Source organism: Aureimonas psammosilenae, from assembly GCF_009176975.1.
Classification (GTDB): Bacteria; Pseudomonadota; Alphaproteobacteria; order Rhizobiales; family Rhizobiaceae; genus Plantimonas; species Plantimonas psammosilenae.
In genome coordinates, this window is record NZ_WEZG01000013.1 from 1 (window position 1) to 53,612 (window position 53,612).

Annotated in this window: 68 protein-coding genes and 1 tRNA gene (1 of these 69 running past the window's edge); 56 read left to right on the forward strand and 13 right to left on the reverse strand. The window is 63.1% G+C overall.

Translation table 11 applies throughout. From position 1 onward, the window contains the following. The 33 genes from F9929_RS18930 to F9929_RS19090 form a co-directional block, all read left to right on the forward strand. Nucleotides 1–312, forward strand: a 312-nt coding sequence (locus tag F9929_RS18930) for an EF-Tu C-terminal domain-related protein (RefSeq protein WP_456236797.1), incomplete at its 5' end; no start/stop codon positions are given. 170 nt (nt 313–482) lie between these two features. Further along, nucleotides 483–791 (forward strand): 30S ribosomal protein S10, encoded by a 309-nt coding sequence (gene rpsJ, locus F9929_RS18935; RefSeq protein ID WP_007066362.1) that lies wholly within the window; start codon nt 483–485, stop codon nt 789–791. A gap of 61 nt (nt 792–852) precedes the next feature. Then, on the forward strand, nt 853–1,575 hold the full coding sequence (rplC, locus tag F9929_RS18940; protein ID WP_152048124.1) for a 50S ribosomal protein L3: 723 nt from the start codon (nt 853–855) through the stop codon (nt 1,573–1,575). Then, nucleotides 1,575–2,195, forward strand: a complete 621-nt coding sequence (rplD, locus tag F9929_RS18945) for a 50S ribosomal protein L4 (protein WP_152048125.1) — start codon at nt 1,575–1,577, stop codon at nt 2,193–2,195. Before rplC ends, rplD begins: the two co-directional genes overlap by 1 nt. Beyond that, nucleotides 2,192–2,485 carry a 50S ribosomal protein L23 gene (locus F9929_RS18950; protein WP_152048126.1) on the forward strand — a complete coding sequence of 98 codons (294 nt, stop codon included), beginning with the start codon at nt 2,192–2,194 and terminating at the stop codon, nt 2,483–2,485. The genes rplD and F9929_RS18950 overlap by 4 nt, the downstream gene beginning before the upstream one ends. 24 nt (nt 2,486–2,509) lie before the next feature. Next, the gene (gene rplB / locus F9929_RS18955; protein WP_152048127.1) at nt 2,510–3,346 is read left to right on the forward strand and encodes a 50S ribosomal protein L2; all 837 of its coding nucleotides are present in this window, start codon (nt 2,510–2,512) and stop codon (nt 3,344–3,346) included. Nucleotides 3,347–3,361: 15 nt separating this feature from the next. Continuing rightward, nucleotides 3,362–3,640, forward strand: a complete 279-nt coding sequence (gene rpsS, locus F9929_RS18960; protein ID WP_152048128.1) for a 30S ribosomal protein S19 — start codon at nt 3,362–3,364, stop codon at nt 3,638–3,640. 2 nt (nt 3,641–3,642) lie between these two features. Next, a complete protein-coding gene (rplV, locus tag F9929_RS18965) occupies nt 3,643–4,032 on the forward strand; it encodes a 50S ribosomal protein L22 (protein ID WP_152048129.1) in 390 nt (129 codons plus the stop codon). Then, complete coding sequence (gene rpsC / locus F9929_RS18970; RefSeq protein WP_152048130.1) at nt 4,032–4,742, forward strand: 30S ribosomal protein S3; 711 nt, start codon at nt 4,032–4,034, stop codon at nt 4,740–4,742. The genes rplV and rpsC overlap by 1 nt, the downstream gene beginning before the upstream one ends. Before the next feature lie 19 nt (nt 4,743–4,761). Beyond that, nucleotides 4,762–5,175, forward strand: coding sequence for a 50S ribosomal protein L16 (gene rplP, locus F9929_RS18975; RefSeq protein WP_152048131.1), 414 nt, complete (start codon nt 4,762–4,764; stop codon nt 5,173–5,175). 10 nt (nt 5,176–5,185) lie between these two features. Then, nucleotides 5,186–5,380, forward strand: a complete 195-nt coding sequence (rpmC, locus tag F9929_RS18980; RefSeq protein ID WP_152048132.1) for a 50S ribosomal protein L29 — start codon at nt 5,186–5,188, stop codon at nt 5,378–5,380. An 11-nt stretch (nt 5,381–5,391) separates the two neighbouring features. Next, a complete protein-coding gene (gene rpsQ, locus F9929_RS18985; RefSeq protein ID WP_152048133.1) occupies nt 5,392–5,637 on the forward strand; it encodes a 30S ribosomal protein S17 in 246 nt (81 codons plus the stop codon). Nucleotides 5,638–5,773: 136 nt separating this feature from the next. Beyond that, on the forward strand, nt 5,774–6,142 hold the full coding sequence (gene rplN, locus F9929_RS18990; protein WP_150972966.1) for a 50S ribosomal protein L14: 369 nt from the start codon (nt 5,774–5,776) through the stop codon (nt 6,140–6,142). Between the two features lie 12 nt (nt 6,143–6,154). Next, a complete protein-coding gene (gene rplX / locus F9929_RS18995; protein WP_152048134.1) occupies nt 6,155–6,478 on the forward strand; it encodes a 50S ribosomal protein L24 in 324 nt (107 codons plus the stop codon). Beyond that, entirely contained in the window at nt 6,471–7,028 is a 558-nt protein-coding gene (gene rplE / locus F9929_RS19000; RefSeq protein ID WP_152048135.1) for a 50S ribosomal protein L5, read from the forward strand. The genes rplX and rplE overlap by 8 nt, the downstream gene beginning before the upstream one ends. Nucleotides 7,029–7,052: 24 nt before the next feature. After that, nucleotides 7,053–7,358 carry a 30S ribosomal protein S14 gene (gene rpsN, locus F9929_RS19005; RefSeq protein ID WP_152048136.1) on the forward strand — a complete coding sequence of 102 codons (306 nt, stop codon included), beginning with the start codon at nt 7,053–7,055 and terminating at the stop codon, nt 7,356–7,358. Nucleotides 7,359–7,370: 12 nt separating this feature from the next. Next, nucleotides 7,371–7,769, forward strand: a complete 399-nt coding sequence (gene rpsH, locus F9929_RS19010) for a 30S ribosomal protein S8 (protein WP_152048137.1) — start codon at nt 7,371–7,373, stop codon at nt 7,767–7,769. 40 nt (nt 7,770–7,809) lie between these two features. Continuing rightward, nucleotides 7,810–8,343 carry a 50S ribosomal protein L6 gene (gene rplF, locus F9929_RS19015; protein WP_152048138.1) on the forward strand — a complete coding sequence of 178 codons (534 nt, stop codon included), beginning with the start codon at nt 7,810–7,812 and terminating at the stop codon, nt 8,341–8,343. Nucleotides 8,344–8,352: 9 nt separating this feature from the next. Continuing rightward, nucleotides 8,353–8,715, forward strand: coding sequence for a 50S ribosomal protein L18 (gene rplR, locus F9929_RS19020; protein ID WP_152048139.1), 363 nt, complete (start codon nt 8,353–8,355; stop codon nt 8,713–8,715). Between the two features lie 161 nt (nt 8,716–8,876). Then, entirely contained in the window at nt 8,877–9,434 is a 558-nt protein-coding gene (gene rpsE, locus F9929_RS19025; protein ID WP_152048140.1) for a 30S ribosomal protein S5, read from the forward strand. 26 nt (nt 9,435–9,460) lie between these two features. Next, complete coding sequence (rpmD, locus tag F9929_RS19030) at nt 9,461–9,664, forward strand: 50S ribosomal protein L30 (RefSeq protein ID WP_152048141.1); 204 nt, start codon at nt 9,461–9,463, stop codon at nt 9,662–9,664. A gap of 16 nt (nt 9,665–9,680) precedes the next feature. Continuing rightward, nucleotides 9,681–10,160 carry a 50S ribosomal protein L15 gene (gene rplO / locus F9929_RS19035; protein WP_152048142.1) on the forward strand — a complete coding sequence of 160 codons (480 nt, stop codon included), beginning with the start codon at nt 9,681–9,683 and terminating at the stop codon, nt 10,158–10,160. 131 nt (nt 10,161–10,291) lie between these two features. Next, nucleotides 10,292–11,635: a preprotein translocase subunit SecY gene (gene secY, locus F9929_RS19040; RefSeq protein WP_152048143.1), complete on the forward strand. Its 1,344-nt coding sequence runs from the start codon at nt 10,292–10,294 to the stop codon at nt 11,633–11,635. Next, nucleotides 11,632–12,300 (forward strand): adenylate kinase, encoded by a 669-nt coding sequence (locus tag F9929_RS19045; RefSeq protein WP_152048144.1) that lies wholly within the window; start codon nt 11,632–11,634, stop codon nt 12,298–12,300. The genes secY and F9929_RS19045 overlap by 4 nt, the downstream gene beginning before the upstream one ends. A 184-nt stretch (nt 12,301–12,484) precedes the next feature. Further along, nucleotides 12,485–12,853: a 30S ribosomal protein S13 gene (rpsM, locus tag F9929_RS19050; protein WP_152048145.1), complete on the forward strand. Its 369-nt coding sequence runs from the start codon at nt 12,485–12,487 to the stop codon at nt 12,851–12,853. A gap of 81 nt (nt 12,854–12,934) precedes the next feature. Continuing rightward, complete coding sequence (gene rpsK / locus F9929_RS19055) at nt 12,935–13,321, forward strand: 30S ribosomal protein S11 (RefSeq protein WP_152048146.1); 387 nt, start codon at nt 12,935–12,937, stop codon at nt 13,319–13,321. A gap of 141 nt (nt 13,322–13,462) precedes the next feature. Further along, on the forward strand, nt 13,463–14,491 hold the full coding sequence (locus F9929_RS19060) for a DNA-directed RNA polymerase subunit alpha (protein ID WP_152048147.1): 1,029 nt from the start codon (nt 13,463–13,465) through the stop codon (nt 14,489–14,491). Between the two features lie 141 nt (nt 14,492–14,632). Continuing rightward, nucleotides 14,633–15,058 carry a 50S ribosomal protein L17 gene (gene rplQ, locus F9929_RS19065; protein ID WP_152048148.1) on the forward strand — a complete coding sequence of 142 codons (426 nt, stop codon included), beginning with the start codon at nt 14,633–14,635 and terminating at the stop codon, nt 15,056–15,058. A gap of 106 nt (nt 15,059–15,164) precedes the next feature. Further along, nucleotides 15,165–16,187 (forward strand): NAD-dependent epimerase/dehydratase family protein, encoded by a 1,023-nt coding sequence (locus F9929_RS19070; protein WP_235919435.1) that lies wholly within the window; start codon nt 15,165–15,167, stop codon nt 16,185–16,187. Between the two features lie 656 nt (nt 16,188–16,843). Next, the gene (locus F9929_RS19075; protein WP_235919447.1) at nt 16,844–18,139 is read left to right on the forward strand and encodes a DegQ family serine endoprotease; all 1,296 of its coding nucleotides are present in this window, start codon (nt 16,844–16,846) and stop codon (nt 18,137–18,139) included. Between the two features lie 10 nt (nt 18,140–18,149). Next, a complete protein-coding gene (locus F9929_RS19080) occupies nt 18,150–19,481 on the forward strand; it encodes a replication-associated recombination protein A (RefSeq protein ID WP_152048150.1) in 1,332 nt (443 codons plus the stop codon). A gap of 164 nt (nt 19,482–19,645) precedes the next feature. Then, nucleotides 19,646–20,635: an RluA family pseudouridine synthase gene (locus tag F9929_RS19085; protein ID WP_152048151.1), complete on the forward strand. Its 990-nt coding sequence runs from the start codon at nt 19,646–19,648 to the stop codon at nt 20,633–20,635. Nucleotides 20,636–20,640: 5 nt separating this feature from the next. Continuing rightward, nucleotides 20,641–21,375, forward strand: coding sequence for an ATP12 family chaperone protein (locus tag F9929_RS19090; protein WP_152048152.1), 735 nt, complete (start codon nt 20,641–20,643; stop codon nt 21,373–21,375). 15 nt (nt 21,376–21,390) lie between these two features. Here F9929_RS19090 and F9929_RS19095 read toward each other — a convergent pair whose 3' ends face one another. The 3 genes from F9929_RS19095 to F9929_RS19105 form a co-directional block, all read right to left on the reverse strand. Continuing rightward, entirely contained in the window at nt 21,391–22,176 is a 786-nt protein-coding gene (locus F9929_RS19095) for a molybdopterin-dependent oxidoreductase (protein ID WP_152048153.1), read from the reverse strand. Continuing rightward, entirely contained in the window at nt 22,163–22,987 is an 825-nt protein-coding gene (locus tag F9929_RS19100; RefSeq protein WP_152048154.1) for a cytochrome b/b6 domain-containing protein, read from the reverse strand. The genes F9929_RS19095 and F9929_RS19100 overlap by 14 nt, the downstream gene beginning before the upstream one ends. A gap of 138 nt (nt 22,988–23,125) precedes the next feature. Next, nucleotides 23,126–23,563, reverse strand: coding sequence for a YaiI/YqxD family protein (locus F9929_RS19105; protein ID WP_152048155.1), 438 nt, complete (start codon nt 23,561–23,563; stop codon nt 23,126–23,128). Between the two features lie 60 nt (nt 23,564–23,623). Between F9929_RS19105 and F9929_RS19110 the strand changes: the two genes are divergently transcribed. Continuing rightward, on the forward strand, nt 23,624–24,568 hold the full coding sequence (locus F9929_RS19110) for a DMT family transporter (protein ID WP_193227828.1): 945 nt from the start codon (nt 23,624–23,626) through the stop codon (nt 24,566–24,568). A 3-nt stretch (nt 24,569–24,571) separates the two neighbouring features. On the opposite strand, the gene lipB is transcribed toward F9929_RS19110, so the two are convergent. Next, nucleotides 24,572–25,321 carry a lipoyl(octanoyl) transferase LipB gene (gene lipB, locus F9929_RS19115; protein ID WP_152048157.1) on the reverse strand — a complete coding sequence of 250 codons (750 nt, stop codon included), beginning with the start codon at nt 25,319–25,321 and terminating at the stop codon, nt 24,572–24,574. Between the two features lie 146 nt (nt 25,322–25,467). Here lipB and F9929_RS19120 point away from each other — a divergent pair. The 3 genes from F9929_RS19120 to F9929_RS19130 all read left to right on the forward strand — a co-directional run bounded on the left by F9929_RS19120 (nt 25,468) and on the right by F9929_RS19130 (nt 27,707). Beyond that, nucleotides 25,468–25,552 (forward strand) — tRNA-Leu (locus F9929_RS19120). A gap of 262 nt (nt 25,553–25,814) precedes the next feature. After that, nucleotides 25,815–27,251, forward strand: a complete 1,437-nt coding sequence (gene mgtE / locus F9929_RS19125) for a magnesium transporter (RefSeq protein ID WP_152048158.1) — start codon at nt 25,815–25,817, stop codon at nt 27,249–27,251. A 63-nt stretch (nt 27,252–27,314) separates the two neighbouring features. Continuing rightward, nucleotides 27,315–27,707 carry a MerR family transcriptional regulator gene (locus tag F9929_RS19130; RefSeq protein WP_152048159.1) on the forward strand — a complete coding sequence of 131 codons (393 nt, stop codon included), beginning with the start codon at nt 27,315–27,317 and terminating at the stop codon, nt 27,705–27,707. An 8-nt stretch (nt 27,708–27,715) separates the two neighbouring features. On the opposite strand, the gene F9929_RS19135 is transcribed toward F9929_RS19130, so the two are convergent. Then, nucleotides 27,716–28,687, reverse strand: coding sequence for a DUF1624 domain-containing protein (locus F9929_RS19135; protein ID WP_268915674.1), 972 nt, complete (start codon nt 28,685–28,687; stop codon nt 27,716–27,718). Nucleotides 28,688–28,792: 105 nt separating this feature from the next. On the opposite strand from F9929_RS19135, the gene F9929_RS19140 reads away from it, so the two are divergent. Next, complete coding sequence (locus F9929_RS19140) at nt 28,793–29,623, forward strand: aldo/keto reductase (RefSeq protein WP_152048160.1); 831 nt, start codon at nt 28,793–28,795, stop codon at nt 29,621–29,623. 7 nt (nt 29,624–29,630) lie between these two features. After that, a complete protein-coding gene (locus tag F9929_RS19145; protein WP_152048161.1) occupies nt 29,631–30,446 on the forward strand; it encodes a YdcF family protein in 816 nt (271 codons plus the stop codon). On the opposite strand, the gene F9929_RS19150 is transcribed toward F9929_RS19145, so the two are convergent. Then, on the reverse strand, nt 30,383–30,691 hold the full coding sequence (locus F9929_RS19150) for a DUF3253 domain-containing protein (RefSeq protein ID WP_152048162.1): 309 nt from the start codon (nt 30,689–30,691) through the stop codon (nt 30,383–30,385). The genes F9929_RS19145 and F9929_RS19150 overlap by 64 nt on opposite strands. Then, nucleotides 30,688–31,386 carry a DUF599 domain-containing protein gene (locus F9929_RS19155; protein ID WP_152048163.1) on the reverse strand — a complete coding sequence of 233 codons (699 nt, stop codon included), beginning with the start codon at nt 31,384–31,386 and terminating at the stop codon, nt 30,688–30,690. Before F9929_RS19155 ends, F9929_RS19150 begins: the two co-directional genes overlap by 4 nt. A 74-nt stretch (nt 31,387–31,460) precedes the next feature. Between F9929_RS19155 and F9929_RS19160 the strand changes: the two genes are divergently transcribed. Then, complete coding sequence (locus tag F9929_RS19160; protein ID WP_152048164.1) at nt 31,461–31,895, forward strand: DUF1489 family protein; 435 nt, start codon at nt 31,461–31,463, stop codon at nt 31,893–31,895. Here F9929_RS19160 and F9929_RS19165 read toward each other — a convergent pair. Together F9929_RS19165 and F9929_RS19170 are read right to left on the reverse strand one after the other, a co-directional pair. After that, nucleotides 31,892–32,161 (reverse strand): hypothetical protein, encoded by a 270-nt coding sequence (locus F9929_RS19165; protein ID WP_152048165.1) that lies wholly within the window; start codon nt 32,159–32,161, stop codon nt 31,892–31,894. The two genes, F9929_RS19160 and F9929_RS19165, sit on opposite strands and share 4 nt — an antisense overlap. Nucleotides 32,162–32,210: 49 nt before the next feature. Further along, a complete protein-coding gene (locus F9929_RS19170) occupies nt 32,211–33,683 on the reverse strand; it encodes a D-alanyl-D-alanine carboxypeptidase (RefSeq protein ID WP_235919436.1) in 1,473 nt (490 codons plus the stop codon). Nucleotides 33,684–34,035: 352 nt separating this feature from the next. Here F9929_RS19170 and F9929_RS24120 point away from each other — a divergent pair, with 352 nt between their 5' ends. From F9929_RS24120 to clpA, 3 genes are all read left to right on the forward strand, one after another. Further along, on the forward strand, nt 34,036–34,395 hold the full coding sequence (locus tag F9929_RS24120; RefSeq protein ID WP_193227829.1) for a phasin family protein: 360 nt from the start codon (nt 34,036–34,038) through the stop codon (nt 34,393–34,395). A 277-nt stretch (nt 34,396–34,672) separates the two neighbouring features. Beyond that, nucleotides 34,673–35,026 carry an ATP-dependent Clp protease adapter ClpS gene (gene clpS, locus F9929_RS19180; protein WP_152048280.1) on the forward strand — a complete coding sequence of 118 codons (354 nt, stop codon included), beginning with the start codon at nt 34,673–34,675 and terminating at the stop codon, nt 35,024–35,026. 8 nt (nt 35,027–35,034) lie between these two features. Then, the gene (gene clpA, locus F9929_RS19185) at nt 35,035–37,479 is read left to right on the forward strand and encodes an ATP-dependent Clp protease ATP-binding subunit ClpA (protein WP_152048167.1); all 2,445 of its coding nucleotides are present in this window, start codon (nt 35,035–35,037) and stop codon (nt 37,477–37,479) included. Between the two features lie 160 nt (nt 37,480–37,639). Here clpA and F9929_RS19190 read toward each other — a convergent pair whose 3' ends face one another. From F9929_RS19190 to F9929_RS19205, 4 genes are all read right to left on the reverse strand, one after another. Beyond that, nucleotides 37,640–38,062 (reverse strand): HIT family protein, encoded by a 423-nt coding sequence (locus F9929_RS19190; protein WP_152048168.1) that lies wholly within the window; start codon nt 38,060–38,062, stop codon nt 37,640–37,642. A 30-nt stretch (nt 38,063–38,092) separates the two neighbouring features. Then, on the reverse strand, nt 38,093–39,283 hold the full coding sequence (locus F9929_RS19195) for a GNAT family N-acetyltransferase (protein WP_193227837.1): 1,191 nt from the start codon (nt 39,281–39,283) through the stop codon (nt 38,093–38,095). An 82-nt stretch (nt 39,284–39,365) separates the two neighbouring features. Then, the gene (locus tag F9929_RS19200; RefSeq protein WP_152048170.1) at nt 39,366–40,076 is read right to left on the reverse strand and encodes a glycerophosphodiester phosphodiesterase family protein; all 711 of its coding nucleotides are present in this window, start codon (nt 40,074–40,076) and stop codon (nt 39,366–39,368) included. Nucleotides 40,077–40,080: 4 nt separating this feature from the next. Continuing rightward, the gene (locus F9929_RS19205; RefSeq protein WP_152048171.1) at nt 40,081–40,548 is read right to left on the reverse strand and encodes a RidA family protein; all 468 of its coding nucleotides are present in this window, start codon (nt 40,546–40,548) and stop codon (nt 40,081–40,083) included. 95 nt (nt 40,549–40,643) lie between these two features. Between F9929_RS19205 and F9929_RS19210 the strand changes: the two genes are divergently transcribed. The 13 genes from F9929_RS19210 to F9929_RS19270 all read left to right on the forward strand — a co-directional run. Further along, on the forward strand, nt 40,644–41,441 hold the full coding sequence (locus tag F9929_RS19210; protein WP_152048172.1) for an EipB family protein: 798 nt from the start codon (nt 40,644–40,646) through the stop codon (nt 41,439–41,441). A gap of 185 nt (nt 41,442–41,626) precedes the next feature. Beyond that, complete coding sequence (gene rpsB / locus F9929_RS19215; RefSeq protein WP_152048173.1) at nt 41,627–42,445, forward strand: 30S ribosomal protein S2; 819 nt, start codon at nt 41,627–41,629, stop codon at nt 42,443–42,445. Between the two features lie 134 nt (nt 42,446–42,579). Beyond that, complete coding sequence (gene tsf / locus F9929_RS19220) at nt 42,580–43,506, forward strand: translation elongation factor Ts (protein WP_152048174.1); 927 nt, start codon at nt 42,580–42,582, stop codon at nt 43,504–43,506. A gap of 87 nt (nt 43,507–43,593) precedes the next feature. Then, nucleotides 43,594–44,313 carry a UMP kinase gene (gene pyrH, locus F9929_RS19225; RefSeq protein ID WP_152048175.1) on the forward strand — a complete coding sequence of 240 codons (720 nt, stop codon included), beginning with the start codon at nt 43,594–43,596 and terminating at the stop codon, nt 44,311–44,313. Between the two features lie 62 nt (nt 44,314–44,375). After that, a complete protein-coding gene (gene frr / locus F9929_RS19230; protein ID WP_152048176.1) occupies nt 44,376–44,933 on the forward strand; it encodes a ribosome recycling factor in 558 nt (185 codons plus the stop codon). 125 nt (nt 44,934–45,058) lie between these two features. After that, nucleotides 45,059–45,745, forward strand: a complete 687-nt coding sequence (locus tag F9929_RS19235; RefSeq protein WP_235919448.1) for an isoprenyl transferase — start codon at nt 45,059–45,061, stop codon at nt 45,743–45,745. 4 nt (nt 45,746–45,749) lie between these two features. Then, nucleotides 45,750–46,601 (forward strand): phosphatidate cytidylyltransferase, encoded by an 852-nt coding sequence (locus tag F9929_RS19240; protein WP_152048178.1) that lies wholly within the window; start codon nt 45,750–45,752, stop codon nt 46,599–46,601. Nucleotides 46,602–46,712: 111 nt separating this feature from the next. Beyond that, nucleotides 46,713–47,843: an RIP metalloprotease RseP gene (gene rseP / locus F9929_RS19245; protein ID WP_152048179.1), complete on the forward strand. Its 1,131-nt coding sequence runs from the start codon at nt 46,713–46,715 to the stop codon at nt 47,841–47,843. Between the two features lie 199 nt (nt 47,844–48,042). Beyond that, nucleotides 48,043–50,583: an outer membrane protein assembly factor BamA gene (bamA, locus tag F9929_RS19250; RefSeq protein WP_152048180.1), complete on the forward strand. Its 2,541-nt coding sequence runs from the start codon at nt 48,043–48,045 to the stop codon at nt 50,581–50,583. Nucleotides 50,584–50,625: 42 nt separating this feature from the next. Continuing rightward, nucleotides 50,626–51,699, forward strand: coding sequence for a UDP-3-O-(3-hydroxymyristoyl)glucosamine N-acyltransferase (gene lpxD / locus F9929_RS19255; protein ID WP_152048181.1), 1,074 nt, complete (start codon nt 50,626–50,628; stop codon nt 51,697–51,699). Beyond that, the gene (gene fabZ / locus F9929_RS19260; RefSeq protein WP_152048182.1) at nt 51,674–52,141 is read left to right on the forward strand and encodes a 3-hydroxyacyl-ACP dehydratase FabZ; all 468 of its coding nucleotides are present in this window, start codon (nt 51,674–51,676) and stop codon (nt 52,139–52,141) included. The genes lpxD and fabZ overlap by 26 nt, the downstream gene beginning before the upstream one ends. 13 nt (nt 52,142–52,154) lie before the next feature. Continuing rightward, nucleotides 52,155–52,958, forward strand: a complete 804-nt coding sequence (gene lpxA / locus F9929_RS19265; protein ID WP_152048183.1) for an acyl-ACP--UDP-N-acetylglucosamine O-acyltransferase — start codon at nt 52,155–52,157, stop codon at nt 52,956–52,958. A gap of 1 nt (nt 52,959) precedes the next feature. Then, nucleotides 52,960–53,612, forward strand: partial view of an LpxI family protein gene (locus F9929_RS19270; protein WP_152048184.1) — the 5' portion only. 235 nt of this gene lie beyond the right edge of the window; the window shows 653 of its 888 coding nt (coding positions 1–653); it begins with the start codon at nt 52,960–52,962; the stop codon falls past the right edge of the window.

Sequence of the window (53,612 nt, forward strand, 5' to 3'; positions counted from 1 at the left end):
GTTCTGTGCAAGCCGGGTTCGGTGAAGCCGCACACGCGCTTCATGGCCGAGGCCTACATCCTGACCAAGGAAGAAGGCGGCCGCCACACGCCGTTCTTCACCAACTACCGTCCGCAGTTCTACTTCCGCACGACCGACGTGACGGGCGTCGTCACGCTGCCCGAGGGCACCGAGATGGTGATGCCGGGCGACAACGTGACGATGGACGTCAAGCTGATCGTGCCGATCGCCATGGAAGAAAAGCTGCGCTTCGCCATCCGCGAAGGCGGCCGCACCGTCGGCGCCGGCATCGTCTCCTCCATCGTCGAGTAAGACTGCATTCCAATGCCACGGCCGCGCGGGGTTCTTCGCGCGGCTTCGCCTTCGCCGGTGGCGTAGGCAGAGGGTGCGCCTTCGGGCGCGCTTGTTGAAAAGACGGAAGAATGCCGAAGCGCTCGGGACCACGCCGCCAAGCTGGCGACCCCGACGAGAGGACGAAACTGATGAACGGCCAAAATATCCGAATTCGCCTCAAGGCGTTTGATCACCGCGTCCTCGACGCTTCGACGCGCGAGATCGTGTCCACGGCAAAGCGCACTGGCGCGAATGTTCGCGGCCCGATCCCGCTGCCGACGCGCATCGAGAAATTCACGGTGAACCGTTCGCCCCACATCGACAAGAAGTCGCGCGAACAGTTCGAGATGCGCACGCACAAGCGCCTTCTCGACATCGTCGACCCGACCCCGCAGACCGTGGACGCGCTGATGAAGCTCGACCTCGCAGCCGGCGTCGACGTCGAAATCAAGCTCTAAGGAGCGTCATGAACCGATGGGGTTTCATCGCCCCGGAGGTTCCTCTGGAGAAAGTATGAAAATGCGGTCAGGTGTCATCGCACAAAAGGTCGGCATGACCCGCGTCTACAACGACGCTGGGGAGCATGTTCCGGTCACCGTCCTGAAGATCGAAAATCTGCAGGTCGTCGCACAGCGTACGGACGACAAGCACGGCTACACTGCCGTCCAGCTCGGCGCCGGTTTCGCCAAGGTCAAGAACGTCACGAAGCCGATGCGCGGCGTGTTCGCTCAGGCTTCCGTCGAGCCGAAGTCGAAGCTCGTCGAGTTTCGTGTGTCCAACGAGAACATGATCGACGTCGGTGCCGAGATCACCGCCGAGCACTTCGTCCCCGGCCAGAAGGTCGACGTGACGGGTACATCGGTCGGTAAAGGCTTCCAGGGCGTCATGAAGCGCCACAACTTCGGTGGTGGCCGCGCGACGCACGGTAACTCGGTGTCGCACCGCTCGCACGGTTCGACCGGTCAGCGCCAGGACCCCGGCAAGGTGTTCAAGGGCAAGAAGATGGCCGGCCACATGGGCCAGGTTCGCGTCACGACGCAGAACCTCGAGGTCGTGCGCACGGACGCCGACAAGGGGCTTATCCTGATCCGCGGCGCCATTCCGGGCTCCAAAGGCGGCTGGATCGAGATCCGCGATGCAGTGAAGAGCAAGCTGCCGGACGCCGCGCCCAAGCCGGCCGCGCTCCGCGCCGCTGCGCAAACCGGTGGCGCTGCCGCCGAGGCTTCGGAGGGAGCAGAATAATGGACGTTACCGTCAAGACCCTCGAAGGCAAGGATGCCGGCACGCTGACGCTGGCCGACGAGATCTTCGGCCTCGAGCCCCGCGAAGACATTCTGCAGCGCATGGTCCGTTGGCAGCTCGCGAAGCGCCAGCAGGGGACGCACCAGTCGCTCGGCCGCGCGGAGATCGCGCGCACCGGTGCCAAGCTCTACAAGCAGAAGGGGACCGGTCGTGCTCGTCACGGTTCGGCCCGCGCTCCGCAGTTCCGCGGTGGTGGTAAGGCGCATGGCCCGCAGTCCCGCAGCCATGCTCACGATCTGCCGAAGAAGGTTCGGGCCCTTGCCCTTCGTCACGCGCTCTCGGCCAAGGCGAAGGCCGGCGGTCTGATCGTGATCGACGATCTCGTGGCGGCTGAAGCCAAGACGAAGGCGGTCGCCAAGACCTTCGCCGATCTCGGCCTGTCCAACGCGCTGCTGATCGGCGGCGCCCAGGTCGACGCGGGCTTCTCCCGCTCGGCTCGCAATCTCGCTAATATCGACGTTCTGCCGGTTCAGGGCATCAACGTCTACGACATCCTGCGCCGCCAGACCCTGGTTCTCTCGAAGGCTGCGGTTGAAGCCCTTGAGGAGCGGTTCAAATGAGCGACCTCCGCCATTACGACGTGATCACCTCGCCGGTGATCACGGAAAAGTCGACCATGGTGTCCGAGTATAACCAAGTCGTCTTCAACGTCGCTCTCAAGGCGACCAAGCCTCAGATCAAGGCGGCCATCGAGTCCTTGTTCGGCGTCAAGGTGACCGCCGTCAACACGCTCATCCGCAAGGGCAAGGTCAAGCGCTTCCGCGGCCGCGTCGGTCGGCAGAGCGATCAGAAGAGGGCCATTGTCACGCTCGCCGACGGCGACTCGATCGACGTGTCGACGGGTCTGTAAGGGCAGGGCGCGAGGAAACAAGTCATGGCACTGAAGAACTTCAACCCCACGACGCCCGGCCAACGCCAGTTGGTCATCGTCGATCGTTCCGGTCTTTGGAAGGGCAAGCCGGTCAAGCAGTTGACCGAAGGGCTCACCTCCAAGGGCGGACGCAACAACCTCGGCCGCATCACCGTTCGCTTCCAGGGCGGTGGTCACAAGCGGTCCTACCGGATCATCGACTTCAAGCGTCGCAAGTTCGATATCGCCGGCACCGTCGAGCGTCTCGAATACGATCCGAACCGTACGGCGTTCATCGCCCTCATCAAATATGAGGACGGCGAACTGGCCTACATTCTGGCGCCGCAGCGCCTCGCGGCTGGCGACAAGGTCATCGCCGGCACCTCGGGCGTCGACGTGAAGCCCGGCAACGCGATGCCGCTTTCGGCGATGCCGGTTGGCACCATCATCCACAATGTTGAGATGAAGCCGGGCAAAGGCGGGCAGATCGCTCGTTCCGCCGGCACCTACGCCCAGTTGGTCGGCCGCGACGCGGGCATGGCGATCCTTCGCCTGAACTCGGGCGAGCAGCGTCTCGTGTCCGGTTCGTGCTTTGCGACTGTCGGTGCGGTGTCGAACGCCGATCACGGCAACATCAATCTCGGCAAGGCCGGTCGCGCCCGTTGGCTCGGCAAGCGTCCGCACGTTCGCGGCGTCGCGATGAACCCGGTCGACCACCCGCACGGTGGTGGTGAAGGTCGTACATCGGGTGGTCGTCACCCGGTTTCGCCGTGGGGTCAGCCGACCAAGGGCAAGCGGACGCGCTCGAACAAGTCCACGGACAAGTTCATCGCCCGCTCGCGCCATCAGCGTAAGTCGTAAGGAAGGGATCTTTTCATGACCCGTTCAGTCTGGAAGGGCCCGTTCGTCGATGGCTACCTTCTCAAGAAGACCGAGAAGGTTCGCGAAGGCGGCCGCAACGAGGTGATCAAGATCTGGAGCCGCCGCTCCACGATCCTGCCGCAGTTCGTCGGTTTGACCTTCGGCGTTTATAACGGCAACAAGCACGTTCCCGTCTCCGTCAACGAGGAGATGATCGGCCACAAGTTCGGCGAGTTCGCCCCGACCCGTACCTACTACGGTCACGGCGCCGACAAGAAGGCGAAGAGGAAGTAACGATGGGCAAGCCGAAGCTGGAGCGCCAGCTCAAGGACAACGAGGCACGCGCGGTCGCTCGCACGATCCGCGTCAGCCCGCAGAAGCTGAACCTCGTCGCGGCGTTGATCCGTGGCAAGAAGGTCGAAACGGCGATCGCCGATCTGACCTTCTCCCGTAAGCGTATCTCGGAAACGGTCTTGAAGACGCTTCAGAGCGCCGTCGCCAATGCCGAGAACAATCATGACCTCGATGTCGACTCTCTCGTCGTCGCGGAGGCCTTCGTCGGCAAGTCGATCGTGATGAAGCGTTTCCACGCTCGCGGTCGTGGCCGGGCCAGCCGCATTGAGAAGCCGTTCTCGCACCTGACGATCGTCGTGCGCGAGGTCCAGGCCCAAGAGGAGGCCGCCTGATGGGTCAGAAAATCAATCCGACCGGTTTCCGGCTCGGCATTAATCGCACCTGGGACTCCCGCTGGTTTGCCAGCACGGGTGAATACGGCCAGTTGCTCCACGAGGATCTGGCGATCCGCAAGTTCCTCCTCGAGGAACTCAAGCAGGCAGCCGTATCCAAGATCGTCATCGAGCGTCCGCACAAGAAGTGCCGCATCACGATCCACTCGGCGCGTCCGGGCATCGTGATCGGCAAGAAAGGCGCCGACATCGAGAAGCTGCGCAAGCGCCTCGGGTCGATGACCAAGGCGGAAACGCACATCAACATCGTCGAGGTCCGCAAGCCGGAAACCGACTCGACGTTGGTGGCGCAGTCGATCGCGCAGCAGCTTGAGCGTCGTATCGCCTTCCGTCGCGCCATGAAGCGTGCGGTGCAGTCCGCGATGCGTCTTGGAGCCGAAGGCATCCGCATCAATTGTGCGGGTCGTCTCGGCGGCGCTGAAATCGCCCGCATGGAATGGTACCGCGAAGGTCGCGTTCCGCTTCATACGCTTCGCGCGGACATTGACTACGGCACGGCCGAAGCCCACACCGCCTACGGCGTTTGTGGCGTCAAGGTCTGGATCTTCAAGGGCGAGATCCTCGAGCATGACCCGATGGCGTCCGAGCGCCGCGCGGTCGAGGGCGAAGCGCCGGCAGCCGGCCGCCGCCGCGAGCGCGAGCACGCCTGAGCGGTTGGAGTGATTTGAAATGTTGCAGCCAAAACGCACCAAGTTCCGTAAGGCGTTCAAGGGACGCATTCACGGCGCAGCGAAGGGTGGGACGAACCTCGACTACGGTTCGTTCGGCCTGAAGGCGATGGAGCCGGAGCGGGTCACCGCACGGCAGATCGAGGCGGCCCGCCGCGCGATCACCCGCCAGATGAAGCGCCAGGGCCGGGTCTGGATTCGGATTTTCCCGGATCTGCCGGTGACCGCGAAGCCGACCGAAGTCCGCATGGGCAAGGGTAAGGGCGCGATCGAATATTGGGCGGCCCGCGTTCATCCGGGTCGTATCATGTTCGAGCTCGACGGCGTGCCGGAAGATGTCGCCCGCGAGGCGCTTCGTCTCGGCGCCGCCAAGCTTCCGATCAAGACGCGCTTCATCGCGCGTATCCCTGAGTAAGGAGGCCGACGTGAACGCCGCCGACCTGAAGAACCTGACCGAAGATCAGCTCAACGACGAGCTGTCGAAGCTCAAGAAGGAGCAGTTCAACCTGCGCTTTCAGGGCGCGACCGGTCAGATCGAGAACACCGCTCGCGTCCGGCAGGTTCGCCGCCACATCGCGCGCATCAAGACGATCGCCGGCCAGAAGTCGGCTGCGAAGTAAGGATAGGCGAGATGCCCAAGCGCATTCTGCAGGGGACCGTCGTTTCCGATAAGAACGACAAGACCATCGTGGTTCTGGTCGAGCGTCGCTTCACCCACCCGCTCTTCAAGAAGACGGTTCGGCGTTCGAAGAAGTACAAGGCGCACGACGAGACCAACTCGAAGAAGGTCGGCGATCAGGTCTTCATCCAGGAATCGAAGCCGATTTCGAAGGACAAGACCTGGATCGTCGTCGAAAGCGAGACGGCAACGGCCTAAACACGTTCGGCGGGGTGGATAACCCGCCGGAATCGATATATAGGCGTGGCGCATCGGGCGCCGGCCAACAAAGTTTGGAACGGCAGGGCGTCCGCATATCGCGGGGTCCTGCCTCGCAGTTCGAAGGCGGCCTGACATGATTCAGATGCAAACAAACCTCGACGTGGCGGATAATTCCGGCGCACGTCGGGTCATGTGCATTAAAGTGCTTGGCGGCTCGAAGCGGAAATATGCCTCCGTCGGCGACGTGATCGTCGTGTCGATCAAGGAAGCGATTCCGCGCGGCCGTGTCAAGAAGGGCGATGTGATGAAGGCGGTCGTCGTACGCACCGCCAAGGATATCCGGCGGCCAGACGGCTCCGTGATCCGCTTCGATACGAATGCGGCCGTCCTTATCGATAACAAGAAAGAGCCGATCGGCACGCGTATCTTCGGACCGGTTCCGCGCGAACTCCGCGCCCGGAACCACATGAAGATCATCTCGCTGGCGCCGGAAGTGCTCTGAGGAACCGCGACCATGCAGAAGATCAAGAAGGGCGACAAAGTCGTCGTCACCACCGGTAAGGACAAAGGCCAGACCGGTGAAGTGTTGCAGGTGATGCCGAAGGAGGACCGTGCGGTCGTCCGCGGCGTGAACTTGGTGAAGCGCCATCAGCGCCAGACCGCGAACCAGGAAGCCGGAATCGTGACGAAGGAAGCTTCGATTCACCTTTCCAACCTGTCGGTTGCCGATCCGAAGGACGGCAAGCCGACTCGCGTAGGCTTCAAGGTGGTGGGTGAGGGCGATAAGGCGCGCAAGGTGCGCTTCGCGAAGCGTTCCGGAGAGCAGATCGATGCCTGAGGTTCAATACACCCCGCGTTTGAAGCAGGTCTACAAGGACAGCATCCGCGCCGATCTTCTGCAGCAGTTCAGCTACGCCAATGAGATGATGGTGCCCAAGCTGGACAAGATCGTCATCAACATGGGCGTTGGTGAAGCGACGGGCGACTCCAAGAAGCCTTCCGTCGCCGCCGAGGATCTCGCGCGCATCGCCGGTCAGAAGCCGGTCATCACGCGGGCTCGCACCTCGATCGCGGGCTTCAAGGTCCGCGAAGGAATGCCGATCGGCACGAAGGTCACCCTTCGCAAGGATCGGATGTATGAGTTCCTGGACCGGTTGATCCAGGTCGCGCTGCCGCGCGTCCGGGACTTCCGCGGCCTGAACCCGAAGAGCTTCGATGGTCGTGGCAACTACGCCATGGGCTTGAAGGAGCATATCGTGTTCCCGGAGATCAACTACGACAAGGTCGATCAGATCTGGGGCATGGACATCATCGTGTGTACGACGGCGAAGACCGATGAGGAAGCCCGCGCCCTGCTCAAGGCGCTGAACTTCCCTTTCCGCCAGTAACGGCCGCGAGAAGAGGAGCCTGAGATGGCGAAGAAGAGCTCGATCGAAAAGAACAAGCGCCGCGAAAAGCTGGCGAAGCAATACGACGCCAAGCGCACGGCGCTGAAGGCGACGATCATGAACCAGGAGGCACCCATCGAGGAGCGCTTCCGCGCGCAGTTGCAGCTTTCCGGGCTGCCGCGCAATTCGGCCAAGACCCGCATCCGCAACCGTTGCGAAGTCACGGGACGTCCGCGTGCCTATTACCGCAAGCTGAAGATGTCGCGTATCGCGCTCCGGGAACTGGGCAACAGTGGCCAGATCCCCGGCGTCGTGAAGTCGAGCTGGTAAGAGGTAGGTCCCATGTCCCTTTCTGATCCTCTGGGCGATATGCTGACGCGCATCCGCAATGCGGTCGAGCGTAAGAAGTCGTCGGTTCTGACCCCCGCCTCCAAGCTGCGTGGCCGCGTGCTCGACGTGCTGAAGGACGAAGGCTACATCCGTGGCTACACGGAAACGGCTTTCGAGAACGGCAAGTCCGAGTTCGAGATCGAGCTCAAATACTACGAGGGCTCCTCGGTGATCCGCGAAATCGCTCGCGTTTCCAAGCCTGGTCGCCGCGTCTACGTTTCTGCGAAGACGATCCCGCACGTCGCCAATGGCCTCGGCATCTCTGTTCTTTCGACACCGAAGGGCGTGATGGCCGACCACAGCGCGCGTGAGCAGAATGTCGGGGGCGAGGTCCTCTGCCGCGTCGTTTGACGCTGGCGGACCCGTTCACGACGAAGGATAGGTTGTTTCAATGTCCCGTATCGGCAAGAAACCCGTAGCGATCCCGGACGGCGTCACCGTATCTCTGGATGGCCAGACGGTGAGGGCGAAGGGCGCCAAGGGCGAATTGAGCTTCGTCGTCAACGACGAGGTTCTGGTCAAGATGGAAGACGGCTCCGTGGCCGTTTCCCCGCGCGACGAATCCAAGGGCTCCCGGGCCAAGTGGGGCATGTCCCGCACCATGATCTCGAACATCTTCACCGGCGTGAAGACGGGTTTCGAGCGGCGTCTCGAGATTTCGGGCGTTGGTTATCGTGCGGCGATGCAGGGCAAGAACCTGCAGCTTTCGCTCGGCTATAGCCATGAAGTCGTCTACCAGGTGCCGGAAGGCATCACGGTGGCCGTTCCGCGTCCCGTCGAGATCGTCGTGACCGGCATCGATAAGCAGAAGGTCGGTCAGGTCGCTGCGGAAATTCGCGAGTATCGCGGTCCCGAGCCCTATAAGGGCAAGGGCGTGAAGTACGCGGGTGAGCGCATCGTCCGCAAGGAAGGCAAGAAGAAGTAAGGTCCCACGATGGCTACGCAAAAGGAAAATATCCGCCGGCGCGCCGCTCGTGTGCGCCGCTCCCTGAAGGCGGTGGCGAACGGTCGCCCCCGTCTTTCGGTTCACCGTTCTTCCAAGAACATCTATGCCCAGATCATCGATGATGTGCAGGGCGTGACGCTCGCGGCGGCCTCGACGCTCGACGCAGGGTTGAAGGCGGGTCTCAAGACCGGCGCCGACACCGAGGCTGCATCTGCCGTCGGTAAGCTCGTCGCCGAACGCGCCAAGCAGGCTGGCGTGACCGATGTGGTGTTCGACCGCGGCTCTTTCATCTACCATGGCCGCGTCAAGGCCGTGGCCGAGGGCGCTCGCGAAGGCGGTTTGAACTTCTGATCCGCTGACGAAGTCGAGAAGGCTTCTTCTCTTTCAACGTCACCTGAGATATGGCCGAAGCCGGAGATCGAACAGATCTTCGGCTTCGGCCTTGAGCCGGACCGCGAAATCCAAAGCGGTCCATCCCGTAGCGCCTTCCGGAAAAGAATAAGGATAGGATCATGGCGCCTAGAAACGATCGTCAGGATCGTAACGATCGCGAGCGCGACGACGGCTTCGTCGATAAGCTCGTTCACATCAATCGCGTCGCCAAGGTGGTGAAGGGCGGCCGTCGCTTCGGTTTCGCCGCTCTCGTCGTCGTCGGCGATCTTAAGGGTCGCGTCGGTTTCGGCCATGGCAAGGCGCGCGAAGTGCCGGAAGCCATCCGCAAGGCGACGGAAGCCGCCAAGCGCGACTTGATCTTCGTGCCGCTGCGCGAAGCTCGGACGCTTCATCACGACGTTGCCGGCCGTCACGGCGCGGGCAAGGTGTTTCTGCGCTCGGCCGAAGCGGGTACGGGCATCATCGCCGGTGGTCCGATGCGCGCCGTTTTCGAGGCGGTCGGAATGCACGATGTCGTCGCCAAGTCGATGGGTTCCTCGAACCCGTACAACATGGTTCGCGCGACTTTCGACGCTTTGAAGAACTCGATGCATCCCAAGGATGTCGCTGCCCGCCGCGGCGTGAAGTATTCGACGCTCCAGGCCCGCCGTAGCGGCCTTGGCGGCGTTGAAGAATAATTCGGTTCGCGAAAGGAGTCGAAGCGATGGCAGACACCAATGCCGCGGGCAAGACGATCGTCGTTGAACAGATCGGCAGCCCCATCCGCCGTCCGGGCACCCAGCGCGCAACGCTGATCGGTCTCGGGCTGAACAAGCTGCATCGCCGCCGCGAACTGGAAGACACGCCTTCCATTCGTGGTGCGATCGCCAAGGTCAGCCACCTCGTCCGTATCGTGGACGAGGCTTGAGGCTGGAGGAATTTCGATGAAACTGAACGAGATCTCCGATCTTCCGGGCGCCACGCAGAAGCGTAAGCGTCTGGGTCGCGGTATCGGGTCGGGCTCCGGCAAGACCGCCGGTCGCGGCGTGAAGGGCCAGAAGTCGCGCTCCGGCGTGGCGATCAACGGCTTCGAGGGCGGTCAGATGCCGCTTTACCGCCGTTTGCCCAAGCGCGGCTTCGTGAACATCTTCGCGAAGGACTTCAACATCGTTTCCGTCGGCCGCCTTCAGCAGGCGATCGATGCCGGCAAGCTCGACGCCTCGGCGACGATCGACGTCGCTGCCCTGAAGGCTGCCGGCGTTCTTCGTCGCGCCAAGGATGGCGTGCGCCTTTTGGGCGACGGCGAGCTGACGTCGAAGGTGACGATCGTTGCCGACGGCGCGTCCAAGTCGGCGGTGGAAAAGGTCGAGAAGGTTGGCGGTTCGCTGACGCTTCCGGCTGCGCCTGCGCCGGCCGAGGCCTAACAAGAACATTCGCGGAGGCCGTTCAGGCCTCCGCTTGCCCGGGTTCCCCGGACCGCATATCTCTCGGGCTTCGCCGAGCGGGTAATGGCGCGGAACGCGAACCCCTTGGTGGCTACCCGGAGAATCGCGAGATGGCATCGGCCGCGGAACAACTCGCCGCAAATCTGAATTTCGGCGCCTTCTCGAAGGCGACCGACCTCAAGAAGCGCATCTGGTTTACCCTGGGTGCGCTCTTGGTTTATCGGCTCGGCACTTACATCCCGATGCCCGGTATCAACCCCGAAGCCCTGGCGCGCGCTTTCCAGCAGCAGTCGACCGGCATTCTCGGGCTTTTCAATATGTTTGCCGGTGGTGCCGTCGGTCGCATGGCGATCTTCGCGCTCGGCATCATGCCGTACATCTCGGCCTCCATCATCATCCAGTTGATGACGTCGGTGCTGCCTTCGCTCGAGTCCTTGAAGAAGGAGGGCGAGCAGGGCCGGAAGGTCATCAACCAGTACACTCGTTACGGTACGGTTCTCCTGGCGATCGTCCAGGCGTACTTCATCGCGGTCGGGCTCGAGACTTCGCAGAATATCGTCACCGATCCGGGCCTCTTCTTTCGTTTGTCGACGGTCGTGACGTTGACCGGCGGGACCATGTTCCTGATGTGGCTCGGCGAGCAGATCACGGCGCGCGGCATCGGTAACGGTATCTCGCTGATCATTTTCGCTGGCATTGTCGCGAACTTGCCGACGGCAGTGGCGCATCTTCTCGATCTCGGCCGCACTGGGGCCCTTTCGACGGCCGTCATTCTGGTCGTGATCGTGACGGCGATCGCCTGCATCGCGTTCATCGTGTTCTTCGAGCGCGCGCAGCGCCGTCTTCTGATCCAGTATCCGAAGCGGCAGGTCGGCAATCGCATGTTCCAGGGGGACACGTCGCACTTGCCGTTGAAGCTGAACACGGCAGGTGTCATCCCGCCGATCTTCGCCTCGTCGCTGCTTCTCCTCCCGGTAACGATCGCCAACTTCGGGAACACCGCGAATCTGCCGGGCTGGGCGACGGGCATCATCGCCTCGCTCGGGCATGGTCAGCCGCTCTACATGATCCTCTACGCGGCGATGATCGGCTTCTTCGCGTTCTTCTACACGGCGGTCGTCTTCAATCCGAAAGACACGGCCGATAACCTCAAGAAGCACGGCGGCTTCATTCCGGGCATTCGTCCGGGCGAGCGCACCGCCGAGCATATCGACTACGTGCTGACGCGCATCACCGTGATCGGTGCGATCTATCTGATCATTATCTGTCTCTTGCCTGAATTCCTCATTTCGGCGCTGGGTGTTCCGTTCTATCTTGGCGGAACGTCGCTGCTGATCGTCGTGAGCGTGACCATGGACACGGTCGCCCAGGTGCAGGGGCATCTGCTCGCGCATCAGTATGAAGGGCTTGTCCGCAAGGCCAAGCTCAGAGGGGGAAGACGGGGAGCGAAATGAGACTCATTCTGCTGGGCCCTCCGGGCGCGGGTAAGGGGACCCAAGCCAAGAAGCTGATCGAATGCTTCGGAATACCGCAGCTTTCTACAGGTGACATGCTTCGCGCCGCCGTCGCTGCTCAGTCTGAGATCGGACTGCGCGCCAAGGAGATCATGTCATCCGGCAAGCTCGTTTCCGACGATGTGGTCATCCAGATCGTCGCGGAGCGGATCGAACAGCCGGACTGCGCCGAAGGGTTTATTCTCGACGGTTTTCCTCGGACGCTGGCGCAGGCCGATGCGACGGAGACGATGCTGAAGGGTAAGGGTCTCGAACTCGATCATGTGATCGAGATGCGGGTCGAGGACGACGAACTCGTCCGCCGCGTCGCGGGCCGCTTCAGTTGTGCCCATTGCGGGGCGAGCTACAACGATCAGGACCACCGCCCGAAGGTCGAAGGGGTATGTGACAAGTGCGGGCATTCCGACTTTACCCGCCGTCCGGACGACAACGCCGAAACCATGCGGACGCGGTTGAAGGCCTATTACAAGGAAACTGCGCCGCTTGTCGGTTACTACTACTGCAAAGGCATCCTCCAGTTCGTGGATGGAATGAAACCCATCGACGAGGTCTTCGCGGACATCAGTTCCGTAGTTGCGCCTCGGTCTTCATCCGGGAACCCTTGACAATGGCCGGTCGCGGCTACTTCGGTTGACTTTCCGGGCCTAGCCGAACTATATCGCGATCCATAAGCGAATCCGTCACGATCGGATCTGGCTGATAGAACGCGCCTCTGCCGTTCCGTGCTGGTTCAGCGTAGACATTCATCAACATCCGGGCGTATCGCCCAGCTCTCAAGGAGTACGGTCTTTGGCCCGTATCGCAGGCGTCAATATTCCGAGCAACAAGCGCGTCGTCATCGCGCTTCAGTACATTCACGGCATCGGCAAGTACTACGCGCAGGACATCTGCGAGAAGGTCAAGCTGGCGCCGGAACGTCGCGTCAACGATCTGACGGACGCCGAAGTTCTGCAGATCCGTGAGATCATCGACCGCGACTATCAGGTCGAGGGCGATCTTCGCCGCGAGACGTCGATGAACATCAAGCGTCTGATGGATCTCGGCTGCTATCGCGGGCTTCGTCACCGTCGTGGCTTGCCGGTTCGCGGTCAGCGTACGCACACCAACGCTCGCACCCGCAAGGGTCCGGCGAAGGCGATCGCGGGCAAGAAGAAGTAATATCGGACGGCATCCGATCGGATGCCTCCGGGTGGAGCCGCTGGGATTACGGCGGTGTCGATATCGAAAAGGAAATAGGGAATGGCCAAGGAGCAGCGCGTTCGCCGCCGCGAGCGCAAGAACATCTCGACCGGCGTGGCTCACGTGCAGTCGACCTTCAACAACACGCTGATCACGATCACCGATGCCCAGGGCAACGCGATCTCGTGGTCGTCGGCTGGCCAGCAGGGCTTCAAGGGCTCGCGCAAGTCGACACCGTTCGCCGCGCAGATCGCGGCCGAGGATTGCGCCCGCAAGGCGCAGGAACACGGTATGCGGACGTTGGAAGTCGAAGTGTCGGGCCCCGGTTCGGGTCGCGAATCCGCGCTTCGCGCGCTTCAGGCGGCGGGCTTCACGATCACCTCGATCCGTGACGTGACCCCGATCCCGCATAACGGCGTGCGTCCGCGCAAGCGTCGCCGCGTTTAAGCACGACAGACATTCTACACCCGTCTGGGGACTTCCGTCCCCGGGCGGGTTAGTGCGTTGGTACCGGAGGCCTTCCATGCCTTCCGTCTCAGACCTATCGCCACGATTGGATGGTGGCGAGGAACTGAAAGGCAGATCGTGATGATCTCAAGCAATTGGCAGAACCTGACCAAGCCGGATCAGGTCGTTTTCAAGACCGGCAGCAATCGCACCAAGGCGTCGCTTGTCGCGGAGCCTTTGGAGCGCGGCTTCGGCCTGACGCTCGGCAACGCGCTTCGCCGTGTTCTTCTTTCGTCGCTGCAGGGGGCGGCCGTGACAGCGATCCAGATCGACGGCGTTCTGCACGAATTCTCGTCTATCCCTGGCGTGCGCGAGGACGTGACGGACATCGTCCTGAACGTCAAGGAAATCGCCATCAAGATGCAGTCCGAGGGACCGAAGCGCATGGTCGTGCGCAAGTCGGGACCGGGCGTCGTGACGGCGGGTGACATTCAGACGGTCGGCGATATCGAGATCCTGAACCCGGATCATGAGATCTGCACCCTCGACGAGGGCGCGGAAATCCGCATGGAACTGACGGTCAACACGGGCAAGGGTTACCGCCCGGCGGACCAGAACCGCGCCGAAGACGCGCCGATCGGGCTCATTCCCGTCGACTCACTGTTTTCGCCGGTGAAGAAGGTTTCGTATCGCGTCGAGAATACGCGCGAGGGTCAGGACCTCAACAAAGACAAGCTGACCATGGAGATCGTCACCGACGGCTCCATCAGTGGTGAGGACGCGGTGGCTTACGCGGCCCGCATCCTGCAGGATCAGCTTTCCGTGTTCGTCAACTTCGAGGAGCCGCAGCGCGAAAGCCGTGGCGTCGGGGCGGCGGATGAGCAGATCGCCGAACTGGCGTTCAACCCGGCTCTTCTGAAGAAGGTGGACGAACTGGAGCTTTCGGTTCGCTCGGCCAACTGCCTGAAGAACGACAACATCGTTTATATCGGCGACCTGATCCAGAAGACGGAGGCGGAAATGCTGCGCACTCCGAACTTCGGACGCAAGTCTCTCAATGAGATCAAGGAAGTGCTCGCCTCGATGGGCCTTCACCTTGGCATGGAAGTGCCGTCCTGGCCGCCGGAGAATATCGACGACCTGGCCAAGCGCTTCGAGGATCAGTACTGATCCAATACCACGACCGCCCATCGCCGATCATCGGCGGCGGGCCTTTTCTCCGTCAATCATCCAAAGGCACATGCACCCGTCCCAGACGGGTTAGCGAGGATGCCGACCGCCGGAAAACCGGCTCGCTTTGAGGAAATCATCATGCGTCACGCCAATCGCGGCCGGAAGCTGAACCGTACCGCCAGCCACCGCAAGGCCATGTTCGCCAACATGGTTGCTTCGCTCATCGAGCACGAGCAGATCGTCACCACGCTCCCGAAGGCGAAGGACCTTCGCCCGATCATCGAAAAGATGATCACGCTCGGCAAGCGCGGTGACCTGCATGCCCGCCGTCAGGCCATCAGCCAGGTTCGCGACCCGAGCGTCGTCACCAAGCTCTTCGATGTGCTTGGTCCGCGCTATGCGGAGCGCAACGGCGGTTATACGCGCGTGCTTAAGGCCGGTTTCCGTCGCGGCGACAACGCCCCGATGGCGGTCATCGAGTTCGTCGAGCGTGACGTCGACGCGCGGGGCAAGGGTGATCGCGAGCGCTTCGAAGCCGAAGGCGCCGAGAACGCCGAAGCCTGAAACGGCTAAGATCGATAGTTGGGAGAGGGGCCATTCGGCCCCTTTTTCTTTTGTATGACCTCGCGAGCCCACGGCTCGAACCGCGTATGAGTTTGGAGTGAACGGCTTGGCGAACGGTGATCTCGTTCTCGTCACGGGAATGTCCGGCTTTATCGCGAAGCATATCGTCATGGCGCTTCTCGATGCCGGTTTCCGGGTTCGCGGAACGGTTCGGTTCGCCAGCAAGCGCGAACACATGCTGAAGGCCTTCCGGCAGGCGGGAGCCGATGTCAGCCGGATCGATACGGTGAAGGCCGATCTTCTTCAGGATGAAGGTTGGGAACAGGCGGCGGCGGGCTGCCGCTATGTTCTGCACGTGGCGTCCCCGTTTCCTCGGCGGGCCCCGGTCGATAAGTTCGGCCTCGTCGACGTTGCTCGAAGCGGGACCCTGAGGGTGCTTTTCGCTGCCGCGCGAACCGGAGCGGAGCGCGTGGTCGTCACCTCGTCCGTCGCCGCCGTTTACTACGGCCACGAAGCGCGGCGGGATACGCTTTTCGGCGAAGCGGACTTTTCGGATGTCGGTAGCGCTTCGATCGGGTCCTATGCCGTGTCGAAGACACTTGCGGAGCGTGCGGCGTGGGAGTTTGCCGCCTCGAACGGGCTGCAACTGGCGACGGTCAACCCATCCGTCGTTCTCGGGCCGCTTCTCGACAACGAACATGGGACATCGGTCGATATCCTTCGAATGATGATGCGGGGCCACCTGCCTTTCGTACCGCGGATCGGCATCGGCGTTGTGGACGTTCGCGATGTCGCCGAGGCGCATATTCGTGCGATGACGCATCCGGAAGCTGCCGGCCGCCGCTTCATCGTTGACGGAGGGAACGTCACGCTTGTCGAAGCCGCGCGCGTGGCCGGTGAAGCTGTTCCGACCGTCCGAGGCAAGTTGCCGAAAGGGTGCCTGCCGGACTTTGCGGTTCGCGTCGCCGGGCGTTTTTCGACCCGCGCCCGGCAGATCGTTCCTGAACTTGGACGAATTAAACACCTGGACGTGGAACCCGCCCGCTCGCTTCTCGGCCTTTCGTTTCGGTGTTCTAAAGAGGCTATCCGCGCCACCGCGGAAAGCTTGTTTCAGCGCGGTCTCGTTTAACGATCGGCAGATGCCGAAGCATAAATCCGATGCTCGGAAGGGTGTTGCCCTGCTGCGATAGGCGGCAAGGTTCACGCATGGCATAGGGGCTTGGCTGAACGGGCCAACGGCTTTTTTTGCGCTGCGAAGAAACCGAAGTTCGTTCAGGGCATTATGATGGCGAATGCGAGACGCCGTCGCGTCGAAGGATCGCAGTTTACGCGGATTAAATGACTTCCATGCACGATATGGAAACCCAACTCCAGCCGAGTGCTCCTACGATGCGTCGTACCCTCTTGACTCTTCTTGCAGCCGTCTGCGCTTTCGGCGTGTTGACGGCCAGCTACGCGACGGCCGAGCTGCCGCGCGATCAGATCGAGGCGAGCACGACCGTCAACTAAGACGGTCGATTTCCATATCGTTGATGCAAGGGGCTGCTTCGCGGCCCCTTTTTCGTTGCAAATGGATGGCTTGACGGTTCATGAGCCGAACCGGTCTTCGGATCGTCGGCCATGCGAAAGGATCGTCGCTTGAGGAAGCATTCTCGTCTCGCCGCAACCGTCTGTGCCATCGTTCTGCAAGCTTCGCAGAGTGCTTTGGCGCAAGCACCCGTGCCCGTCGTCCCAGGAACCGCCGAAGCGCAGGGCGGGGCTCAGGTGCCAGTCAGCGCCACGCAGATGAAGATGTCCTTCGCGCCGCTGGTGAAGACGAGCGCGCCGGCGGTGGTAAATGTCTATGCGGCTAAGACGCTACCGCAGCAGCGATCCCCGTTCATGGGCGACCCGTTCTTCGAACAGTTTTTCGGCCGCCAGATGCAACGCCAGTCGCCGCGGGTCCAGTCCTCTCTCGGTTCCGGTGTGATCGTGGACCCCAGCGGATTGATCGTCACCAACAACCACGTTGTCGCCGATGCCGACGAGGTTCGGGTGGCTCTTGCCGATGGGCGTGAGTTCGACGCAAAAATCCTTTCCAAGGACGAGCGTATCGATCTGGCTGTGCTCAAGATCGAGGACGAGAAGGCGTTTCCCGTTCTCGGCATCGCGGACTCCGATCGGCTCGAGATCGGCGATCTGGTTCTGGCTATCGGCAATCCGTTCGGCATCGGCCAGACGGTGACGAACGGCATCGTCTCGGCACTGGCGCGAACCCATATCGGGACCAACGATTTCGGCTTCTTTATCCAGACGGACGCGGCGATCAATCCCGGCAATTCCGGCGGCGCCTTGATCGATACCCATGGGCAACTCATCGGCGTGAACACGGCGATCTTTTCGCGCTCCGGCGGTTCGAACGGCATCGGCTTCGCCATTCCCTCCAACATGGTTCGGGCGTTCGTGGACTCTGCCCGAAAGGGCGGACGGTTCGAGCGGCCTTTCATCGGGGCGACCTTCGTGCCGGTGACGCGCGATGTCGCCGAAGCGCTCGGGCTCGACCGGCCGCGCGGCGCGCTGGTCCAGGATGTGCGGGAAGGTGCGCCGGCTGCTTCGGCGGGGTTGAAACCCGGCGACGTCGTTCTCGCCATGGACAATTTCGAGATCGGCGATCCCGACACATTGGGCTACCGCCTCGCGACCGCCGGGATCGGCAAGGACGCGACCCTTTCCGTTCTGTCGGGAAACAAGCGCGAAACGCTGCGGATGTCGCTGGCCGGCGCGCCGGAAATGCCGGCGGCTGATCGCCGGACCCTGAAGGGCGAGACGCCCTTTGCCGGTGCCAGCATCGCCAACCTGTCGCCGAAACTCGCCGATGAACTGGACATCCCCGAGGAAATGTCCGGCGTCGTGGTGACGGACGTTCGTCCCGGCTCCTTCGCGGCCCGTTTCGGTCTTCAGCCGAAGGACATCGTCCTCACCCTCAACGGCGACGACGTGGAATCCTCTGCCGCGTTGGAGAAGATGGCGGCAAACGCGAAACGCGGCTGGCGGTTCGAGATCGAACGCGACGGGCGGCGTTTGTCGCAGGTCGTTCGCTGATCGAACCCCGATGTCCGACCTTTTCGGCCCCGCTCCCGAACCGCCCGCCTCCGAAGGCAAGAAGCTTTCGGCGACCCGTCCCCTGGCCGACCGGCTCCGGCCGACGGGTCTGCCGGACGTGGTCGGGCAGGAGCATCTGACCGGACCTTCGGGCGCGCTAACGCGGATGCTCGAATCGCGCTCGCTCGGCTCGATGATCTTCTGGGGGCCGCCCGGCACGGGCAAGACCACGGTCGCGCGCCTTCTCGCGAGCCAAGTCGATCTCGCCTTCGAACAGATTTCCGCGATTTTTTCCGGCGTGGCGGACTTGAAGAAGGTCTTCGAGACGGCGCGTCTGCGAATGCAGAAGGGGCGACAGACGCTTCTGTTCGTGGACGAGATCCATCGCTTCAATCGCGCGCAGCAGGACTCGTTTCTGCCTGTCATGGAAGACGGCACGGTGGTTCTCGTCGGCGCCACGACCGAAAACCCGTCCTTCGAACTGAATGCCGCGCTCCTGTCCCGCGCACGCGTGCTGACTTTTCATGCGCATGGCGAGGCGAGCCTCGGTCGCCTGTTGGAGCGGGCGGAGGCCGCCGAAAACCGTGCTCTGCCGCTCGACGGCGAAGCGCGCGATCTTCTGATCCGAATGGCGGATGGCGACGGCCGCGCGATCCTGACGCTCGCCGAAGAAGTCTGGCGCGCCGCCCGGCCTGGGGAAACCTTCGATGCGGAAGGGCTGCGGAGCGTCGTGCAGAGGCGGGCGCCGGTCTACGACAAGTCGCAGGACGGGCACTACAACTTGATCTCGGCGCTGCACAAATCCGTGCGCGGCTCCGATCCGGACGCAGCGCTCTACTACCTCTGCCGCATGTTGGATGCCGGCGAGGACCCGCTTTATCTCGGCCGCCGGCTCGTTCGAATGGCATCGGAGGATATCGGGCTCGCTGATCCGCAGGCTCTGGTGATCGCCAGCGCCGCCAAGGACGCCTTTGATTACCTCGGCTCGCCGGAAGGCGAACTGGCCCTGGCGCAGGCCACCGTTTATCTGGCGACCGCGCCGAAATCGAACGCCCTCTACACCGCCTACAAGGCTGCCATGCGGGCCGCGAAGGAAAACGGCTCTCTGCTGCCGCCCAAGCACATCCTCAACGCGCCGACGAAGCTGATGAAGGGCGAAGGCTACGGCACGGGCTATCGCTACGATCACGACGAACCCGACGCCTTCTCGGGGCAGAACTACTTCCCTTCCGAGATGGGACGGCAGCAATTCTACGATCCGACGCCGCGCGGTCTGGAAGCGACGCTCGCCAAGCGTCTCGATCACTGGTCGCGCCTGCGCCGCGAGCGCGGTGAGCCCTGAGCGGAGCGACCGAGCGCACGAAGGGCGGGGAGACATCGCGCGAGGCTTCGCTTATATCGCCTCAACGCTCCTTGTTCGAACCGCAGAGCCCCTCAGTCGGGTTCGCGTTCGCGTGTCATCCGGCACGATGCCTTCGGACGGGAACACGAACGGGATTTCATCCGATGGCGGTCGTCGCACAGGTCAAGGTCGAACCGGACGAGGCGGGTCTCAGACTCGATCGCTGGTTCAAGCTGCATTATCCGGGTCTCGGCTTCGGCCATCTGCAGAAGTTGCTGCGCTCCGGCCAGATTCGCGTGGATGGCGGCCGGGCGAAGGCCGACATGCGCGTCGCGCCCGGCCAGATGATCCGCGTTCCGCCGATGGAAGCGGATGCCGCGCGCGAGCGATCCGGCCCGCTGACCATGAACACGATCCGCGACCGGCACGACGGCGATGTGCTGTCACAGATGCTGCTCTACGAGGACGAGAAAGTGCTCGTCTTCAACAAGCCGGCCGGGCTCGCCGTCCAAGGCGGATCGGGCGTGTCGCGCCACGTGGATTCGATGCTTGAGGCTTGGCGAAACAAGAAGGGCGAGAAGCCCCGCCTCGTTCACCGCATCGATCGCGATACGTCCGGCATTCTCGTCGTCGCGCGCACGCGCGGCGCGGCGGTATCCTTGACCAAGGCGTTTCGCGAACGCGACACCCAGAAGGTCTATTGGGCCATCGTGAAAGGCGTGCCGCGCGAGCGGGAAGGGCGGATCTCCACCTATCTCGTCAAGGAAGCGACGCCGGACGGCGACCGGATGCGGATCGCGCGGCACGGCGATGCCGGTGCCGACCACGCATTGACGCATTATCGCGTCGTCGAGGCCTTGGCACAGAACTTCGCATGGCTCGAAATGGAGCCCTATACGGGGCGCACGCACCAGCTTCGCGTCCATGCCGCCCATCTCGGCCACGCCATCATTGGCGACCCGAAATATTTCGAGGAAGACCCGAACTGGGAGTTTCCCGGCGGCGTGCAGAAGCGGCTGCATCTCCATGCGCGGCGCATTCGCATTCCGCACCCCGATGGTCGCGGCATCATCGATCAGGCCGCGCCTTTGCCGCCCCATATGGTGCAGACCTTCAACCTGTTCGGTTTCGACGAGAGCTTGAGCGAGTCCTGACGCCCATGTCCGATAGCGCCCGTTCGAATGCGGTGGAACTGCCGAAGCGCTTCTACGAGACGGTCTCCGTCGAGGCCGAGGATGGCGTCTATGCCATTCGACTGGACGGACGCAGCGTTCGCACGCCGTCGCGACGTGTGCTGGTGGCTCCCTCGCGGCGCATCGCGGAGATCATCGCGGCCGAATGGCGGGGACAGGGCGAGCGGATCGACCCGGCCACCATGCCCGCGACGCGCCTCATAAATACGGTGATCGACGGCATCGCCGATGATCCCTTGCCGGTGCGTGACGACGCGGCGCGGTTTGCGGAAACCGATCTCCTGTTCTACCGAGCCGACGCACCGGAGCGCCTGGTGGAGCGTCAGCGGCTTTCCTGGGACCCGATCGTCGCCTGGGCGGAACGGCTGGCCGGCGGCCGGTTCGTTCTTGGCCAAGGGGTGATGCATGTCGCCCAGCCGCCGGCGACGCTGGAAGGGGTACGGCGCGTTCTCTCCAGCGAAACCAATCCGTTCCGTATCGCCGCGCTTCATCAGATGACGACGCTGACCGGCTCCGTTCTCATCGCGCTCGCCGTGATGCACGGCCATCTCGATGTCGACCAGGCATGGGTGGCCGCGCATGTGGACGAGGACTGGAACATCGAGCAGTGGGGCGCGGACGAGGAGGCCGAGGCGCGCCGGGCACGGCGTTTCGCCGATATGCGCGCCGCAGCGGAGATGGCCTCTCCAAACCCCGATTGATCGAAGCCCCCGCCGTCAGATGCCGGCGAACCAATCGTAGCCGTAGTCTTCCCAATAGCCGCCGCGTCCGCCGCCGATCCCGGCCAGCGTGTCCGTGAGCCGGATGGCGCGGATATACTTCGCCATCTTGTAGCCGAGCTGCCGTTCGACGCGCACGCGCAGCGGAGCGCCGTTGGCGACGGGAAGCGTTTCGCCGTTCAAACCATAGGCGAGGATCGTCTGCGGGTGATGGGCGTCAACAAGGTCGATCGACTCGTAGTAGCGCACCGGCCCGGTAAAGCCCGCCTCCATCGTGTCGAAGCAGTCGAAGACGACGTAGCGGGCATTGGGGCGGATGCCGGCCTGATCGAGCACCGGGCCGAGCGGTGTGCCGGTCCATTTCGCGATGCAGCTCCAGCCCTCCACGCAGTCGTGCCGCGTGACTTGCGTGCGCGACGGCATGTTGCGCAACTCGTCCAGCGAAAGCTGCATGGGGCGCTCGACGAGGCCGCTGATCTCCAGGCGGTAATCGCTGAAGGAGGCCTCCGCCAGCGACAGATAATCCGCGTCGGTCGGCGTCACCGTGCCGTTCGGCCGCTGTGGTTGGCGGATTTCGCTTTCCGCGTATTCGACGGCGAGATGATCGCTGCGAAGCAGAAGGCGCTGAACGCGATAGGTGAGAGAGTTCGCGAGCTCCAGCGTGTTCCGCACGCTGCCGCCGATCTCTCCGGCGGAATCGAAGCACCCCGACAATGGCAGGCTCGCCGCGCCGACGGCCGACGCCGTGAGAAAGCGGCGCCGGGAAAGCTCAAACTTCGGCATCGGAACTCTCCGGGCGCGCGTTGTACCAGCCGGTGATCATGGAACGCATTTCGTTGAAGGGGCCGGCGAGGACGACCATCGCGACATGCACCACGAAGAACAGGACGAGCAGCAACATCACGACGAAGTGGATGGTGCGCGCCGTTTGGCGACCGCCGAAGACGTCGAGAAGCCAGGGCGCGAGCGCGTTGGTGCCCGGCGACATGCAAAGGCCGGTGGCGATCATCAGCGGGAACGCGAGGAAGACGACCGCGAAATAGGAGAGCTTCTGCAGCGGATTGTATTCGCGCCGGTGCTCGAACCGGAACCGCAGATGGTTCGCGATGTCGCGGGGCAGGGCGCGGATATCCCGGCCGCGGGGCAGGAGGTCCTTGCGCAGATGTCCGTTGAAAAGGCTGAAAATCAACCAGACGAGGAGCGTCGCTCCCAGGAGCCAGGCGAAGAAGAAATGCACCACGCGGCCGGTGCCGAGGTCGCGATAGGATGGGATCGTCGCCCAGGTCGGGAATGTCCGCGCGGTCGGACCCTGCGCCGTTTGGACGAGGCCGAGCCATCCGGTCGTGTCGAAACTATGCCCGAGAATGCGCGTCATGCCGCTGTTCGTGCCATCCGCGTTGGTGATGGCGCTGATCGAGAACACCGTATTGTCGAACTGGAAGCCCGATTGGAGGCCGAGATAAAGGTCCGGCCGCGCCATGAAGATCTGCAGGCCGGAAAGCAGGAGAAAGAACAGACACACCGCCCAAAGCCAGTGGGTCAGGCGGGTCGGCAGCTTCTGACGATAAACCAGTGCGCTCGGCTTCGATGCCATTCATCCGCTCCCGTGCCCATGCGGCCTTTGCCGGGTTTCGAGCGGGGCGACGCTTGAGCGCTTGAGGCCCGCCCGTCAATCGGACAAACCGCGCATGCGGATCGATTCCTCGTGAAACGCCGCCGCCCGTCGCAGTTTTCAACGGCGCAGCAGGAGGTCGAGCGCCTGACGGAACCGGGAGCGGTCGGCCGGGGTGAAGTTGCGGTTATAGCCTTTGCTCTCGCCCGTTTCGCGCAGGTGCTGCTTGAAGGCCCGCATGGACAGCGCCGTCCCGATGCTTTCGGCCGTCAGTGAGCGTCCATCGGGGTTGAGGACGCGCGCCCCGCGTTCGAGCGCGCGGGCCGCGAGCGGAATATCGGCAGTGATCACCACGTCTCCCTCCGTGGCATTCTCTGCGATCCAGTCATCGGCCGCATCGGCGCCGGCCGCGACGGTGACGATTCGCGCGCCGGGATAGCGGGACGGGCGCAAGCCCCCATTCGAAACGAGGATGGTCGCCGCGTCGTGGCGAATGGCGATTTCCAACGCATCGTCCTTGACCGGACAAGCGTCGCCGTCCACGAGAACCGTCGTCATCAAAACCTCGTCTTACCACTGCCGATGATGCTGGCGCCGCGAATCGGCGAAGGATGGGTCATGGTCTCGCTTCCGCTTCGCAACAACACGACTCACGAGACGCGGCGCGGCGTGACGCTGATGATCGTCGGCTCGCTGATCATCCCCGGTCTCGACGCTTCCGCCAAGCTACTGACGGAAGGATATGGTCTTTCCACCGGCGAAGTCGCGCTCGCAAGGTTCATCCTCCAAACCGTATGCGCCTTGCCGTTGGTCTTGGCTTTCGGCGGAACGGCGGCGTTGCGGATCAGGCGACCGTTTCTCAACCTCGTTCGCGGAATGCTGCTGGCTGCCGCGACGCTGACGTTTTTCACGGCGCTGAAATTCATGCCGCTGGCGGATGCGACCGCGATCTTCTTCGTGGAGCCGATACTCGTGACCGTCCTTTCGGCCTTCGTGCTGCACGAGCGGATCGGCTTTGCCCGGATCGCGACCGTGCTTTGCGGCTTCGCCGGAACGCTGATCGTGATCCGCCCGAATTTCGTCGCGCTGGGCGCCGTGGCCGTTCTGCCGATGCTGACAGCGCTTCTGGTGGCGCTTTATGCGATCCTGAACCGTCGGCTGGCCGATACGGGGAAGCCGCTCACGATGCACCTTTTCAGCGGTCTCGGCGGATGCATCGTTCTGTCCCCGGCATTGGCGATAGGCCATGTGCTTGATGTGCCGGGCTTTACGGTCAGCATGCCGAGCGACCCGGACGTTCTGGGTCTTTTCGCCATCATCGCCGTGGTCGCGACAATCGCGCACCTGATGTTCATTCAAGCCTATCACGACGCGCCGGCGTCGCTGCTGGCCCCGCTTGGCTATATCGAGATCCCTTCGGCCGTGCTGCTCGGTCTTCTGGTCTTCGGCGACTTTCCAGATCCGATCACGATTGTCGGAATCGTCGTGATCGTCCTGTCCGGGCTGGCGCTGGTCATCCTGGAAAGGCGGCCCGTGCCGGTGCCTCCGCCGCCGCAGCCCTGACGGTCAGGCCGCGGAGACGGTTTTTCCGAAAACCTCCTCGAACCTAGCGCGCAGCACCATGTCCACTTCCGGCATGAAGATCGGGATGCCGAGATCCACGAGACTGGTAACGCCGTGCTCGCGGATGCCGCAGGGCACGATGCCGGAGAAATGGGAAAGGTTCGGGTCGATGTTCAGGCTGACGCCGTGGAAGGTCACCCAGCGCCGGACGCGAATGCCGATGGCGGCGATCTTGTCTTCGGCCACCGTGCCGTCGAGACCGACCGAGCGCTCCGGCCGGCGAACCCAGACCCCGACCCGCTCTTCCCGCCTTTCGCCGCGAATCTGGAACTCGGCGAGCGTCGAGATCAGCCATTCCTCTAATCCCGCCACGAAGGCGCGGATATCCTGGCGCCGGCGCTTGAGGTCGAGAAGCACGTAGGCCACCCTCTGGCCCGGCCCGTGATAGGTATATTCGCCGCCCCGGCCGCTGGCGTGAACGGGAAAGCGCGTGGCATCTACGAGATCGGCTGCGTTCGCGCTGGTGCCCGCCGTATAAAGCGGCGGATGCTCCACAAGAAGCACCGTCTCGGCTGCCGTTCCATCCGCGATTCGCGCGACCCGCTCTTCCATCATGGCGACGGCCGCCTCGTATTCGGTAAGGCCAGGCAGGATTCGCCATTCCACCGGCGGCGAGCCAGGAGTGGCGAGAAAGCGAGCGGTCGCCACCGAAAGGCGGTTCACAGTGGCCGGTTGGTCGGTTTTCCCAAGCATGGACTTGGTTTAGCTCCGCCCAGCGTTGGGCGGAAGAGCGGTTTTGGCGATGTCTCGCACAAAGACTTCACGAAACCGCTTGTGCAGGGCGGGGCGGTTTGTTACATGCCCGTCACCGCCGAACACCGGCGGCGAATACACGGCGTGCGGTCGTGGCGGAATTGGTAGACGCGCAGCGTTGAGGTCGCTGTGGGGCAACCCGTGGAAGTTCGAGTCTTCTCGACCGCACCATCCTTCCTTGAGATCATCGGGCAGGATCGATTATCGGAAGCCAAGCCAGGCGGACCAAGGAACCCTCATCAAATCATAACTTAGTCGCTTTTCGTCTTGGTCGGACTGTCGTAACCAGCCACACTTCTTCTCGTCGTGCTGGCAAGCGTTGTTGCACTGCTGCAGGCCGGCAACCCGCAGTTTTCATTCGGCGCGACCTATTCCATTCCCCCCGCGATAGACTAGACCCTCCCTCACCATCATCCCGCACTGGAGGGCGCACATGGCTGACACACAGCTCGATTCTCGTGCGTCCGAGAATATCGCCGACGACGAGGTCGAGCGGCCCGTCGTCTATGACGAAGAAGGCGAACTCGACCAGAACTTCCTCGACCGCTCGCGCGAGCTGATTCGGAACGAGGACGTCGAAGGGCTCCGCGCGGCGATCGTGCCGCTGCACGACTCAGAACTCGGCGACATTCTCCAGCATCTCGATTTCAACGACCGCCAGTCGCTCGTTCGGCTTTTGGGCGAGGACTTCGACTACACCGCGCTGACGCAGGTCGACGAGGCGGTGCGCCTCGAGATCGTCGACGCGATGCCGAATGCGCGCATCGCCGAGGCGGTCCGCGAACTCAATTCGGACGATGCCGTCTACATCCTCGAGGATCTCGACGAGGAGGACCGCAAGGAAATTCTGGAAAATCTGCCGTTCCGCGAGCGCGTGCGGCTTCGCCGAGCCCTGGATTACCCGGACGAATCGGCCGGCCGCCGCATGCAGACGGAGTTCGTCGCGGTGCCGCCCTTCTGGAATGTCGGCCAGACCATCGACTATCTGCGCGAGGAAGAGGATTTACCGGAGAACTTCTCGCAGATTTTCGTCATCGATCCGTCCTTCAAGCTCGTCGGCGCGATCGATCTCGACCGCATCCTGCGCACGCGCCGGCCGGCCAAGATCGAAGACATCATGCGCGAAACGCGCCACGCGATTCCCGTCACGATGGACCAGGAGGAAGCGGCGCAGATCCTCCAGCAATACGATCTTCTCTCGGCCGCCGTTGTGGACGAGAACGAACGGCTCGTCGGTGTCCTGACCATCGACGACGTGGTGGACGTGCTCCAGGCGGAAGCGGAAGAGGATATCCGCCATCTCGGCGGTGTCGGCGACGAAGAGCTTTCGGACCCGGTTCTCACCACCGTCCGCTCGCGCTTCCTGTGGCTGCTGATCAATCTCGGGACGGCGGTGCTGGCATCGCTGGTGATCGGCCTCTTCGACGCCACGATCCAGCAGATGGTTGCCTTGGCGGTGTTGATGCCGATCGTAGCGTCGATGGGCGGCAACGCGGCGACGCAGACCATGACGGTCGCCGTTCGCGCGCTCGCCACGCGCGATCTCGATATCTACAATGCCGGCCGCATCGTGCGGAAGGAACTGCTCGTCGGGCTTTTGAACGGACTGGCCTTCGCGGTCATCATCGGCGTCGTCGCCGGCTTCTGGTTTGACAGCGCGGGGCTCGGCCAAGTGATGGCGCTGGCTCTCGTCATCAACATGATCGCGGCGGCGCTCGGCGGCATCCTCATTCCGATCGTGCTCGATCGATTCGGGGCCGATCCGGCGATCGCGTCGGGAACGTTCGTCACCACCGTCACCGATGTGGTCGGCTTCTTCGCCTTTCTCGGGCTGGCCGCCTGGTGGTTCGGCCTGTCGTCCAGCCTTTGACCGTCCCGCTCGATTGACTTGGCCTGCGATCCGCCGTCAATCAAGGCGAGCACAGGACCGACGATGCGCGAGTATTACACGATCACCGAACTCACGCGTGAATTCGAAGTGTCCACGCGCACGCTGCGTTTCTACGAGGACGAGGGGCTGATCGCGCCCGTCCGACGCGGGCGCACGCGATTGTTTCGCCAATCGGACCGCACGCTGTTGAAGATGATCCTGCGCGGCAAGCGGCTCGGCTTCTCCATCGCCGAAATCCGCGAGATCATCCAGATGTACAAGGAGCCGCCGGGCGAGTCCGGGCAGCTCCGCGCCATCATCCGGCGCGTCGGGGAGCGCCGGCGCGAGCTGGAACAGAAGCGGCGCGACATCGATGACCTTCTGGTGGAACTCGACAATGCCGAGGAAGCCTGCCTGACGAGGATGGCGGAACTCGGGGTGTCGCCCTCGTCCTGATCCCAACCTCAAGGCTCGTTCGATGAGCCTGGGAAGGAGCATTGCAGCACGGTTTCGCGCACGGACGCGTTCTCCGCCTCGTTCGTGCGGCCGGTGATTAGCCGTTCCAAAAGCTCGTCGCGTTCGAGCCTCGTCTGGACACAGGCGCAGAAGGCCTCGCAGGTCGGCGCATCGCGGCTGACTCGGCATTCGTGACGGCAGCTCGCGGCGAAAAGCGCCACCTGATCGGGCGGGAAGACGGCGGCATAGCCCGCGACCAGACCGAACAGGATCGGCTGGTGCAGGAGATAGAAGAGGAGCGAATGCCGCCCGAGAAGCGTCAGCGGTCGCAACCCCTTCACGCGGTCGTTCAGCGCCGACAAATGCTTCCAGCCGTCGATCCCGTCCATGAACCGGCCGGCGGCGATGCCGATCAGAACCACGCCCGTCCAGGGCAGGATCGGCACATAGTCGTTGGTCACCGGATTGCTGGCCGAAAGACCGATCCAGGCGAGCCACCGGCTGTTGGTCAGCGGTGTTTCCACGAAAAAGGGGAGCGCGACCGCGATGGCCCCGGCAAGAAGCGTGACGGGGGCCGGGAGCCGGAGGAACGCCAACCCGATCAGGCTTGCCAAGGCAATTTGATGAAGGATGCCGAAGAAAACGAAGCTGCCCGGCGTGATGAAAAGCGTGACCAGCGTGATCGCCAGTGCGCCGGCCGCCACCTGCGCTTCCCTGATGGCGAAGGATCGCCACCGGATGCTGCGTCCATGCGCCAGGACGAGGCTGATGCCGACCAGGAAGAGGAAGCTCGTCGCGATACAGCGCGCGAAAAGGCGCCAGCCGCCTTCCGTCGCGGTTCCCCGCGCGATCAGCCCGTGAAAGTCCAGATCCCAGGTGAAGTGGTAGGTCGCCATGGCGATCAGCGCGAGGGCGCGCATGATGTCCACCAGATCGATGCGGCCGCGCCGGGTTTCGGGATGGGGAACGAGGTCGGTCAATTGCGTCTCGGCGCCTGTCTTCGGCTTTACGGAGGAAAGAGCCGCCTATTTGCAACGGGACGGCAAGACGACATTGCCTGCCACATCGCACAGAAGGACGCTTTCATGAAGATCATCGAAGCCGGCGCGGCGCGCATTCCGGCCATCGGGCTCGGAACGTGGCGGCTTTCGGGGTCTCAGGCGACCGACATCGTCTCCCGCGCCATCGAGGTCGGCTATCGCCATATCGACACCGCGCGCATGTACGGCAACGAAGGGGAAGTCGGCGAAGGTATCCGCCGGTCGGGCGTCGCCCGGAGCGAGATCTTCGTGACCACCAAGATCTGGTGGGAGAATATCGGTAAGGGCGATCTGCAACGCTCGGCGGAACAAGGGGTGGAGGCTTTGCAGATCGGTCCGGTCGATCTTCTCCTGATCCACTGGCCGAACCGGAATGTTCCTCTGGAGGATTCCATCGAAGCTCTGAACGAGACGCTGGCGCTCGGCCTGACGCGGCATATCGGCGTCGCCAACTTCACCAGCGCCATGCTGGATGAAGCCGCTGCGATCTCCTCCCATCCGCTCGTTTGCAATCAGGTAGAGTACCATCCATTCCTGGCGCAGGATGCGGTTCTCGATGCCTGCCGACGCCACGATATGGCGCTCGTCGCTTATTCGCCGATCGGTCAGGGCAAGACGCTTCTGGAAGACCCGACGGTTGCCGACATCGCTCGCCGTCACGGCAGAAGTCCGGCGCAGATCGCGCTGCGCTGGGAGGTGCAGCAGGACGGCGTGGCGGCCATCCCGCGAACCAGCAACCCGGACCGGCTGGCTGAGAACCTCGAAGTCTTCGACTTCGAACTCGGCGAAGACGAGATGGCGGCGCTGCACGAATTGTCGAAACGTGGTCAACGGCTGGTCGACCCGGATTTCGCGCCGAGCTGGGATCGGGTCTGATCGCCCGATGTTCTTCATCCTCTCGAAGCTCGTCTGGTTCCTGATCCAGCCGCTCGTCGCCGTCGCGCTCGTGGTTCTCCTCGGCATCGTGCTTCTGCTCATCGGCTACCGAAACACGGCGATGGCGGCCTTCGTGTTTTCCGGCTTGACCTACGCGGTGATCATGTTCAGCCCGCTCGGCCTTCTCCTTGTCGGGGCGTTGGAGGACCGTTTTCCGAAGCCGACGATGCCGGCGCGCATCGACGGCATCGTCGTCCTTGGCGGGTCGTTCGATACGCGCGTCGCGAAAACGCGCGGCGATCCGGAAATGGGCGATGCCGGCGATCGCATCACAGCGACCGTCGCGCTGGCCCGGCAGTTCCCGGACGCCAAGATCGCGTTCACGGGCGGGGTGGCGGCGGTCTTCGAAGACGACATCGCCGAAGTCGACGTGGCGCGTCAGATCTTCGCCGCGCTCGGCATCGCGCCGGATCGGCTGATTCTGGAAGGCAAGGCCCGCAACACGACGGAGAACGCGATCTTCACCAAGGAACTCGTGCAGCCGAAGCCCGGCGAAACCTGGTTGCTCGTGACCTCGGCCTTCCACATGCCGCGCAGCGTCGGCTGCTTCCGCAAGGCGGATTTCGAGGTCGTGCCGTTTCCGGTGGACTATCGAACTCCGAACTTTCCGCAGCGCTGGAAGCCGGCCGTCGCCGATGTGTCCCGCAATGCCGACAAGGTGCAACTCGCGATCCGGGAGTTCATCGGGCTTGCCGCCTATTACGCTTCCGGCAAGACGGACGCGCTGATCCCTTCGCCATCGGCAGAGAAACCGAGCCGGTAGATGCCTTTGAAATCGTGCGGATCGACGATCCGGCCCTTGCGCCGGATCGACAACCGTCCTTCCTCGGCAAGGCGAACGGCTTCCGCCCGGATCGGCTTCATCAGGAGGCGCCAGCGTTTCTCGTCGCTCCCGCCGAGACGACGGGCCACTTCGGACGGGCAGACCGTCTTGTCCGCACCGCGATCCTCGACCATCGCGAGGATCGTTTCCCGAATGGTCTTCGCGCTCCGGTCGAGTTCGGTCATTTCTCGTCGTCCATCAGAACGGCATATTTCGCCGAGGAAAAGAACTGGCGATGCGCCAGGATGGCCATGACGAAGACCGTGGAGGCGAAGAGCGCGAGCGGCCCGAGAAACCAGCCGAGATAGGCAAGGCCGAAGAAGATGCCGCGCAGGCCGGCATTGAAGTGGCGGGCCGCGAGCTGGTTCATTTGCGCCGCCCGTTTCACCGCGTCTTCCATGTCCGCCGGGTCGGCTTCGCGATCGCCCCGCATGGGGATCGCTCCGATCAGGATGGTGCAGTAGTTGAACAGGCGATACGACCAGCCGAACTTGAAGAAGGCGTAGGCGAAGATCGTGATGAGGCCGAGAAGCTTGGCTTCCACGAGCCCGACATCGAGCGGCCCGTGGAACGGCAGGTCGGCCGCGATCTCCGCGATGCGGCGGCTGGACCCCAGAAGCGCGAAGCACCCGCCGATCGCGAAGATGCAGGACGACGCGAAGAAGGCCGTGCCCTGCTGCAGGCCCGTCATGATGGCCGTGTCGATCATCCGCAACTCGCGGCGCGCCAGCACGTCCATCCAGCGGCGGCGCTGTCGGTTCATGGCCGCGCTGAGGCCGTGACGCGCCAGCGGGCTTTTATCGGTGATCCAGTTATAGGCCAGCCAGCCGGCCAGGAAGGCGAAGAGAACGAGGCCGTCCGCAGTTCTGAAATCCGCCATCGATCAAACCTGTGCCAGCACTGCGCCGAAGGGGCTTCTTGACGCCGCCGAAATCTTGGCCGCAGAAGAACCCCATGCCGCTTCATATGGTCAAGCTTTGCGTGGGCGCCGACAGCGTCGAGGATCTGCAGTCATGGGTCCGCGAACGGCTGGACGCCGCCCGGCACGAAGGGCGGCCCGTCGAACAGATTCACCAGACGCGGATGCAACCCAAACGAGAATCGGAGATCCTCGGCGGCGGCTCGCTCTACTGGGTGATCAAGGGAAACGTTCAGGTGCGCCAGCCCATCCTGGCGCTTCGGCCTATCACGGACGGGGAGGGCATCCGCCGCTGCCACATCGTTCTGGAGCCGGTGTTCATCGCGACCGAATGGCAGCCGCGAAAGGCGTTCCAGGGTTGGCGCTATCTCGATGCCGGCGATGCGCCACGCGACATCACTGAGGACTCCGACATCTCGTCCTTCCCGCCGGACCTACGCCGGGAACTGGCGCAACTCGGTCTGCTTTAGGAGATCCGCATCCGCACGGCGGCGGTGCCGTTCGAGTTGCGAACGCGCAGGCGCGTCACCGTCTGAGGCTGAGAGGAGCGCCATGCCCGCGCGCCATGGGACAAGAGAAGCCCGACCAGATCGCGCGCCTTGAAGCTGGAGCGTCCTTCGCGAAATTCGGCGAGCTTCACGGCAGCCTGTTGGAGCGGGTGTTTGCCGCCGGCGCGGATCGTGGAGACATGGGTGGCGTCGTGAGACAGCCCGTGGAATTCAGGTTCGACCGTCATCTTCAATATCCAGATAGGCGGGTGAGTTCGTGTTCGAGAACGTTCGGCGTCAGTTGGCGACGGCGAAGCAGTTGTAGGAACGCTTCTTCAGCGCGGCGCAGGCGCCATTGGCTGCTTCCTTGGAAGCAAAGCCCGCAAAGCGCGCCCGGTAGAGGGATTGTCCGCCGACGCGCTCGGCCACCGGGGTCGCCCTTGCAAGAGCGCCACCGACCTTGCCCTGGGCGTCCGACAGCATCTTCAACGCCTGGTCACGGTTGTCCGTCGCCGCGATCTGCACCACCCAGCCGGAAGCGACCGCAGCGGTTTCCACGGCGCCCGTGGTTTCGGTATCCACGATCGCCTGCGGAATGGAAGCGCGGGGGACGGGACGGGAGTCGCCGTAGGCGGTCGCCGTCGGCGCGGCAGCGGGGCGCAGATACTGCTCTTCCTGCGGCGTGGCGAGCGCGGCCCGGATCGCATCGCGACCCACCACCGGCTTCAAGGGCTTGGCGACGCGCGAGATCGCATCGCCGGCATTAGTGCCATAGGCTTCCGCGATCCGCTCGTTGATCGAGACCTTGCGGTTCGAGAACTGCGGCATCGGAACGGTGGCGACGTGCGGCGCCTCGTAGGCGACGATCTTCGGCGTTTCCACCGGCAGGCGGCCGCTGCGGGCGCGCTCGGCGACCAAGGGACCGACGGAGCGGGTGGACGCGGCCGGCAGGTACTTGTTCAGGAGCTTGGCCATCTCGTTGTCGCGCTGCGCGGCCGTGTTGCCGCCGAAAACGACGCCGACGATCTTGCGATCCCCGTCATAGAGCGAGGATACGAGATTGAAGCCCGACGCGTTCACATAGCCGGTCTTGATGCCGTCCACGCCCTTGATGCGGCCGACGAGACGATTGTGGCTGTTGATGGTGCGACCGCGAAAATTGAAGGACTTCGTGGAGAAGTATTTGTACTGCTTCGGGAAATGCTCCCGAAGCGCGATGCCGAGCGTCGCCATGTCGCGCGCTGTGGAATGCTGGTTCTCGTTCGGCAGGCCGTTGGCGTTGCGGAAGGTCGTGCGGCTCATACCGAGCGAATGAGCCTTGGCAGTCATCATCTGCGCAAAGCGCGCTTCGGTGCCGCCGAGATGCTCGGCGATCACGACGGAGGCGTCATTGGCGGACAGCGTCACGAGACCGAGGATCGCTTCTTCCACGGCAAGGTTGGAGCCGACCTTCAGGCGGAGCTTCGTCGGCGGGCGCGCGGCGGCATAGGACGAAACCTTCATCTGCGTTCCCAGCGAAACGCGGCCCGCCTCCATCGCCTCGAAGAGCATGTAGAGGGTCATCATCTTGGTGAGCGAGGCCGGGTAGCGCAGTTCGTCCGCGTCGTCCGAATAAAGGACCTTGCCGGTATTGGCGTCGATCACGAATGCCGAATGCCGTTCCGCGGCTTCGGCACCCTGAACGAGAAGGGCAAAGGCCATTCCCAACGCGCCGGCCGACTTCACCATTCCACCGAAAAGGCGACGAAAGCTCGTTGGCGCTGTTCCCACGGTTCGACTCTCTATCTTTTCTGACGGCGCGAACCGTCGCATGCGGGATGAGGACGCGCTCTTCGGCGAAGCGCTTCGTATCTGCTGGGGGAAAGTTAAGGGGAGGCCGTTACCAATCCGTTTATGGTTGCCGAACTCTTCCCCTCGTCGTCAGCATTCGCGGCAATGGGACTTCGGTCGGGCGAAAATGCGACGGTCGTCGAACTTGGTTTCTGTGCCCGGCAAAGTTCATCCAGCGCTGAAACCGGGCGGGATTGACTTTATTGTGCAGTGCAATATAACCGCGTGCGTCGCATCAAACGGACGTCCGCGCACTGGCGCGCGACGCCTCGAACAGGAAGGCAGCATCCGAATGAGCAATTTCGACGAAGCCAGCAATGTCGGCAAGGAAGCGGTGGACGGAGCCGTTCGCTCGTTGTCCGTGGTGACCCGTGGCTTCCAGCAGATCGCCAGCGAGACCACCGAATACACCAAGCGCTCCTACGAGCAGTCCGCTCGCATGTTCGAGCAGCTCTCCCAACTCCGCAGCTTCGACAAGGTGGTCGAAGTTCAGAACGAATTCGCCAAGAACGCCTATCAGGACTGGATTTCGCAGGCGACCAAGGTCGGCGAAATCTACGGCTCGATGGCGCGTGAGGTCTACAAGCCGTTCGAGCAGTCCTTCACGAATGCCATCAACGCCGGTCAGTCGGCCGTCAAGCAGGCGCTCTGATTGACCGGGCTGCAAGGCCCTTCACACCACCATTCGGAAGGCTCGGCGAGAAATCGCCGGGCCTTTTGTTTTTGCGCGGATGCCTCGTTCCGGGCCTCCGGTTTCACCAAGAGCGTGGACGCCCGCCGCCAAACCGTCCTAGGATCGACATCCGACGAAGCGCGAGAGAAATGGTGTCTCCTTGTCGCGGTGTGATTCCCTTAACATCGGCAAACGGCATCATACATATCGGGCGACGACAGAGGTGGCGGCGGTGAGCATTCAACGACCCAGCACCGTGGCGGGGGCGCCAAGGGTGCGATCGCAGGCGGGCAAGAACAAAGAGTCGGGGACGGACCGGGGCACCTCGGTCATCACCCGGACGAAACCGCAAACGAAGAAGCCGAGCCTTTATCGTGTGCTGCTTCTCAACGACGACTACACGCCGATGGAGTTCGTCATCCACGTTCTGGAGCGGTTCTTCCAGAAGGACCACGACAGTGCGACGCGCGTGATGCTGCACGTGCACAACCATGGCGTGGGCGAGTGCGGGGTCTACACCTACGAGGTGGCCGAAACCAAGGTCACGCAGGTGATGGATTTCGCACGCCAGCATCAACATCCGCTTCAGTGCGTCATGGAAAAGAATTGAGGTGAACCTTGCCGACCTTTTCCCAAAGCCTCGAGAAGTGCCTGCATCAGGCGCTGACTCTCGCCAACGAACGCCAGCAGGAATTCGCGACGCTGGAACACCTTCTCCTCGCGCTGATCGAGGACAAGGATGCGGCCGCCGTGATGAAGGGCTGTTCGGTCGATCTCGATGTGCTGCGAGGCAGCCTGGTCGAGTACATCGATACGGAACTCGCCAATCTCGTCACCGGTCATGACGAGGAGTCCAAGCCGACCGCAGGCTTCCATCGCGTCATCCAGCGCGCGGTGATTCACGTCCAGTCGTCGGGCCGGGAGGAAGTGACGGGTGCCAACGTGCTCGTTGCGCTCTTCGCCGAGCGCGAAAGCCATGCCGCCTATTTCCTGCAGGAACAGGAGATGACGCGCTACGATGCCGTGAACTTCATCGCGCATGGCATTGCCAAGCGTCCCGGCGCGTCGGAAAGTCGAGCCGTCAGGGGCGCGGAAGAGGACCAGACGACCACGGGCACGGAAGAAGAAGGCCGCCGCAAGAACGCGCAGGACGCTTTGACGGCCTATTGCGTCAACCTGAACGAGAAGGCCAAGAACGGCCGGATCGATCCGTTGATCGGCCGGACCGAAGAGATCAACCGCACCATCCAAGTGCTGTGCCGCCGCTCGAAGAACAATCCTCTCTATGTCGGCGATCCTGGGGTCGGCAAGACCGCCATCGCGGAAGGGCTTGCCAAGCGCATCGTGGAAAGCGACGTGCCGGAGGTTCTTTCCGACGCCACCATCTTCTCGCTCGACATGGGTACGCTTCTCGCCGGCACGCGCTATCGCGGTGATTTCGAGGAACGCCTGAAGCAGGTCGTCAAGGAGCTCGAGGAATATCCGGGCGCGATCCTGTTCATCGACGAGATCCACACGGTGATCGGCGCCGGCGCGACGTCCGGCGGCGCGATGGACGCTTCGAACCTTCTGAAGCCGGCGCTGTCGTCCGGCGCAATCCGTTGCATCGGTTCGACCACCTACAAGGAATACCGCCAGTTCTTCGAGAAGGACCGGGCTCTTGTGCGGCGTTTCCAGAAGATCGACGTCAAGGAGCCGACGATCGACGACGCGATCGCGATCATGAAGGGCCTGAAGCCCTACTTCGAGGAGTTCCATAAAGTGCGCTTCTCGACGAGCGCGATCCGTTCGGCGGTGGAGCTTTCGGCCCGCTACATCAACGACCGCAAGCTGCCCGACAAGGCGATCGACGTGATCGACGAGACCGGTGCCTCGCAGATGCTTCTGCCGGAAGACCAGCGCAAGAAGCGCATAGGCGTGAAGGAGATCGAAGCGACGATCGCGACCATGGCGCGCATCCCGCCGAAGACCGTCTCCAAGGACGACGAGGAGGTTCTGGCCAATCTCGATGAGCAGTTGAAGCGCGTCGTCTACGGTCAGGACGCGGCGATCGGGGCGCTTGCTTCGGCGATCAAGCTTGCCCGTGCGGGTCTGCGCGAGCCCGAGAAGCCGATCGGTTCCTACCTCTTCTCCGGCCCGACCGGCGTCGGCAAGACGGAGGTGGCGAAGCAACTCGCATCCTCGCTTGGCGTCGAGCTTCTGCGGTTCGATATGTCGGAATACATGGAACGCCACACCGTTTCCCGGTTGATCGGCGCGCCTCCCGGCTATGTCGGCTTCGACCAGGGCGGTCTCCTGACCGACGGCGTCGACCAGCATCCGCATTGCGTCCTGCTGCTGGACGAGATCGAGAAGGCGCATCCCGACCTCTTCAATATCCTTTTGCAGGTCATGGATCACGGCAAGCTGACCGATCACAACGGCAAGAAGATCGACTTCAGGAACGTCATCCTGATCATGACGACCAATGCCGGCGCTTCGGAAGCGGCCAAGGCGGCGATCGGCTTCGGTTCGACGAGGCGGACAGGTGACGACGTCGAGGCGATCAACCGCCTGTTCACGCCGGAATTCCGCAACCGTCTCGATGCGATCATCCCGTTCGGCCCGCTGCCGACGCCGGTGATCCATCAGGTCGTGCAGAAGTTCGTCATGCAGCTCGAAGCGCAGCTTTCCGAGCGCAACGTCACCTTCGACCTGTCGGAGGAAGCGATCGAATGGCTGGCGAGCAAGGGCTACGACGAGCAAATGGGCGCGCGTCCGCTCGGTCGCGTGATTCAGGAGCACATCAAGAAACCGCTGGCGGACGAGTTGTTGTTCGGCAAGCTGAAGCGTGGCGGGACGGTGAAGGTGACGGTCGCCGAGGACGAGAAGGGCGGGAAGACGCTCGCCCTCGAATCCATCGCGGACGAGGCTGCGTTGAAGGCGCGCCGGGGCGACATGCCCGAAGAGGCCGAGTTCGATGACGACGACGATTTGGACGATGCGGAAGGCGACGGCGACGTCGCGGTGAAGACCGCCAAGAAGCCCTCCGCCGCCCAGAAGGGCAACCGTCGCAGCAACTGACGAAGCGGATAGCCGGTTGTCCGACCGGCTATCCCTCATGAAAACGGCGGCCTTCGCGAAGAGCGGGCCGCCGTTTTTGCGAGTGGCACCCGGTCATAAGGTGCTTCCGCGATATCGAATGCTGCTCGGCCTCGTTATTCGAAGCGAGCGAAAACGCGCTTCAAAGTGCTCGACGAATGAGGTCCGCCTGTTCTTTCAGAAGAGCCGGGTCGGCCATCTTGTCGTGGTGACGTACGAGTTCGACGCCCTCGTAGCGCGGAATGACGTGGACATGCAGGTGGAACACGGTCTGCCCGGCCGGCGCTTCGTTGAACTGGCAGACGAAGATACCATCGGCATCGAAGGCCTGCTTCGCCGCGCGCGATAGTCTGGCGACGAGTGGCATAAGCTTCGCCAGGGTTTCGTCCTCGGCGTCGAGGAGGTTGCGCGATGGCGTCTTGGGGATCACGAGGCAGTGACCCTTCGATTGCGGCATCACGTCCATGATGGCGATGGCGTCCTCGGTCTCGAACAGCTTCTCGCTCGGGATTTCGCCGCGCAGAATCTTTCCGAAGATGTTGGCCGGATCGTAGGTCGCGCTCATCATTCACCTCGCCGTGGAATGGGCTCAGGGCTAATCCTCGGTGGCCGGCTCGTCCAGCCTTTCGCCGCGCCGGAATGGGGTGTGGGCATCCAGCGCCTCCTTCATCTCGGCGACGCGATGGCGCTCGTAATCGAGATGATCCTCGATCGCCTGCCGAAGTCCGGGGTGGGCGATCCAGTGCGCCGAATGCGTGGTGGTCGGCTCGTAGCCCCGCGCAAGCTTGTGCTCGCCTTGGGCTCCCGCTTCCACGACGGCGAGCTTGTGCTCGATCGCGTAATCGATCGCCTGGTGGTAGCATATTTCGAAATGCAGGAAGGGGTGGTCCTCGACGCAGCCCCAATAGCGCCCGTAGATCGTGTCTCCGCCAACGAAGTTCAGCGCGCCGGCGATGAAGCGGCCCGCGCGCCGCGCCATCACGAGAACGATCTTGTCGCCCATGCGCTCGCCGACGAGCGAAAAGAAGCGGCGGTTGAGATAAGGGCGACCCCATTTTCGGGACCCGGTATCCATGTAGAAGCCGAAGAAGGCATCCCACACCTCGTCGGTCAGTTCCTTGCCTGACAAACGGACGACCTCGATGCCGTTCGACACGGCTTCCCGTCTCTCCTTCCGCAACGCCTTGCGTTTGCGGGACGCCAGCGTTTCCAGAAAGTCCTCGTAGCTTCCGTATTCGCGGTTGCGGAAGTGGAACTGCTGATCCGTGCGATGAAGAAAGCCCGCTTCCTCCATCGCGGTCAGATCGTCAGGCATGAGGAACGTCGCATGGGCGGAAGATACGCCCGTTTGCGCGACATAACCCTTGATACCGGCGATCAAGGCGTCCCGCAGAACCGGTGCGGCCGAGCCGTTGCCAACGAGGAGGCGAGGGCCGCTCGCCGGCGTGAACGGTACCGAAAGCTGGAGCTTGGGATAATAGCGCCCGCCGGCTCGCTCGAACGCATCCGCCCAACCATGGTCGAAGACATATTCGCCCTGGCTGTGGCTCTTCAGATAGGCAGGGGCTGCCGCCAGAATGCGCCCTTCGGAGTCTTCGACAAGGAGATGCTGCGGAAGCCAGCCGCTGCGCGAACCGACGGCCTTGCTGTCTTCCAGCGCACTCAGAAAAGCGTGGCTCAGGAACGGATTGCCGGTGGACGATCCGGCGTTCGCCAGTTCGTCCCAGACAGAAGGCGGAACCGATTCGATCGATTCCGCGACCCGGATGTGGATTGCGCCATCCACGGCATGATCGTCCGCCGGGCCGCCCGGCACGAATTTCGATGTCATGCCGTAAAGCTAGACCGGCGGCGCGGCGACGCAAGCGTCAGTTCTGCGGCAGAAAGCCCTCGAAGGTCATCTGGTCTGCATGGGTCTTCGTGATTGTCACCTGCGCCGGGTTGCGAACCGTCCAAGTGATGAGCGGCGCGGCCCGATCGCGGACATAGTCCGTGAACTCGTTCGGCAGATGGTCGACGCAGTAGGAAACGAACCCGCAGCCTTGGTCGAAGATTTCGCGATGACGGGCGAGCGCTTCGGCTTCCGTTCCCTCCGCTGTCAGGCCGACAGGTCGCTTGCCGTAGGCGAGGGCCTGATCGATCAGCCAGTGATCGAAGGACATCAACGCGAGATCGCCATCATAGCCGTCGAGGAGGGGTCCGAGACGCTGAAGGAAGTCGGCATCCGCATCCGGCGAGGTTCCCTTCAACTCCATGACGACCGGCACCCTGCCATCGATCGCGCGAAGAAAGTCGGCGACCGTCGGGATGCGCTCGCCCGTTCCTGCGAGCGCGAGCTTCACGAGCTCGGACGACGGCCTATCACCAAGCGGGCCGGACATTTCAGTCAGGCGATCCAGGGTGTCGTCGTGAAAGACCATGGGCACGCGGTCGCTCGATAGATGAACGTCGCATTCCACCGCGAAACCATGGTCCGCCGCTGCCCTGGCCGCGGCGATCGAGTTCTCGGGGAGGCGGTCGTCGTGAAGCCCCCGATGCGCGATCGGACGGGACGTCAGCCAGGAAAGCGTCGGCTGCATGGGCTCAGGCGACCTCGAACAAGGCTTCGATCTCGACCGCCGCGCCGAGCGGAAGGGAAGGCACGCCGACCGCAGAACGCGAATGACGGCCTGCATCGCCCAGGATCTCGACCAGGAAGTCGGACGCCCCGTTCGCGACCTTGTGCTGTTCGATGAAGCCCTCCGCGCTCGCAACGAAGACGGTGAGCTTCAGAAGGCGCTTGATACGGGTGAAATCGCCGCCGAGCGCGGATTTTGCCTGAGCAAGGATGTTGATGGCGCAGAAGCGGGCCGCGCGCTGCCCGTCATCCAGCGAAACACCAGCGCCGAGTTGGCCCGAAACCGCGAGCTTGCCACCATCGAGCGGCAGTTGGCCGGACGTCTGCAGGAGATTCGCGTAGAGAATATAGGGCACGTAGTTCGCGGCCGGCGCTGCAGCCTCCGGCAGCGTGACGCCTGCGGCCGCAAGCTTCTCATCGATCGAGGTGCTCATGGTTGGTCCTTATTGTTCGGGATTTCGTCTTATCCGGGCTGGCCGAACGCTCCGCATGGTCTAATCTCGGCGACGGGGAATGGAAAGGACATGCGATGACGTTCCGACTGCTGGCTGCGCTTGCCGCCGCGTGGATTCCGGGTGTCGCGACGGCCGCGACGCCGCTTGTCGCCCATCAGGCGGTTTACGATCTGAAACTCGCTTCCCAGGATTCCGGCATCGTCGGCGCGGAAGGTCGAATCGCGATGAAGCTCGATTCGAAGGCCTGCGGCGTCTGGAACCTCGACTACCGCTTCATGGCGCGTTTCCAGCAGGAGCAGGAGATGACGCTGACCGACCAGCAGACGCAGTCCACCGAGAACGCTCCCGACCAGAACTTCACCTTCACCACCAAGACGTTCGTCGATGGCTCCCCGGAAAAGGAGATCAAGGGCACCGCCCGCCACGACGCTGGCGGCACCCGCGTTTCGATGGAATCGCCGCAGAAAAAGGACTTCGTCCTGCCGCTTTCGCGCTTCCCGATGCAACACACGCAGGAGCTGATCCAGCGCGCCGTCGCGGGCGAGCGGATCGTGGAAACCAAGCTCTTCGACGGCGACGACGACGGCGAAAAGCTGCTGACCTCCACAGCCGTCATCGCGCCCGTCGCCGGTGACGGGACGAAAACACCGTCATCCGACATCGGATCGAAGCTCGAGGGCATGCGCTCTTGGCGGATTTCGGAGAGCTACTACAACAAGGACAGCGACCCGGACGGGATGCCGGTCTTCCAGACGAAATACGTCCTCTATGAGAACGGCGTGTCGGACGATCTGATGCTCGACTTCGGTTCCTATGCCTTCAGCGGTTCGCTGAAGAAGCTCGATCTTCTGGATATGCCGACCTGCCGGTAACTACTGGGGATCTTCGGGACGGGGCCGCGCGGGTTGCCGAGGGGCTGCAGATCATGTAAGGCCCCGCTTATTCCACACACGGAGGTTCGGTCTCGGGTGTTCGGCTTGTCCGAAGCGAGAGACCACCGGTGGCGGTGAAAACCGTCCATTCTCCGTGGAGGCTCAACCGGAAAGGCAACAACACGATGGCACTGCCAGATTATTCCATGCGCCAGCTTCTCGAAGCCGGCGTTCACTTCGGTCACCAGACCCACCGCTGGAACCCCAAGATGAGCCCGTTCATCTTCGGCACCCGCAACAACATCCACATTCTCGATCTCGCCCAGACCGTGCCGATGCTGCATCAGGCGCTGACGGCGGTGTCGAACACCGTTTCGCGTGGCGGCCGTCTTCTCTTCGTCGGCACGAAGCGTCAGGCGTCCGACATCGTCGCCGACGCCGCGCAGCGCTCGGCCCAGTATTACGTCAACTCCCGCTGGCTCGGCGGCATGCTGACCAACTGGAAGACCATCTCGAACTCGATCCAGCGCCTGCGCAAGCTCGACGAAATGCTGGCCGGCGAAGCCCAGGGCTTTACCAAGAAGGAGCGCCTGACGCTTCAGCGCGAGCGCGACAAGCTCGACCGCGCCCTCGGCGGCATCCGCGACATGGGCGGCACGCCCGACATGATCTTCGTGATCGACACCAACAAGGAAGCGATCGCGATCGAGGAAGCCAAGCGCCTCAAGATCCCGGTGGTCGCCGTTGTCGATTCGAACTGCAACCCGGACCTCATCGACTTCCCGATCCCGGGCAACGATGACGCGGCGCGCGCGATCTCGCTCTACTGCGATCTGATCGCCAAGGCCGCCGTCGACGGCATCGGCCGTCAGGCCGGCGCGATGGGCGTCGATGTCGGCGCGTCGGTGGATGCACCGGCCGAAGACCTCGACATGCCCGAGCAGTCGTCGGCTTCCGGCGCGATCGGCGACGATGTCGCGGAAGAGGTTCAGCCCGCCGCTTGATGGGCTTTCCGGCGGCAGGTGCCGCCGGTTCCCGACCGTTTTTGGACGGCGGACATTCCGCCGTCATGTTTACCGCGCACCCTCCGTTTCGACGTCGAGGGTGCGTTTCTCACATTTGACATGAGGCCGACCGAATGACCGTTACCGCCGCGATGGTGAAGGAACTGCGCGAGAAGTCCGGCGCAGGCATGATGGACTGCAAGACGGCGCTCGCCGAAACCAACGGCGACATGGAAGCCGCGATCGACTGGCTGCGCGCCAAGGGCATCGCCAAGGCCGACAAGAAGTCGGGCCGCACCGCTGCCGAAGGGCTCGTCGGCGTCGCATCCGCCGGCAACAAGGCCGTTCTCGTGGAAGTCAATTCCGAGACCGACTTCGTTGCGCGCAACGATGCGTTTCAGGCGATGGTTCGCCAGATCGCCGAGACGACTCTTTCCACGGACGGCTCCGTCGAGACCGTGGGGGCCGCGACCTATGCGGCTTCTGGCAAGACCGTGACCGAGACGATCGCCGAGGCTGTCGGCACGATCGGCGAGAACATGGCCCTGCGTCGCTCCGCTCTCCTCGGCGTCGGCCAGGGCGTCGTCGCCACCTACATCCACAACCAGGTCGCCGAAGGCCTCGGCAAGATGGGCGTGCTCGTCGCGATCGAATCCGCCGGCGATGCCGCGGCTTTGGCCGCCTTCGGTCGTCAGGTCGCCATGCATGTCGCCGCGACGAACCCCCTGGCGCTGGTTGCCTCCGAAGTGGACGCGACGATCGCCGAGCGCGAGAAGTCGATCTTCATCGAGCAGTCCCGCGCTTCCGGTAAGCCGGATGCGATCATTGAGAAGATGGTCGAGGGCCGCATGCGCAAGTTCTACGAGGAGTCGGTTCTCCTGAGCCAGGCCTTCGTGATCAATCCCGACCTCACCGTCGAGAAGGCGCTGAAGGAAGCCGAGAAGGACTTCGGCGCTCCGGCACAGATCACCGGCTTCGTGCGCTTCGCTCTCGGCGAGGGCATCGAGCGCGAGAAGAGCGACTTCGCCGCCGAGGTCGCGGCCGCGGCCGGCAAGAAGTAATCTCAGTACTTCCACGAACATGAGGGGCGTCCGCTTCCCAAGCGGGCGCCCCTGTTGTATCGCAGGCCGTCATTCAGCGGGGACCTCATGGCGAACGACATACGCTTCAAGCGCGTGCTTCTGAAGGTTTCCGGCGAGGCCCTGATGGGCAGCCAGGGTTTCGGGATCGACGTCACTGTAGCGGACCGCATCGCGGGCGATATCGCCGAAGCTCGCAAGCTCGGCGTCGAGATTTCCATCGTCATCGGCGGCGGCAATATCTTTCGCGGCGTCGCCGTGGCCTCGAAGGGCGGCGACCGCGTCACCGGCGACCACATGGGAATGCTGGCGACGGTCATCAACGCACTGGCGCTGCGGACCTCCCTGACGAAGCTTGGCGTCGAGACCGTGGTTCTGTCGGCGATCCCCATGCCCGAAATCTGTGAAAGCTTTTCGCAGCGCGCGGCTCTGGCTCATGCCGATGCCGGACGCGTCGTCATCTTCGCCGGCGGCACCGGCAACCCCTTCTTCACAACCGATTCGGCCGCCGCGCTGAGGGCGGCGGAAATGGGCGCCGAGGCCTTGTTCAAGGGCACGCAGGTCGACGGCATCTATACCGACGATCCGAAGAAGAACCCGAATGCCGAACGCTACGAGCGATTGACGCATGAAGAGCTTCTTCTGCGAGGCCTTGCGGTGATGGATGTCGCGGCGGTCGCGTTGACTCGCGAAAACAGGATACCGATCGTCGTCTTCTCGATCCACGAAGCCGGCGGTTTCGCCGAAATCCTTCGGGGGCGGGGACTGGCGACATTCGTTTCGGACTGAGTTCGGCTGGCGCTTCGGTGCCGGCTATGATGACAGCTTGATGGACGTTAAGGGTTAGGACGATGGCGACTTTCGATTTCACCGAACTGAAGCGGCGCATGGACGGCGCCGTCGCTTCGCTGAAGCACGATCTCGCCGGACTGCGGACCGGGCGTGCCTCGGCGAACCTGCTCGATCCCATCAATGTCGATGCCTATGGCGCGCAAACGCCGCTCAATCAGGTGGCGAACGTGTCGGTTCCCGAGCCCCGGATGCTTTCCGTCTCGGTCTGGGACCGTGCTCTGGTCGGCAAGGTGGAGCGCGCGATCCGCGACAGCAATCTCGGCCTCAATCCCATCACCGACGGCACGACCCTTCGCATCCCGCTGCCCGAACTCAACGAGCAGCGCCGCAAGGAACTCGTGAAGGTCGCGCACACCTATGCCGAGAACGCCAAGGTCGCGGCGCGGCACGTGCGGCGCGACGGCATGGAAACGCTGAAGAAGATGGAGAAGGACAGCGATATCGGGCAGGACGAAAGCCGCCAGATGTCCGAGCGCGTCCAGAAGATGACGGATGAAACGATCACCGACATCGATCGCACCTTGTCCGACAAGGAAGCGGAAATATTGCAGGTGTAGGATTTATGGCACGGTCTGTCGGCAGACAGGCGGCCTGCATTCGTCATAGATTCGACCGGTCGATCCCAGGGCCGAGAGCCGGAGAATAGATCAGGGTGCGCTATCCGCAACACGTTGCCATCATCATGGACGGCAATGGCCGCTGGGCGCAGGCGCGAGGCCTGCCCCGGACCATGGGACACCGGCGCGGCGTCGATGCCGTGCACGGAGCGGTTCGCGCGGCCGGTGATCTTGGCATCCGCTATCTGACGCTTTTCGCCTTTTCGTCCGAGAACTGGCGTCGTCCGGCGCAGGAAGTGACGGAGTTGATGGGGCTCCTGAAGCTCTTCATCCGTCGCGATCTTGCCGAACTCCACCGCGAAGGGGTGCGGGTGAAGGTGATCGGAGCTCGGGACAACCTCGCATCCGATATTCGCGGGCTTCTGGAAGAAGCCGAGCACCTGACCCGCGACAACAAGGAAACGACGCTCGTCATCGCCTTCAACTACGGGGCGCGCGAGGAACTGGCCCGCGCGACGCGCCGGATCGCGGACAAGATCGCGCTGGGCGAAGCCTCGCCCGAAGACGTGACGCCGGAATTCATGGACAGCCACATGGATACGGCGGGCATTCCCGATCCCGATCTGATCATCCGCACCAGCGGCGAGATGCGCTTGTCGAACTTCCTGCTCTGGCAGTCGGCCTACTCCGAATTCGTCTTCATGCCTTGCCTGTGGCCTGACTTCGACCGCAAGGCCTTCGAAGACGCCCTCAACGAATATTCCTCTCGCGACCGGCGCTACGGCGGCCTTTCTCGCGAGATCGCTTCCTAGCGGCATGGGACTCGGCATCGGGCGCATCGTGAATGCGCCGACCTGGGAAGACCTGAAATCCAGGCTGATCTCCGCCGTGATTCTCGGGCTCGTGTCGCTCGGGCTTCTGGCGCTCGGCGGCTGGCCGTTCCGGCTGTTCTGCTGCCTGTCCGGGGTGATCGTCCTGCGGGAATGGTGCCGCATGACGAAAGCCGACTCGCTCGGCCTTCTCCATACGTTCACCCGCTACGCGCTCTACGCGAGCCTCGTGGCGTTTCTATTCCGTTTCAATCTCGCCGCGATCGTCATCCTGGTGGCGGGCATATCCGCCATCGTGTTGATCGATGCGCGTCAACGGCGCTCGAACTGGCTTGTCGGCGGCTTGGTTTATGCGGCGCTCGCGTCGCTGGCGCCCGGCATGTTGCGCAGCGACGATCTGGCTGGGCTGCTCGCGATGACGCTGGTCGTCTGCGTCGTTTGGCCAACGGATATCTTCGCTTACTTCACCGGCCGGGTTTTCGGCGGGCCGAAGATTCTTCCCCGCATTTCACCGAAGAAAACCGTTTCCGGCTCGATCGGCGGACTTCTCGCGGGCGTCGTTCTGGGAACCGGCTTCTACGGGTGGGCGACCGGATCGTTCAGTTTGATCATCGTTCTCTTCTGCGCCGTTCTTTCGGTGCTGGGGCAGGGTGGCGACTTCTTCGAATCGTGGATCAAGCGGCGTTTCGGCGTGAAGGATTCGGGCACGCTCATTCCCGGTCATGGCGGCCTGATGGACCGCATCGATGGCCTTGTCGTCGCCATCGGATTCGCGTGGCTCGTCGGCATGGTGCTCGCCGGGTTCCAGCATCCCGCCCAGGCGATCTTCACCCCTTGAAGGTGCGCGGCGCGCAGACCCACTTGCCACGGCGTGCGGGGAAGGATTGTCTCGTCCCCCGGTCGCCTGTCTTCGCGCCGGCCGGCACGGCTTTATGAGGAAGCAAAATCCATGGATTTCCTGACCGGCTTCGATGTCTTGTGGAGCACGGTTCTGATCAAGATCGTGCCGTTCCTCTTCGTGCTGACGGTGATCGTGTTCTTTCACGAACTCGGCCATTACGCGATCGGGCGCTTGTGCGGCATTCGCGTTCTGACGTTCTCGATCGGCTTCGGGCCCGAGCTCTTCGGCTTCACGGATCGCGCCGGAACGCGCTGGCGCTTGGCCGCAATCCCGCTCGGCGGCTACGTCAAGTTTTTCGGCGACGAGAACGCCGCGAGCGTTCCTGATCAGGACCGCGTTCGCGCAATGAGCGCTTCGGAACGCGCCGAGGCGTTTCCGTCGGCCACCGTCGGTCGGCGGGCCGCGACGGTTCTGGCCGGCCCGGTCGCTAATTTCATTCTCGCCATCGTCATCTTCGCAGCCGTCGCCTTCTTCGCGGGCCGCACGATCGGCGATCCGGTCGTGTCCCAGGTCCGCGCCGGCTCACCGGCCGAAGCGGCCGGCATCCTGCCCGGCGACCGGGTTGTCGCCCTAGACGGGGGCAAGGTGGAGTATTTCAGCGACATTCTGGAATATGTCGCGACCCACCCTGCGTCCGCCATCCAAGTGTCGGTCAATCGCGGCGGCCAAGTCTTGGACTTCAGCGTCACGCCGCGAATGGAATCGCAGACCGATCCGTTCGGCAACAAGATCGAAGGTCCGCTTCTCGGGCTGGTCGCGGATCGACAAAGCGCCGATTTCCGCCTGGAAAAACTCGGTCCCATCGATTCGCTCCGATACGGCGTGGAACAGACGTGGTTCTTCACGAAGGCGACGGTCGGCTTCATCGGAGGCATCTTCTCGCGCGGGCAGGGCGCCGAACAGATCGGCGGTCCGGTCCGAATCGCGCAGGTCTCGAGTCAGGTCGCGACCATCGGCTTCGCCGCGATCATGCTTCTGGCCGCGCAGCTCTCCATATCGATCGGCCTGTTGAATCTCTTACCGATTCCCATGCTCGATGGCGGCCATCTGATGTTCTACGTCGCCGAGGCTCTGCGGGGCCGACCGCTCAGCGAGCGGGTGCAGGAATTCGGGTTCAAGGTCGGTCTTGTGCTTGTCATGTCCTTGATGGTGTTCGCCTTTTGGAACGACCTTTCTTGATGGAAAATCGATCTGTCAGGTGTTTAACCGAATGTTAACCATGTTTTCTCTACGAGTGGCGGGGTTGCAACGCTTTTCCGATTCCTCAACAGATCGCGTCCAGTTTGCTTGAACGCATACCCAAAGCCGGTAAAAGGCGAAGGGTGCGGGCTGCCGACGCGGCATCCCGTCGAGGCATTGTATAAAGGTGGTTAAGCCTATGACGGCTGGATCTAAGTTGCTTCGGGCCGCATCGGCGCTGGCGCTCTCGTCGACGGTCCTCGCGACCTCTCTCGGCGCAAGCATCGTCCTCGCCGAAAACGCCGCGGCCGCGCAGGTCAGCCGGGTCGAGGTGAGAGGCAACCAGCGCGTGGATGCCGACACCGTGCGCGGCCTTCTCGCCATCAAGCCGGGACAGAACATCGGGGACGCCGATATCGACGAGGGCGTTCGCAAGCTCTACTCGACCGGATTGTTCTCCGACGTGCGGATCAGCCAGCAGGGCGGCACGGTTGTCGTCAATGTCAGCGAGAACCAGATCGTCAATCAGGTTCTGTTCCAGGGCAATTCCAAGCTGAAGGACGAGCAGCTCCGCGCCGCGGTGCAGACGTCTTCCCGCGGGGCCTATTCGCAGGCCACGGCCGACAACGATGTCGGTGCCATTCGCGAGGCCTATACGCGCATCGGCCGCAGCGACGCTGCTGTCTCGGTGCGCACCATACCGATCGAGAACAACCGCGTGAACGTCGTCTTCGACATCAACGAAGGCGATCGCACCAAGATCGGCCAAATCAACTTCGTCGGGAACAATGCCTTCAGCGACGGTCGTCTGAAGGAAGTCATCGCGCTTCGCGAGTCCGGCATTCTGAGCTTCCTGCAGCGCAACGACGTCTACGACGAGGATCGTCTGCGCGCGGACGAGGAAACCCTTCGCCGCTTCTATTTCAATCGCGGCTATGCCGATTTCCGGATCGTTTCAGCGACCGCGGATCTCGATGCGTCGCAGAACAAGTACTTCATCACCTTCACGGTGGAAGAGGGCGAGCGCTACGCCTTCGGCAACGTGAACGTGGACAGCACCATTCCGGGCGTCGGCGGCCAGTCGCTTCAGGGTGAGTTGAAGACCCGCACCGGCGACGTCTACAGCGCGCAGAAGATCGAAGAGTCGCTGGTGTCGCTCACGAACCGCGTGGCGGCCAATGGCTTCGCCTTCGCGCAGGTGACGCCGCGCGGCGATCGCGACTTCAATAGCCGCACGATCTCCGTGAATTACGTCATTGATCAGGGGCCGCGCGCTTATATCGAGCGGCTGGAAGTTCGCGGTAACACGAAGACCCGAGATTATGTCGTTCGGCGCGAGTTCGACGTGTCCGAGGGCGATGCCTTCAATCAGGTGCTGGTGCAGCGCGCCAAGCAGCGGCTGGAGCGTCTCGGCTTCTTCGAGAAGGTCAACATCTCCACCGCTCCGGGCTCCGAGCCCGATCGCGTCGTGGTCATCGTCGAGGTTCAGGAGAAGTCGACCGGTGAGTTCTCCATCGGTGGCGGCTACACGACGGGCGGCGAGTCGGATGGTCCCGTTGCCGAAATCGGCATCACGGAGCGCAACTTCCTCGGACGCGGCCAGTTCGTGAAGATTTCGGCGGGCTTCGGCGAAGACACCCGCAGCTATCAGCTTTCCTTCACCGAGCCGTATTTCCTGGGCCGCCGGCTCGCTGCCGGTTTCGACATCTACACGACGAAGAACACGTCGGAATCCTACGATGTCGAGCGGACGGGCGGCGACGTGCGTATCGCGGCCCCGATCACGACGGAACTGACGGGGCAGGTCGCCTACAACTTCAAGTCCGAAGAGTTCGGCGACGACGACGGTGTGTCGATCGGACGGTTCCGTACCGACGCGAACGGCAACTTCGTCCAGCCGTTGACGACCGACACGAACGACGACGGCTATAGCGGCCCGTCCGAACTCCTGCGCTCGACCTGCGACGATCCCAATCCGCTCGGCTACGTTTCGTCGAGCCGCTCCGGCGAGGCGACCGATTTCTCGAACGCGCCGAAATATACGCGGTCGCGCATCATCAACGCGGCGATCTGCGAAAGCCCCTACACGACCTCGTCGATCTCCTATGCTCTGACCTACAACTCGCTGGATTCCTCGACCGATCCACGCAACGGCGTTCTGGCAACATTCGGCCAGGAATTCGCGGGCATCGGCGGTGACGCGAACTTCGTGAAGACGACGGCGAAGGCCTCGTATTTCCAGCAGTTGATCGAGGAATACGACGTCATCGGCCAGCTCAGCGCTGGTGGCGGCAATGTCTCCGCTCTCGGCGGGGACCTGCGGGTCTTCGACAATTTCTTCAAGGGCCAGGACATCGTCCGCGGCTTCGATACGAAGGGTATGGGTCCGCGCCAGTTCGAGATCGACTCCGATGGCGATACGGTGGGGCGCGGCGTTTCGATTGGCGGCGAGAATTACCTGAACGCTTCGGCGGAGGCGACCTTCCCGCTGCCGGGCATTTCCCGCGACTTCGGCTTCCGCGGGGCGGTCTTCGCCGATGCCGGCACGCTCTGGGGTTCGGAATACAAGGGCGAGTACGGCGTGGTCGGGACGGACCTCAACCTTCGCGCTTCGGCGGGCGTCGGTCTCATCTGGGCGTCGCCCTTCGGTCCGCTGCGCGTGAACTACGCACATCCGTTCCTGAAGGAAGATTACGACCGGACCCAGGAGCTTTCATTCGGCTTCTCGACCCGCTTCTGACCGCGACATTCCGGAAACGGATCACGAAGCCGGACGATGCCGATGCGCGAAATCGAGTTCTTCGCCCAAGGGATCGGCTTGACATTGACCGATCTCGTCGCCCTCACAGGCGGCGAGATCGTTGGGCCTACCGGGGTCGAGGCGCGACTGACCGGGCTTTCGACGTTGGATCTGGCAGGCCCGTCGGACGTCGCCTTCTTCGATAACCAACGATATCTTTCCGCGCTCGCCGAGACCAAGGCGGGATGCGTGATCCTGGCTAGACGCAACACCCGTCATTTGCCGGTGGGTCTGCCGGCTTTAGCGGTGCGGGATGCGGGGCTGGCGTTCGCACTTGTCGGGCAGGCCCTTTATCCATCGGCACTGCACCCGCCCGTATTGAGCGGCGCGGATGGCGTATCGCCCGCCGCGCATATTCATCCAGACGCGAGGATCGAGAACGGCGTGACGGTGGAAGCCGGTGCCGTCATCGGTGCCGGCGCTGCGATCGGTTCGGGTTCGGTGATCGGCGCGGGCAGCGTCATCGGTCCGATGTGCCACATCGGGCGTAACAGCCATATCGGCCCGCATGTGACGGTGCAGTTCGCGCTTCTTGGAAACCGGGTGGTCCTGCATCCGGGCGTCAAGATCGGTCAGGATGGCTTCGGCTATTCGGCCGGGCCGCAGGGCATCGTCAAGAACGTGCAGATCGGTCGCGTCATCGTTCAGGACGATGTCGAGATCGGGTCCAACACCACGGTGGATCGCGGCGGTATCCGCGATACGGTTATCGGTGAAGGAACGAAGATCGACAACCAGGTGCAGGTCGGGCACAACGTGGTGATCGGTCGCCATTGCATCATCGTTGCGCAGGTGGCCTTGGCCGGCAGCGTGACGCTGGGCGATGGCGTGGTGATCGGCGGACAAAGCGTCGTTAATAACCATGCCGTCATCGGTGCCGGCGCGAAAATCGCCGCGATCAGCAGCGTGGCCGGTGACATTCCGGCCGGTGCCAAAGTCGGAGGCAGCCCCGCCAAACCGGTCCGGGACTGGTTTCGCGAGATCACATGGGTTAGCGAGATGGCCAAGGCTGGCCGTCGGGGAAACGTGAATGAGCCAAGAGACGACGACGCTTGAAAGCATCGACATTCTGAAGATCCTGGAACTCCTTCCGCACCGCTATCCCTTTCTGATGGTGGACCGGATCGTGGGGATCGACGGGGACAGGCGCGCGGTCGGCATCAAGAACGTCACCGCGAACGAGCCTCATTTCCTCGGACACTTCCCCGGAATGCCGGTGATGCCGGGTGTCCTGATCGTCGAAGGCATGGCCCAGACGGCGGGAGCCATCTGCTGCAATTCGCTCGATATGGGCGTGGCGCCGCTTGTCTACTTCATGACGATCGACAACGCGAAGTTCCGCAAGCCCGTGGTTCCGGGCGACCGCCTTGAATATCATGTCGAACAGACCAAGAAGCGCGGCAATATCTGGAAATTCGACTGCATCGCCAAGGTCGACGACGTAAAGGTCGCCGAAGCCTCGATCAGCGCCATGCTGTCCCCTCGCGAAGCGAACTGACGGCTCTTCCACATTGTCCACGAGCATTCATCCGACTGCGATCATCGAAGACGGCGCCGAGATCGGCGAGGACGTTCTTATCGGACCGTTCTGCGTGGTCGGCCCCCAGGTCCGACTTGGTGCGGGTTCGCGCCTGCGCTCTCACGTGGTCGTCGCCGGAAATACCAGCATCGGATCAGGCGCGGACATCTTCCCCTTCGCGTCCATCGGCCACGCTCCGCAGCATCTGAAATATCGCGGTGAAGACGTGCGATTGGTAATCGGGTCGAACTGCCTGATCCGAGAGCATGTGACGCTGAATCCTGGCACCAGCCAAGGTCGGATGGAAACGACCGTCGGCGACAACTGCTCGTTCTTCACCGCGGCGCATGTCGCCCACGATTGCGTCGTCGGCAACAATGTGACGCTGATCAACAACGTCATGCTGGCCGGCCACTGCGTGGTCGGTGATTTCGCGACGATCGCCGGCGGGTCCGGCATCCATCAGTTCACCAGGGTCGGGCATCACGCCTACATCGGGGGTCTTGCCGCCGTCGAAGGCGATGTGATTCCCTTCGGCATGGTGCTCGGCAACCGCGCCTACCTGTCGGGCCTGAACGTGATCGGTATGAAGCGTGCCGGCTTCAATCGCGAAGCCGTCCGGAATGTGCGACGCGCGTATCGCATGCTTTTCTCGGATGATCTGACGTTCCGCGAGAACATGGAAGAGGTGCAGGCCGAGTATCCGGACGATCCGCTGGTCCAGGACCTCCTGTCGTTTATCCGCGCCGGCGGGGACCGCGCCCTTTGTTTCCCGCGTCATAGCCGCCCGAACTGACATGGCAGCGGAAGGATCGCTGCTTCCGAGCGTTCCGGGCGAGCCGCTGGGGATTGCCGGGGGAGGCGGAAGCCTTCCGCGCATCATTGCCGACGCAGCGGCGGCGAATGGCTGGCGGCCGCATATCCTGGGTGTTGCGGATGGCATCAAGTCCGACTGGTCGCCCTATCCGTCGCGACCGATGGCCTGGGGCAAACTCGGGGACGGCCTGAATTGGCTTCGGGTCTCGGGCGCGCGCAAGCTCGTTCTGTGCGGCACCGTATCGGTCCGACCGGACTTCAAATCTATTCTCCCCTCCTGGCGCACGCTCATGATGATGCGCGAGATTTTCGGCGTCATGCGCGGCGGCGATGACAACCTCCTGCGTGCCGCGACGCGAACGTTCGAGGCGCGAGGTTTCGAGGTCGTCGGCGTGCAGGCGATCGTCCCGAGCCTCCTCGCGCCCGACGGTCTGATCGCCGGACATGCCCCCGATCCTCATGAGGAGGCCGCCATCTCTCGCGGCGTCGCCGCGGCCACGACGCTTGGCGCTTTAGATATCGGTCAGGCAATCGTCGCTTCGCGCGACAGGGTCGTGGCTCTGGAGGGGATCGAGGGCACTCGCGAAATGCTGCACCGGGTCGCCGATCTGAAACGACGCGGCCGCATCGGGCG

What these genes read in the sequence shown, in the direction of transcription:
- rpsJ (WP_007066362.1), top strand. Translation starts at nt 483, where the DNA reads ATGAACGGCCAAAATATCCGAATTCGCCTCAAGGCGTTTGATCACCGC.
- rplC (WP_152048124.1), top strand. Translation starts at nt 853, where the DNA reads ATGCGGTCAGGTGTCATCGCACAAAAGGTCGGCATGACCCGCGTCTAC.
- rplD (WP_152048125.1), top strand. Translation starts at nt 1,575, where the DNA reads ATGGACGTTACCGTCAAGACCCTCGAAGGCAAGGATGCCGGCACGCTG.
- F9929_RS18950 (WP_152048126.1), top strand. Translation starts at nt 2,192, where the DNA reads ATGAGCGACCTCCGCCATTACGACGTGATCACCTCGCCGGTGATCACG.
- rplB (WP_152048127.1), top strand. Translation starts at nt 2,510, where the DNA reads ATGGCACTGAAGAACTTCAACCCCACGACGCCCGGCCAACGCCAGTTG.
- rpsS (WP_152048128.1), top strand. Translation starts at nt 3,362, where the DNA reads ATGACCCGTTCAGTCTGGAAGGGCCCGTTCGTCGATGGCTACCTTCTC.
- rplV (WP_152048129.1), top strand. Translation starts at nt 3,643, where the DNA reads ATGGGCAAGCCGAAGCTGGAGCGCCAGCTCAAGGACAACGAGGCACGC.
- rpsC (WP_152048130.1), top strand. Translation starts at nt 4,032, where the DNA reads ATGGGTCAGAAAATCAATCCGACCGGTTTCCGGCTCGGCATTAATCGC.
- rplP (WP_152048131.1), top strand. Translation starts at nt 4,762, where the DNA reads ATGTTGCAGCCAAAACGCACCAAGTTCCGTAAGGCGTTCAAGGGACGC.
- rpsQ (WP_152048133.1), top strand. Translation starts at nt 5,392, where the DNA reads ATGCCCAAGCGCATTCTGCAGGGGACCGTCGTTTCCGATAAGAACGAC.
- rplN (WP_150972966.1), top strand. Translation starts at nt 5,774, where the DNA reads ATGATTCAGATGCAAACAAACCTCGACGTGGCGGATAATTCCGGCGCA.
- rplX (WP_152048134.1), top strand. Translation starts at nt 6,155, where the DNA reads ATGCAGAAGATCAAGAAGGGCGACAAAGTCGTCGTCACCACCGGTAAG.
- rplE (WP_152048135.1), top strand. Translation starts at nt 6,471, where the DNA reads ATGCCTGAGGTTCAATACACCCCGCGTTTGAAGCAGGTCTACAAGGAC.
- rpsN (WP_152048136.1), top strand. Translation starts at nt 7,053, where the DNA reads ATGGCGAAGAAGAGCTCGATCGAAAAGAACAAGCGCCGCGAAAAGCTG.
- rpsH (WP_152048137.1), top strand. Translation starts at nt 7,371, where the DNA reads ATGTCCCTTTCTGATCCTCTGGGCGATATGCTGACGCGCATCCGCAAT.
- rplF (WP_152048138.1), top strand. Translation starts at nt 7,810, where the DNA reads ATGTCCCGTATCGGCAAGAAACCCGTAGCGATCCCGGACGGCGTCACC.
- rplR (WP_152048139.1), top strand. Translation starts at nt 8,353, where the DNA reads ATGGCTACGCAAAAGGAAAATATCCGCCGGCGCGCCGCTCGTGTGCGC.
- rpsE (WP_152048140.1), top strand. Translation starts at nt 8,877, where the DNA reads ATGGCGCCTAGAAACGATCGTCAGGATCGTAACGATCGCGAGCGCGAC.
- rpmD (WP_152048141.1), top strand. Translation starts at nt 9,461, where the DNA reads ATGGCAGACACCAATGCCGCGGGCAAGACGATCGTCGTTGAACAGATC.
- rplO (WP_152048142.1), top strand. Translation starts at nt 9,681, where the DNA reads ATGAAACTGAACGAGATCTCCGATCTTCCGGGCGCCACGCAGAAGCGT.
- secY (WP_152048143.1), top strand. Translation starts at nt 10,292, where the DNA reads ATGGCATCGGCCGCGGAACAACTCGCCGCAAATCTGAATTTCGGCGCC.
- F9929_RS19045 (WP_152048144.1), top strand. Translation starts at nt 11,632, where the DNA reads ATGAGACTCATTCTGCTGGGCCCTCCGGGCGCGGGTAAGGGGACCCAA.
- rpsK (WP_152048146.1), top strand. Translation starts at nt 12,935, where the DNA reads ATGGCCAAGGAGCAGCGCGTTCGCCGCCGCGAGCGCAAGAACATCTCG.
- F9929_RS19060 (WP_152048147.1), top strand. Translation starts at nt 13,463, where the DNA reads ATGATCTCAAGCAATTGGCAGAACCTGACCAAGCCGGATCAGGTCGTT.
- rplQ (WP_152048148.1), top strand. Translation starts at nt 14,633, where the DNA reads ATGCGTCACGCCAATCGCGGCCGGAAGCTGAACCGTACCGCCAGCCAC.
- F9929_RS19075 (WP_235919447.1), top strand. Translation starts at nt 16,844, where the DNA reads ATGAAGATGTCCTTCGCGCCGCTGGTGAAGACGAGCGCGCCGGCGGTG.
- F9929_RS19080 (WP_152048150.1), top strand. Translation starts at nt 18,150, where the DNA reads ATGTCCGACCTTTTCGGCCCCGCTCCCGAACCGCCCGCCTCCGAAGGC.
- F9929_RS19085 (WP_152048151.1), top strand. Translation starts at nt 19,646, where the DNA reads ATGGCGGTCGTCGCACAGGTCAAGGTCGAACCGGACGAGGCGGGTCTC.
- F9929_RS19090 (WP_152048152.1), top strand. Translation starts at nt 20,641, where the DNA reads ATGTCCGATAGCGCCCGTTCGAATGCGGTGGAACTGCCGAAGCGCTTC.
- F9929_RS19095 (WP_152048153.1), bottom strand. Translation starts at nt 22,176, where the DNA reads ATGCCGAAGTTTGAGCTTTCCCGGCGCCGCTTTCTCACGGCGTCGGCC.
- F9929_RS19100 (WP_152048154.1), bottom strand. Translation starts at nt 22,987, where the DNA reads ATGGCATCGAAGCCGAGCGCACTGGTTTATCGTCAGAAGCTGCCGACC.
- F9929_RS19105 (WP_152048155.1), bottom strand. Translation starts at nt 23,563, where the DNA reads ATGACGACGGTTCTCGTGGACGGCGACGCTTGTCCGGTCAAGGACGAT.
- F9929_RS19110 (WP_193227828.1), top strand. Translation starts at nt 23,624, where the DNA reads ATGGTCTCGCTTCCGCTTCGCAACAACACGACTCACGAGACGCGGCGC.
- lipB (WP_152048157.1), bottom strand. Translation starts at nt 25,321, where the DNA reads ATGCTTGGGAAAACCGACCAACCGGCCACTGTGAACCGCCTTTCGGTG.
- mgtE (WP_152048158.1), top strand. Translation starts at nt 25,815, where the DNA reads ATGGCTGACACACAGCTCGATTCTCGTGCGTCCGAGAATATCGCCGAC.
- F9929_RS19130 (WP_152048159.1), top strand. Translation starts at nt 27,315, where the DNA reads ATGCGCGAGTATTACACGATCACCGAACTCACGCGTGAATTCGAAGTG.
- F9929_RS19140 (WP_152048160.1), top strand. Translation starts at nt 28,793, where the DNA reads ATGAAGATCATCGAAGCCGGCGCGGCGCGCATTCCGGCCATCGGGCTC.
- F9929_RS19145 (WP_152048161.1), top strand. Translation starts at nt 29,631, where the DNA reads ATGTTCTTCATCCTCTCGAAGCTCGTCTGGTTCCTGATCCAGCCGCTC.
- F9929_RS19150 (WP_152048162.1), bottom strand. Translation starts at nt 30,691, where the DNA reads ATGACCGAACTCGACCGGAGCGCGAAGACCATTCGGGAAACGATCCTC.
- F9929_RS19155 (WP_152048163.1), bottom strand. Translation starts at nt 31,386, where the DNA reads ATGGCGGATTTCAGAACTGCGGACGGCCTCGTTCTCTTCGCCTTCCTG.
- F9929_RS19160 (WP_152048164.1), top strand. Translation starts at nt 31,461, where the DNA reads ATGCCGCTTCATATGGTCAAGCTTTGCGTGGGCGCCGACAGCGTCGAG.
- F9929_RS19165 (WP_152048165.1), bottom strand. Translation starts at nt 32,161, where the DNA reads ATGACGGTCGAACCTGAATTCCACGGGCTGTCTCACGACGCCACCCAT.
- F9929_RS24120 (WP_193227829.1), top strand. Translation starts at nt 34,036, where the DNA reads ATGAGCAATTTCGACGAAGCCAGCAATGTCGGCAAGGAAGCGGTGGAC.
- F9929_RS19190 (WP_152048168.1), bottom strand. Translation starts at nt 38,062, where the DNA reads ATGAGCGCGACCTACGATCCGGCCAACATCTTCGGAAAGATTCTGCGC.
- F9929_RS19200 (WP_152048170.1), bottom strand. Translation starts at nt 40,076, where the DNA reads ATGCAGCCGACGCTTTCCTGGCTGACGTCCCGTCCGATCGCGCATCGG.
- F9929_RS19205 (WP_152048171.1), bottom strand. Translation starts at nt 40,548, where the DNA reads ATGAGCACCTCGATCGATGAGAAGCTTGCGGCCGCAGGCGTCACGCTG.
- F9929_RS19210 (WP_152048172.1), top strand. Translation starts at nt 40,644, where the DNA reads ATGACGTTCCGACTGCTGGCTGCGCTTGCCGCCGCGTGGATTCCGGGT.
- rpsB (WP_152048173.1), top strand. Translation starts at nt 41,627, where the DNA reads ATGGCACTGCCAGATTATTCCATGCGCCAGCTTCTCGAAGCCGGCGTT.
- tsf (WP_152048174.1), top strand. Translation starts at nt 42,580, where the DNA reads ATGACCGTTACCGCCGCGATGGTGAAGGAACTGCGCGAGAAGTCCGGC.
- pyrH (WP_152048175.1), top strand. Translation starts at nt 43,594, where the DNA reads ATGGCGAACGACATACGCTTCAAGCGCGTGCTTCTGAAGGTTTCCGGC.
- frr (WP_152048176.1), top strand. Translation starts at nt 44,376, where the DNA reads ATGGCGACTTTCGATTTCACCGAACTGAAGCGGCGCATGGACGGCGCC.
- F9929_RS19235 (WP_235919448.1), top strand. Translation starts at nt 45,059, where the DNA reads ATGGACGGCAATGGCCGCTGGGCGCAGGCGCGAGGCCTGCCCCGGACC.
- F9929_RS19240 (WP_152048178.1), top strand. Translation starts at nt 45,750, where the DNA reads ATGGGACTCGGCATCGGGCGCATCGTGAATGCGCCGACCTGGGAAGAC.
- rseP (WP_152048179.1), top strand. Translation starts at nt 46,713, where the DNA reads ATGGATTTCCTGACCGGCTTCGATGTCTTGTGGAGCACGGTTCTGATC.
- bamA (WP_152048180.1), top strand. Translation starts at nt 48,043, where the DNA reads ATGACGGCTGGATCTAAGTTGCTTCGGGCCGCATCGGCGCTGGCGCTC.
- lpxD (WP_152048181.1), top strand. Translation starts at nt 50,626, where the DNA reads ATGCGCGAAATCGAGTTCTTCGCCCAAGGGATCGGCTTGACATTGACC.
- fabZ (WP_152048182.1), top strand. Translation starts at nt 51,674, where the DNA reads ATGAGCCAAGAGACGACGACGCTTGAAAGCATCGACATTCTGAAGATC.